This is a genomic window from Streptomyces sp. NPDC030862 (genome assembly GCF_055571835.1).
This window is the reverse complement of record NZ_JBVIEN010000010.1, coordinates 271,644-327,057: the sequence shown is the minus strand read 5'-3', so window position 1 is coordinate 327,057 and position 55,414 is coordinate 271,644. Positions and strand designations below refer to the sequence as shown.

Annotated in this window: 55 protein-coding genes and 2 pseudogenes (1 of these 57 running past the window's edge); 21 read left to right on the top strand and 36 right to left on the bottom strand. The window is 71.8% G+C overall.

What is annotated here, in order from left to right; translation table 11 throughout:
- Positions 1-943, top strand: the 3' portion of a protein-coding gene (gene rpoB, locus ACZ42X_RS26985; RefSeq protein WP_468295097.1) for a DNA-directed RNA polymerase subunit beta. 2,543 nt of this gene lie to the left of the window's left edge; only the last 943 of its 3,486 coding nucleotides appear in the window; the start codon falls outside the window, past its left edge; it ends in the stop codon at positions 941-943.
- A 96-nt stretch (positions 944-1,039) separates the two neighbouring features.
- The gene (locus tag ACZ42X_RS26980) at positions 1,040-4,939 is read left to right on the top strand and encodes a DNA-directed RNA polymerase subunit beta' (RefSeq protein ID WP_468295094.1); all 3,900 of its coding nucleotides are present in this window, start codon (positions 1,040-1,042) and stop codon (positions 4,937-4,939) included.
- Positions 4,940-5,020: 81 nt separating this feature from the next.
- Here the strand turns inward: ACZ42X_RS26980 and ACZ42X_RS26975 are convergent, their stop codons facing one another.
- From ACZ42X_RS26975 to ACZ42X_RS26935, 9 genes are all read right to left on the bottom strand, one after another.
- Positions 5,021-5,284 (bottom strand): hypothetical protein, encoded by a 264-nt coding sequence (locus ACZ42X_RS26975; RefSeq protein ID WP_355366730.1) that lies wholly within the window; start codon positions 5,282-5,284, stop codon positions 5,021-5,023.
- Positions 5,271-5,507, bottom strand: coding sequence for a hypothetical protein (locus ACZ42X_RS26970; RefSeq protein ID WP_468295092.1), 237 nt, complete (start codon positions 5,505-5,507; stop codon positions 5,271-5,273). Before ACZ42X_RS26970 ends, ACZ42X_RS26975 begins: the two co-directional genes overlap by 14 nt.
- A 12-nt stretch (positions 5,508-5,519) precedes the next feature.
- Complete coding sequence (locus ACZ42X_RS26965; protein WP_468295090.1) at positions 5,520-6,413, bottom strand: peptidoglycan-binding protein; 894 nt, start codon at positions 6,411-6,413, stop codon at positions 5,520-5,522.
- 94 nt (positions 6,414-6,507) lie between these two features.
- The gene (locus ACZ42X_RS26960; RefSeq protein WP_468295087.1) at positions 6,508-7,158 is read right to left on the bottom strand and encodes a hypothetical protein; all 651 of its coding nucleotides are present in this window, start codon (positions 7,156-7,158) and stop codon (positions 6,508-6,510) included.
- The gene (locus ACZ42X_RS26955) at positions 7,155-7,400 is read right to left on the bottom strand and encodes a hypothetical protein (RefSeq protein ID WP_468295083.1); all 246 of its coding nucleotides are present in this window, start codon (positions 7,398-7,400) and stop codon (positions 7,155-7,157) included. Before ACZ42X_RS26955 ends, ACZ42X_RS26960 begins: the two co-directional genes overlap by 4 nt.
- Positions 7,397-9,769 carry a hypothetical protein gene (locus tag ACZ42X_RS26950; protein WP_468295080.1) on the bottom strand — a complete coding sequence of 791 codons (2,373 nt, stop codon included), beginning with the start codon at positions 9,767-9,769 and terminating at the stop codon, positions 7,397-7,399. Before ACZ42X_RS26950 ends, ACZ42X_RS26955 begins: the two co-directional genes overlap by 4 nt.
- Positions 9,756-11,015 (bottom strand): hypothetical protein, encoded by a 1,260-nt coding sequence (locus tag ACZ42X_RS26945; RefSeq protein WP_468295077.1) that lies wholly within the window; start codon positions 11,013-11,015, stop codon positions 9,756-9,758. The genes ACZ42X_RS26950 and ACZ42X_RS26945 overlap by 14 nt, the downstream gene beginning before the upstream one ends.
- Before the next feature lie 51 nt (positions 11,016-11,066).
- Complete coding sequence (locus ACZ42X_RS26940; RefSeq protein WP_468295075.1) at positions 11,067-12,221, bottom strand: hypothetical protein; 1,155 nt, start codon at positions 12,219-12,221, stop codon at positions 11,067-11,069.
- A 37-nt stretch (positions 12,222-12,258) separates the two neighbouring features.
- Complete coding sequence (locus tag ACZ42X_RS26935) at positions 12,259-12,879, bottom strand: hypothetical protein (RefSeq protein ID WP_468295072.1); 621 nt, start codon at positions 12,877-12,879, stop codon at positions 12,259-12,261.
- 82 nt (positions 12,880-12,961) lie between these two features.
- Here ACZ42X_RS26935 and ACZ42X_RS26930 point away from each other — a divergent pair, with 82 nt between their 5' ends.
- Positions 12,962-13,387, top strand: a complete 426-nt coding sequence (locus ACZ42X_RS26930) for a hypothetical protein (protein ID WP_468295070.1) — start codon at positions 12,962-12,964, stop codon at positions 13,385-13,387.
- Between the two features lie 18 nt (positions 13,388-13,405).
- Here ACZ42X_RS26930 and ACZ42X_RS26925 read toward each other — a convergent pair whose 3' ends face one another.
- The 4 genes from ACZ42X_RS26925 to ACZ42X_RS26910 all read right to left on the bottom strand — a co-directional run bounded on the left by ACZ42X_RS26925 (position 13,406) and on the right by ACZ42X_RS26910 (position 15,419).
- Positions 13,406-13,741: a hypothetical protein gene (locus ACZ42X_RS26925; RefSeq protein ID WP_468295225.1), complete on the bottom strand. Its 336-nt coding sequence runs from the start codon at positions 13,739-13,741 to the stop codon at positions 13,406-13,408.
- Between the two features lie 65 nt (positions 13,742-13,806).
- Positions 13,807-14,097: a hypothetical protein gene (locus tag ACZ42X_RS26920; protein ID WP_468295067.1), complete on the bottom strand. Its 291-nt coding sequence runs from the start codon at positions 14,095-14,097 to the stop codon at positions 13,807-13,809.
- A 125-nt stretch (positions 14,098-14,222) separates the two neighbouring features.
- Positions 14,223-14,807: a phage tail tube protein gene (locus tag ACZ42X_RS26915; protein ID WP_468295065.1), complete on the bottom strand. Its 585-nt coding sequence runs from the start codon at positions 14,805-14,807 to the stop codon at positions 14,223-14,225.
- A 210-nt stretch (positions 14,808-15,017) separates the two neighbouring features.
- The gene (locus ACZ42X_RS26910; RefSeq protein WP_468295063.1) at positions 15,018-15,419 is read right to left on the bottom strand and encodes a hypothetical protein; all 402 of its coding nucleotides are present in this window, start codon (positions 15,417-15,419) and stop codon (positions 15,018-15,020) included.
- Positions 15,420-15,774: 355 nt separating this feature from the next.
- On the opposite strand from ACZ42X_RS26910, the gene ACZ42X_RS26905 reads away from it, so the two are divergent.
- Positions 15,775-16,068 carry a hypothetical protein gene (locus ACZ42X_RS26905; protein ID WP_468295060.1) on the top strand — a complete coding sequence of 98 codons (294 nt, stop codon included), beginning with the start codon at positions 15,775-15,777 and terminating at the stop codon, positions 16,066-16,068.
- Between the two features lie 83 nt (positions 16,069-16,151).
- On the opposite strand, the gene ACZ42X_RS26900 is transcribed toward ACZ42X_RS26905, so the two are convergent.
- The 3 genes from ACZ42X_RS26900 to ACZ42X_RS26890 all read right to left on the bottom strand — a co-directional run bounded on the left by ACZ42X_RS26900 (position 16,152) and on the right by ACZ42X_RS26890 (position 17,745).
- The gene (locus ACZ42X_RS26900; RefSeq protein WP_468295058.1) at positions 16,152-16,385 is read right to left on the bottom strand and encodes a MerR family transcriptional regulator; all 234 of its coding nucleotides are present in this window, start codon (positions 16,383-16,385) and stop codon (positions 16,152-16,154) included.
- The gene (locus ACZ42X_RS26895) at positions 16,382-17,191 is read right to left on the bottom strand and encodes a hypothetical protein (RefSeq protein WP_468295056.1); all 810 of its coding nucleotides are present in this window, start codon (positions 17,189-17,191) and stop codon (positions 16,382-16,384) included. The genes ACZ42X_RS26900 and ACZ42X_RS26895 overlap by 4 nt, the downstream gene beginning before the upstream one ends.
- Positions 17,192-17,364: 173 nt before the next feature.
- Positions 17,365-17,745 (bottom strand): WhiB family transcriptional regulator, encoded by a 381-nt coding sequence (locus ACZ42X_RS26890; RefSeq protein WP_468295053.1) that lies wholly within the window; start codon positions 17,743-17,745, stop codon positions 17,365-17,367.
- A 224-nt stretch (positions 17,746-17,969) separates the two neighbouring features.
- On the opposite strand from ACZ42X_RS26890, the gene ACZ42X_RS26885 reads away from it, so the two are divergent.
- From ACZ42X_RS26885 to tuf, 6 genes are all read left to right on the top strand, one after another.
- Positions 17,970-18,455: a helix-turn-helix domain-containing protein gene (locus ACZ42X_RS26885; protein WP_468295051.1), complete on the top strand. Its 486-nt coding sequence runs from the start codon at positions 17,970-17,972 to the stop codon at positions 18,453-18,455.
- A 174-nt stretch (positions 18,456-18,629) separates the two neighbouring features.
- Complete coding sequence (locus ACZ42X_RS26880) at positions 18,630-19,652, top strand: hypothetical protein (protein ID WP_468295048.1); 1,023 nt, start codon at positions 18,630-18,632, stop codon at positions 19,650-19,652.
- 368 nt (positions 19,653-20,020) lie between these two features.
- Entirely contained in the window at positions 20,021-20,392 is a 372-nt protein-coding gene (gene rpsL / locus ACZ42X_RS26875) for a 30S ribosomal protein S12 (RefSeq protein ID WP_003948652.1), read from the top strand.
- A 2-nt stretch (positions 20,393-20,394) separates the two neighbouring features.
- Positions 20,395-20,865 (top strand): 30S ribosomal protein S7, encoded by a 471-nt coding sequence (gene rpsG, locus ACZ42X_RS26870; protein WP_031076642.1) that lies wholly within the window; start codon positions 20,395-20,397, stop codon positions 20,863-20,865.
- Between the two features lie 38 nt (positions 20,866-20,903).
- Positions 20,904-23,030, top strand: coding sequence for an elongation factor G (gene fusA / locus ACZ42X_RS26865; protein WP_403554040.1), 2,127 nt, complete (start codon positions 20,904-20,906; stop codon positions 23,028-23,030).
- A gap of 148 nt (positions 23,031-23,178) precedes the next feature.
- Positions 23,179-24,372: an elongation factor Tu gene (tuf, locus tag ACZ42X_RS26860; RefSeq protein ID WP_361421479.1), complete on the top strand. Its 1,194-nt coding sequence runs from the start codon at positions 23,179-23,181 to the stop codon at positions 24,370-24,372.
- A gap of 130 nt (positions 24,373-24,502) precedes the next feature.
- Here the strand turns inward: tuf and ACZ42X_RS26855 are convergent, their stop codons facing one another.
- The 5 genes and pseudogenes from ACZ42X_RS26855 to ACZ42X_RS26835 form a co-directional block, all read right to left on the bottom strand.
- Entirely contained in the window at positions 24,503-26,614 is a 2,112-nt protein-coding gene (locus ACZ42X_RS26855) for a PIG-L family deacetylase (protein WP_468295042.1), read from the bottom strand.
- A gap of 116 nt (positions 26,615-26,730) precedes the next feature.
- A complete protein-coding gene (locus ACZ42X_RS26850; protein ID WP_468295040.1) occupies positions 26,731-27,186 on the bottom strand; it encodes a DUF6463 family protein in 456 nt (151 codons plus the stop codon).
- A gap of 173 nt (positions 27,187-27,359) precedes the next feature.
- Positions 27,360-28,025, bottom strand: a pseudogene (locus ACZ42X_RS26845) (response regulator); the annotation flags it as partial.
- 100 nt (positions 28,026-28,125) lie between these two features.
- Positions 28,126-28,620, bottom strand: a complete 495-nt coding sequence (locus ACZ42X_RS26840; protein ID WP_468295038.1) for an anthrone oxygenase family protein — start codon at positions 28,618-28,620, stop codon at positions 28,126-28,128.
- Positions 28,621-28,656: 36 nt separating this feature from the next.
- Positions 28,657-29,313 carry a maleylpyruvate isomerase family mycothiol-dependent enzyme gene (locus tag ACZ42X_RS26835; RefSeq protein ID WP_468295035.1) on the bottom strand — a complete coding sequence of 219 codons (657 nt, stop codon included), beginning with the start codon at positions 29,311-29,313 and terminating at the stop codon, positions 28,657-28,659.
- A 71-nt stretch (positions 29,314-29,384) separates the two neighbouring features.
- Here ACZ42X_RS26835 and ACZ42X_RS26830 point away from each other — a divergent pair, with 71 nt between their 5' ends.
- The 4 genes from ACZ42X_RS26830 (at position 29,385) to ACZ42X_RS26815 (ending at position 33,895) form a co-directional block, all read left to right on the top strand.
- A complete protein-coding gene (locus ACZ42X_RS26830) occupies positions 29,385-30,302 on the top strand; it encodes a LysR family transcriptional regulator (protein WP_468295033.1) in 918 nt (305 codons plus the stop codon).
- Positions 30,303-30,481: 179 nt separating this feature from the next.
- Entirely contained in the window at positions 30,482-31,441 is a 960-nt protein-coding gene (locus tag ACZ42X_RS26825; protein WP_468295030.1) for an ABC transporter ATP-binding protein, read from the top strand.
- On the top strand, positions 31,441-32,220 hold the full coding sequence (locus ACZ42X_RS26820) for an ABC transporter permease (RefSeq protein ID WP_468295028.1): 780 nt from the start codon (positions 31,441-31,443) through the stop codon (positions 32,218-32,220). Before ACZ42X_RS26825 ends, ACZ42X_RS26820 begins: the two co-directional genes overlap by 1 nt.
- Before the next feature lie 46 nt (positions 32,221-32,266).
- Positions 32,267-33,895, top strand: a complete 1,629-nt coding sequence (locus ACZ42X_RS26815) for a sensor histidine kinase (protein ID WP_468295026.1) — start codon at positions 32,267-32,269, stop codon at positions 33,893-33,895.
- 11 nt (positions 33,896-33,906) lie between these two features.
- Here the strand turns inward: ACZ42X_RS26815 and ACZ42X_RS26810 are convergent, their stop codons facing one another.
- The 5 genes from ACZ42X_RS26810 to ACZ42X_RS26790 form a co-directional block, all read right to left on the bottom strand.
- On the bottom strand, positions 33,907-34,413 hold the full coding sequence (locus ACZ42X_RS26810) for a hypothetical protein (protein WP_468295023.1): 507 nt from the start codon (positions 34,411-34,413) through the stop codon (positions 33,907-33,909).
- A 36-nt stretch (positions 34,414-34,449) separates the two neighbouring features.
- On the bottom strand, positions 34,450-34,770 hold the full coding sequence (locus ACZ42X_RS26805; RefSeq protein ID WP_468295021.1) for a hypothetical protein: 321 nt from the start codon (positions 34,768-34,770) through the stop codon (positions 34,450-34,452).
- A 75-nt stretch (positions 34,771-34,845) separates the two neighbouring features.
- Entirely contained in the window at positions 34,846-35,754 is a 909-nt protein-coding gene (locus ACZ42X_RS26800) for an RpnC/YadD family protein (protein ID WP_468295019.1), read from the bottom strand.
- An 8-nt stretch (positions 35,755-35,762) separates the two neighbouring features.
- A complete protein-coding gene (locus tag ACZ42X_RS26795; protein WP_468295018.1) occupies positions 35,763-36,584 on the bottom strand; it encodes a helix-turn-helix domain-containing protein in 822 nt (273 codons plus the stop codon).
- Positions 36,585-36,724: 140 nt separating this feature from the next.
- The gene (locus ACZ42X_RS26790) at positions 36,725-37,258 is read right to left on the bottom strand and encodes an ATP-binding protein (protein WP_468295017.1); all 534 of its coding nucleotides are present in this window, start codon (positions 37,256-37,258) and stop codon (positions 36,725-36,727) included.
- Between the two features lie 141 nt (positions 37,259-37,399).
- Between ACZ42X_RS26790 and ACZ42X_RS26785 the strand changes: the two genes are divergently transcribed.
- Genes ACZ42X_RS26785 through ACZ42X_RS26775 form a run of 3 tightly spaced genes read left to right on the top strand, consistent with a single transcriptional unit; the run spans position 37,400 to position 39,785 of the window.
- On the top strand, positions 37,400-38,269 hold the full coding sequence (locus ACZ42X_RS26785; protein WP_468295015.1) for a helix-turn-helix domain-containing protein: 870 nt from the start codon (positions 37,400-37,402) through the stop codon (positions 38,267-38,269).
- Positions 38,266-38,481 (top strand): DUF397 domain-containing protein, encoded by a 216-nt coding sequence (locus ACZ42X_RS26780; RefSeq protein WP_468295012.1) that lies wholly within the window; start codon positions 38,266-38,268, stop codon positions 38,479-38,481. The genes ACZ42X_RS26785 and ACZ42X_RS26780 overlap by 4 nt, the downstream gene beginning before the upstream one ends.
- Positions 38,482-38,534: 53 nt before the next feature.
- Positions 38,535-39,785 carry an outer membrane protein assembly factor BamB family protein gene (locus ACZ42X_RS26775; protein WP_468295009.1) on the top strand — a complete coding sequence of 417 codons (1,251 nt, stop codon included), beginning with the start codon at positions 38,535-38,537 and terminating at the stop codon, positions 39,783-39,785.
- Between the two features lie 8 nt (positions 39,786-39,793).
- Here the strand turns inward: ACZ42X_RS26775 and ACZ42X_RS26770 are convergent, their stop codons facing one another.
- Entirely contained in the window at positions 39,794-40,384 is a 591-nt protein-coding gene (locus tag ACZ42X_RS26770) for a 2'-5' RNA ligase family protein (protein WP_468295007.1), read from the bottom strand.
- Positions 40,385-40,596: 212 nt separating this feature from the next.
- Here ACZ42X_RS26770 and ACZ42X_RS26765 point away from each other — a divergent pair.
- A pseudogene (locus ACZ42X_RS26765) lies at positions 40,597-41,061 on the top strand (phospholipase); the annotation flags it as partial.
- A gap of 127 nt (positions 41,062-41,188) precedes the next feature.
- Here ACZ42X_RS26765 and ACZ42X_RS26760 read toward each other — a convergent pair.
- Positions 41,189-42,319, bottom strand: coding sequence for an FAD-dependent monooxygenase (locus ACZ42X_RS26760; protein WP_468295004.1), 1,131 nt, complete (start codon positions 42,317-42,319; stop codon positions 41,189-41,191).
- A 204-nt stretch (positions 42,320-42,523) separates the two neighbouring features.
- On the opposite strand from ACZ42X_RS26760, the gene ACZ42X_RS26755 reads away from it, so the two are divergent.
- From ACZ42X_RS26755 to ACZ42X_RS26745, 3 genes are all read left to right on the top strand, one after another.
- The gene (locus ACZ42X_RS26755; protein WP_468295003.1) at positions 42,524-43,489 is read left to right on the top strand and encodes a GntR family transcriptional regulator; all 966 of its coding nucleotides are present in this window, start codon (positions 42,524-42,526) and stop codon (positions 43,487-43,489) included.
- A gap of 70 nt (positions 43,490-43,559) precedes the next feature.
- Positions 43,560-44,681, top strand: a complete 1,122-nt coding sequence (locus ACZ42X_RS26750; protein ID WP_468295001.1) for a hypothetical protein — start codon at positions 43,560-43,562, stop codon at positions 44,679-44,681.
- A 71-nt stretch (positions 44,682-44,752) separates the two neighbouring features.
- On the top strand, positions 44,753-45,364 hold the full coding sequence (locus tag ACZ42X_RS26745) for a hypothetical protein (RefSeq protein ID WP_468294998.1): 612 nt from the start codon (positions 44,753-44,755) through the stop codon (positions 45,362-45,364).
- Between the two features lie 5 nt (positions 45,365-45,369).
- On the opposite strand, the gene ACZ42X_RS26740 is transcribed toward ACZ42X_RS26745, so the two are convergent.
- From ACZ42X_RS26740 to ACZ42X_RS26705, 8 genes are all read right to left on the bottom strand, one after another.
- Positions 45,370-48,129, bottom strand: a complete 2,760-nt coding sequence (locus tag ACZ42X_RS26740; protein ID WP_468294996.1) for a poly(A) polymerase — start codon at positions 48,127-48,129, stop codon at positions 45,370-45,372.
- Positions 48,130-48,132: 3 nt separating this feature from the next.
- The gene (locus ACZ42X_RS26735) at positions 48,133-49,893 is read right to left on the bottom strand and encodes an RNA ligase family protein (RefSeq protein ID WP_468294993.1); all 1,761 of its coding nucleotides are present in this window, start codon (positions 49,891-49,893) and stop codon (positions 48,133-48,135) included.
- A gap of 81 nt (positions 49,894-49,974) precedes the next feature.
- Positions 49,975-50,667 carry a hypothetical protein gene (locus ACZ42X_RS26730; RefSeq protein ID WP_468294991.1) on the bottom strand — a complete coding sequence of 231 codons (693 nt, stop codon included), beginning with the start codon at positions 50,665-50,667 and terminating at the stop codon, positions 49,975-49,977.
- A 13-nt stretch (positions 50,668-50,680) separates the two neighbouring features.
- Positions 50,681-52,204: a putative T7SS-secreted protein gene (locus tag ACZ42X_RS26725; RefSeq protein ID WP_468294988.1), complete on the bottom strand. Its 1,524-nt coding sequence runs from the start codon at positions 52,202-52,204 to the stop codon at positions 50,681-50,683.
- A gap of 22 nt (positions 52,205-52,226) precedes the next feature.
- Entirely contained in the window at positions 52,227-52,997 is a 771-nt protein-coding gene (locus tag ACZ42X_RS26720) for a hypothetical protein (RefSeq protein WP_468294985.1), read from the bottom strand.
- Positions 52,990-53,307, bottom strand: coding sequence for a hypothetical protein (locus ACZ42X_RS26715; protein WP_468294983.1), 318 nt, complete (start codon positions 53,305-53,307; stop codon positions 52,990-52,992). Before ACZ42X_RS26715 ends, ACZ42X_RS26720 begins: the two co-directional genes overlap by 8 nt.
- Before the next feature lie 141 nt (positions 53,308-53,448).
- The gene (locus tag ACZ42X_RS26710) at positions 53,449-54,588 is read right to left on the bottom strand and encodes an HTTM domain-containing protein (protein ID WP_468295223.1); all 1,140 of its coding nucleotides are present in this window, start codon (positions 54,586-54,588) and stop codon (positions 53,449-53,451) included.
- Positions 54,589-54,601: 13 nt separating this feature from the next.
- Positions 54,602-55,273 (bottom strand): DUF5819 family protein, encoded by a 672-nt coding sequence (locus ACZ42X_RS26705; protein WP_468294980.1) that lies wholly within the window; start codon positions 55,271-55,273, stop codon positions 54,602-54,604.
- Positions 55,274-55,414 lie beyond the last annotated feature (141 nt).

Sequence of the window (55,414 nt, the reverse complement as noted above, 5' to 3'; positions counted from 1 at the left end):
CCCCGGTGTCAACCAGCTGGTGCGCGTGTACGTCGCGCAGAAGCGCAAGATCACCGACGGTGACAAGCTCGCCGGCCGCCACGGCAACAAGGGCGTCATCTCCAAGATCCTGCCGATCGAGGACATGCCGTTCCTGGAGGACGGCACCCCGGTCGACATCATCCTCAACCCGCTGGGTGTCCCGTCCCGAATGAACCCGGGACAGGTCCTGGAGATCCACCTCGGCTGGCTCGCCAGCCGCGGCTGGGACGTCTCCGGCCTCGCGGACGAGTGGGCGCAGCGCCTGCAGGCCATCGGCGCCGACAAGGTCGAGCCCGGCACCAACGTCGCCACCCCCGTCTTCGACGGTGCGCGCGAGGACGAGCTGGCCGGTCTGCTGCAGCACACCATCCCGAACCGCGACGGGGACCGCATGGTGCTCCCGACCGGTAAGGCGCGCCTGTTCGACGGCCGCTCCGGCGAGCCGTTCCCGGACCCGATCTCGGTCGGGTACATGTACATCCTCAAGCTCCACCACCTGGTCGACGACAAGCTGCACGCGCGCTCGACCGGTCCGTACTCGATGATCACCCAGCAGCCGCTGGGTGGTAAGGCTCAGTTCGGTGGCCAGCGCTTCGGTGAGATGGAGGTGTGGGCGCTGGAGGCTTACGGCGCCGCGTACGCCCTCCAGGAGCTGCTGACCATCAAGTCCGACGACGTCACCGGCCGCGTGAAGGTCTACGAGGCGATCGTCAAGGGCGAGAACATCCCCGAGCCCGGCATCCCGGAGTCCTTCAAGGTGCTCATCAAGGAGATGCAGTCCCTGTGCCTCAACGTGGAGGTGCTGTCCTCGGACGGCATGTCCATCGAGATGCGCGACACCGACGAGGACGTCTTCCGCGCTGCGGAAGAGCTTGGCATCGACCTGTCCCGGCGCGAGCCGAGCAGCGTCGAAGAGGTCTGACGGGTCTGGTCGGGGCCTCCTCGTGAGGCCCCGGCCCTGCCCCGGACCCGTACAGACCATGATTGAGACTCAAACCCTGAGAGGGATTGACGCATAGTGCTCGACGTCAACTTCTTCGACGAGCTGCGGATCGGCCTGGCCACCGCGGACGACATCCGTCAGTGGTCCCACGGCGAGGTCAAGAAGCCGGAGACCATCAACTACCGCACCCTGAAGCCCGAAAAGGACGGACTCTTCTGCGAGAAGATCTTCGGTCCGACCCGGGACTGGGAGTGCTACTGCGGCAAGTACAAGCGCGTCCGCTTCAAGGGCATCATCTGTGAGCGGTGTGGCGTCGAGGTCACCCGCGCCAAGGTGCGCCGTGAGCGGATGGGCCACATCGAGCTGGCCGCTCCCGTCACCCACATCTGGTACTTCAAGGGCGTGCCGTCCCGCCTGGGCTACCTGCTGGACCTCGCCCCGAAGGACCTCGAGAAGGTCATCTACTTCGCGGCGTACATGATCACGTACGTCGACGAGGAGCGCCGCACGCGCGACCTGCCCTCGCTGGAGGCCCACGTCTCCGTCGAGCGCCAGCAGATCGAGCAGCGCCGTGACGCCGACCTCGAGGCCCGCGCCAAGAAGCTCGAGACCGACCTGGCCGAGCTGGAGGCCGAGGGCGCCAAGGCCGACGTGCGCCGCAAGGTGCGCGAGGGTGCCGAGCGCGAGATGAAGCAGCTGCGCGACCGCGCCCAGCGCGAGATCGACCGTCTCGACGAGGTGTGGAGCCGCTTCAAGAACCTCAAGGTCCAGGACCTGGAGGGCGACGAGCTGCTCTACCGCGAGCTGCGCGACCGCTTCGGCACGTACTTCGACGGTTCGATGGGTGCCGCGGCGCTGCAGAAGCGCCTGGAGTCCTTCGACCTCGAGGAGGAGGCCGAGCGCCTCCGCGAGATCATCCGTACCGGCAAGGGGCAGAAGAAGACCCGTGCGCTCAAGCGCCTGAAGGTCGTCTCCGCCTTCCTGCAGACCAGCAACAGCCCCAAGGGCATGGTGCTGGACTGCGTGCCGGTCATCCCGCCGGACCTGCGTCCGATGGTGCAGCTGGACGGTGGCCGCTTCGCGACCTCCGACCTGAACGACCTGTACCGCCGCGTCATCAACCGCAACAACCGCCTCAAGCGTCTCCTTGACCTCGGTGCTCCCGAGATCATCGTGAACAACGAGAAGCGGATGCTGCAGGAGGCCGTCGACGCGCTGTTCGACAACGGCCGCCGCGGCCGCCCGGTGACCGGTCCCGGTAACCGCCCGCTGAAGTCCCTCAGCGACATGCTGAAGGGCAAGCAGGGTCGCTTCCGTCAGAACCTGCTCGGCAAGCGAGTCGACTACTCGGCGCGTTCCGTCATCGTCGTCGGTCCGCAGCTGAAGCTGCACCAGTGCGGTCTGCCCAAGGCCATGGCGCTGGAGCTCTTCAAGCCGTTCGTGATGAAGCGCCTGGTCGACCTGAACCACGCGCAGAACATCAAGTCGGCCAAGCGCATGGTCGAGCGCGGCCGCACCGTCGTGTACGACGTCCTCGAAGAGGTCATCGCCGAGCACCCGGTGCTGCTGAACCGTGCGCCCACGCTGCACCGCCTCGGCATCCAGGCCTTCGAGCCGCAGCTGGTCGAGGGCAAGGCCATCCAGATCCACCCGCTCGTCTGCACCGCGTTCAACGCGGACTTCGACGGCGACCAGATGGCCGTGCACCTGCCGCTCTCCGCGGAGGCGCAGGCCGAGGCCCGCATCCTGATGCTGTCCTCGAACAACATCCTCAAGCCGGCCGACGGCCGTCCCGTCACCATGCCGACCCAGGACATGGTGCTGGGCCTCTTCTTCCTCACCACGGACGAGGAGGAGCGCGAGGTCAAGGGTGAGGGCCGCGCCTTCAACTCCACCGCCGAGGCGATCATGGCCTTCGACATGGGCGAACTCTCGCTCCAGGCGAAGGTCGACATCCGCTTCCCGATCGGCACCGTCCCGCCGCGTGGCTGGACCCCGCCGGTGGCGGAAGAGGGTGAGCCCGAGTGGCAGCAGGGTGACTCGTTCCGTCTGCGGACGACCCTGGGCCGCGCGCTCTTCAACGAGCTGCTGCCCGAGGACTACCCGTTCGTCGACTACTCGGTCGGCAAGAAGCAGCTCTCCGAGATCGTCAACGACCTCGCCGAGCGCTACCCCAAGGTCATCGTGGCGGCGACGCTCGACAACCTGAAGGCGGCCGGCTTCTACTGGGCGACCCGTTCCGGCGTCACCGTGGCCATCTCCGACGTCGTCGTTCCCGAGGCGAAGAAGGAGATCGTCAAGGGCTACGAGGAGCAGGACGAGAAGGTCCAGAAGCAGTACGAGCGCGGTCTGATCACCAAGGAAGAGCGCACGCAGGAGCTCATCGCGATCTGGACCAAGGCGACCAACGAGGTCGCCGAGGCGATGAACGCGAACTTCCCCAAGACCAACCCCATCTTCATGATGGTTGACTCGGGTGCCCGAGGAAACATGATGCAGATGCGGCAGATCGCCGGTATGCGTGGTCTGGTGTCGAACGCGAAGAACGAGACCATCCCGCGTCCGATCAAGGCGTCCTTCCGTGAGGGCCTGTCCGTGCTGGAGTACTTCATCTCCACCCACGGTGCCCGTAAGGGTCTGGCCGACACCGCCCTGCGTACCGCCGACTCGGGTTACCTCACCCGTCGTCTGGTGGACGTCTCGCAGGACGTCATCATCCGCGAGGAGGACTGCGGCACCGAGCGCGGTCTCAAGCTGCGGATCGCCGAGCGCGGCGAGGACGGCGTGCTGCGCAAGGCGGACGACGTCGAGACGTCCGTGTACGCGCGGATGCTCGCCGAGGACGTCGTGGTGGACGGCAAGGTCATCGCGCCGGCCAACGTCGACCTGGGTGACGTGCTCATCGACGCCCTGGTCAACGCGGGTGTCGAGGAGGTCAAGACCCGTTCGGTCCTGACCTGTGAGTCCGCGGTCGGCACCTGTGCCTTCTGCTACGGCCGTTCGCTCGCCACCGGCAAGCTGGTCGACATCGGTGAGGCGGTCGGCATCATCGCCGCCCAGTCCATCGGTGAGCCCGGTACCCAGCTGACGATGCGTACCTTCCACACCGGTGGTGTGGCCGGTGACGACATCACCCAGGGTCTGCCCCGTGTCGTCGAGCTCTTCGAGGCCCGTACGCCGAAGGGTGTCGCCCCGATCTCCGAGGCCTCCGGCCGCGTGCGGATCGAGGAGACGGAGAAGACGAAGAAGATCGTCGTCACCCCGGACGACGGCAGCGACGAGACGGCCTACCCGATCTCGAAGCGCGCCAAGGTCCTGGTCTCCGAGGGCGACCACGTCGAGGTGGGCCAGAAGCTCACCGCGGGTGCCACCAACCCGCACGACGTGCTGCGCATCCTGGGTCAGCGTGCCGTCCAGGTCCACCTGGTCGGCGAGGTCCAGAAGGTGTACAACTCGCAGGGCGTGTCGATCCACGACAAGCACATCGAGATCATCATCCGGCAGATGCTGCGCCGCGTGACGATCATCGAGTCCGGCGACGCGGAGCTGCTGCCGGGCGAGCTCGTCGAGCGGTCGAAGTTCGAGTCCGAGAACCGTCGTGTGGTCACCGAGGGCGGTCACCCCGCCTCCGGCCGTCCGCAGCTGATGGGTATCACCAAGGCGTCGCTGGCGACGGAGTCGTGGCTGTCCGCGGCCTCCTTCCAGGAGACGACCAGGGTCCTGACGGACGCGGCGATCAACGCCAAGTCCGACTCCCTGATCGGCCTCAAGGAGAACGTCATCATCGGTAAGCTCATCCCGGCCGGTACGGGTCTGTCCCGCTACCGCAACATCCGGGTCGAGCCGACCGAGGAGGCCAAGGCCGCGATGTACTCGGCCGTCGGCTACGACGACATCGACTACTCGCCGTTCGGCACGGGCTCCGGCCAGGCCGTTCCGCTGGAGGACTACGACTACGGTCCGTACAACCAGTAAGAGTTGTTGATCGGAGGGCGGCCATCCCGTTGCGTACGGGGTGGCCGCCCTTCGGCGTTTCCCGGTGGCTGCCGGTGGCTGCTACCGGCCGGCCGCCTGCCACAGGGCGAGGGTGAATCCGGCGCCCGCGGTGAGCGCCGTGACGCTGGCCAGCGGCCAGCGGGTGCGCTCCAGCGCGTCGAGCCGCGCCTCGTGGTCGGCGAGCTGCTTGTCGGTCTGGTCGCTGCGCTGGACCAGCAGGGCGAGCGAGCCGTCGGCGCGGGCGAACCCGGCTTCCAGCGTGCCGCGCAGCCGTTCCAGTTCGAGGGCGACCGCGACCGGGTCGTTCCGGTCAGTCTCGGTCATCGGCGGTTCCCGGCGAGGGGCTGCTCAGCCAGGACGGCAGCAGCTTCTGTACGGCCTCCAGGGCCATGACCCGCGCGAGCGCGCCGGCGACGGCCAGGGCGCCGGCGACCCAGGGGAGGGTCGCCGGGACACCGGAGGCGTCCACGATCGCGGGCAGGACGACGGCGATGCCGACGGCGGACTGGAGGATGGTTCTGGCCGTGCGCTGGGCGGCGTCGGTCATGATCGGGGCTCCTCAGCGGGTGTAGGGGACCTTCAGGGCGTTCCAGGAGGCGCGCCCGGGGACGCCGTCGGCGTCGGAGCCGGTGAAGCCGAGCTTGCGCTGCCACTTCGCGTAACTGCGGCGGTCGGCCTCGGACCAGCGCGGGCCGGGACCGACGGCGTACGCCGAGCAGCCCTCGGCGACCAGTCGGCGGCCCATGGCGGTGATCACCGGGGAGCTGGTGGCGGAGGTGAAGAACGACGCGCCGGGGAAGGGCTGGTAGCGCGGCGTGCCGGGGGTGCCCGGCGGGGGCGGGGCGCCCGGGCCGCCGGCCGGCTTCCCGAGCCGGGCGGCGACGCGGGAGCGCATCGTACGCATCTCGAAACCGCGCGGATCCGTCTTGGTACGGGTCCACTCCTTGTGGCCGATCACGGAGCCGGCGGACCAGCCGTGGGCGCGGCAGAGGGCGGCCGAGGCGCGCTCGATGGCGTCGAGCTGGGCGGCGGGCCAGGGGTCCTTGCCGTCGCCGAGGTTGACGCACTCGAAGCCGTAGAAGTGGGCGTTGCCGTCGGTGTCCTGGTCGGCCGGCGGCGGTGGGGCCGTCTCCGCCCGGACCGCGCGCAGGACGTCGCCGTCGCCGGTCCCGGCGTGGTTGGCGCGGCCGTTGGCGATCAGGTGGACCGTGCCCTCCTTGTCGATGACGGCCTGGCAGAGCGGGCCGGGCAGACCGGCGTAACCGTCGCGGCAGAGCGCCACGGAGGCGGCGGAGCCGCTGGAGACGGTGTGGTGCACGATCACGCCGTGCACCGGACCCCAGGGGCCCTTGTGGTTCCGGTTGCGGGTGCGCCAACCGGGGTGTTCGACGACGCGGACGCCCTCGGCGCGCAGGGCGGCGAGGAGCCGGTCGGGGGAGAGGGGAGCTGCCATGCTTACGTCTCCTCGTCGTGCGGGGGCGGGGTACGAGCGCGGTGGGCCCGGGGGCCGCCGGCCGCGCGCGGGGCGGGGCCGGCGGCCGCGGGGGTCACATCACCGGGTCGATGCGGATGAACCGGGTGTCGTAGTTGCCGGTGCTGGTGGTGTTCGCCGTCCGGTAGGCGGGCGTGGCGGTGTGCGTCGTACCGACGGCCAGGCCGCTGATCAGGAACTGCGTCGAGACGGAGGACCGGTTGGGGGTGTTGACCAGCGCCGCCCGGTCGTCGGACGCTCCGACCACCACGGTCCCGGCGGAGTTGCGGACGTTCGCCGACATGTAGCAGCCGACATTGGTGGCGGTGCCGTGCATGTAGCAGCCCACGGTGATGATGACCTGGCCCGAGGCGGGCACGGTGAACGCGGCGTTCATCGGGTCCCCCGTCGCGCCGGTCAGGGTCTCGACCCAGGTGGTGCTGGTGGTGCTGCCGCCGTCGAGGTTGACCCGGAAGACCGGCACCGGACCGACGGGCGCCCAGGCGGAGCCCGTGTAGTACATCAGGCGGCCCGGCGAGGCGATCCACGCCACCATCCCGGCCACCGGCGCGGTGACCTTGGTGTCCCGCTCGGAGGCGGTGGCGAACCGCATCACCGCCCGCCCGTCCAGCGACTGGGCGAGGGACTGCAGGTGCGCGGGCAGGTCGGCGGGGTCGCTCGGCTGGGGGTAGGGGAGGTTGCTGAGCGGGGTGTACTGGGTGGTCATGCGATCTCCTCCTGGCCTCCGCCGGAGACGGGTACGGCGGGTACGGCGGGTGCGGTGTCGGGCTCGGGTCCGGGCTCCGGGGCCTCCGGGCCGGAGGGCGGGGGAGCGGGCGTGACGGGGTGCTCCTCCAGGAGCACCCCGACGGGGTGGGTCGGGTCCCCCGGCGCCTCGGTGCTGATCTCCACCGGGTCCGGCGCGGTGTCGGTGTTCTCGGTGACCGCGGTGTCGGTGTTGTCGGTCATGACGCGCTCTCCTTGACCTGCTGCCAGGTCAGACCGCTGCCGGCGAGGTCTCCCAGCGTGGGATGGGCGGCGGCGACGTCCGCGTAGGTCGCGCCGGCCGGGACGGGGGTGCGGTCGGAGGGGGTGTCGGGCGTCAGCCCGGCGTCCGCCGGGATCCCGTTCGTCCTGGTGCCGCGGAGGGTCAGGGTCTGCTGCACGGTTCCGGGCGCCGTGGAGCCGGTCTTGATCCCGACGACCCAGGCGAAGGTGTCCAGCGCCGCGCCGGTGGAGTCCACGACGCGTACGACGTCACCGAGCTGGATGCGCGGGTCGTACAGCACCTCGACCTCGCCGAGCACGGGCACGGGGTACTGGCCCGCCACCCGCATCGCGTCGGCGAGTTCCTGCGCAGCCCGGTAGTCCTGGATCCAGTCGCTGGCCTCGGCGTAGAACTCCTGGCGCCCGTGGTACCTCTCGCTGGTGCTGCCGGAGATCCACGAGGTCGCCTGCCGCTCGACCGCCTCGGTGGACGGCTTGAGCGTCTGGATGTAGACGGACGGCTTGCCGTCCTCCGTCACCGTGTACAGGCGCCGGCTGGTGCGGTTGGTGAACCGCAGGACCAGGCACCCCTCCTCCCGCCGCGCGAGGATGTCCACGGCCCCCTTGACGGCGTCCGCGCCGGCCGCGTTGGAGGCCGCGAAGCGCACCGAGAAGCCGGGGGCGACGCTCTGGTCGTCGTCGACGTTCGGCGGACCGACGTCGAACTCCTCCTCGGCGAGCACGTACTTCAGCGTCACCGAGCTGTTGCCGGGCACCTCGCGCACCACGGTGTCGTTGTACGTCGTACCGCTGGTGACCTTCACCGACGACCAGTCCTTGAACGGCTGGACGCAGTAGTTGCGGCAGGCGTCGATCTCCTCGGTGACGGTGAGCGCCGCGATGTCGCGTACCGACGTCAGGGTCAGGTCGGGGGCCGTCGGGGCCTTCGCGAAGCGCGTGTAGTTGCGCCAGTGGAAGACGCCCCGTTCGTCGAACTCGGCCGTCGACATGCTCGCCTTGGCGATCTGCGTGATCACGTCCCACTGGGAGCCGGACACCCGCGGCACCGCGTACAGCGGGAGGATCGCGTCGTCCAGTTCGGCTTCCTTGACCCACGTCTGCTGGGCGAACTCCGTGGCCGTGGGCGTGCCGGCCAGCCCGCTGGTGAGCTGGACCGCCTCGGCGGCGAGCTGTGTCACCAGCCGCAGCTGGTACAGCTCGGCGGCGGGCTGCTCGGCCGACGCGTGGGTGAAGGTCACCGGGTTGCACGGGTAGTGCGTCCCGTCCGGGCCGGTCAGGAAGGGCTGCACGGTCGGCAGTACGGCCGTCCCGGTCGACATGGTGTCGAACAGGCCGCCGATGTGCCAGACACCGGGCTTCTCCTTGAGCGCCGAGATGCCCCAGGAGTAGTAGTAGCCGCTGCCCTCCCGGGTGCCGGAGTGCATGAACACCTGGCCGGTCGAGAAGTCGACGGCGATCCGCAGCCGGCCGGTCTGGGTGCCGGTGCGGTTGAGGTCCAGCTCCAGGGCGACGGTGCTGCCGAAGCCGACCGCGCTGTTCACCCAGGCCTCGGCGAAGAGCCGGCTGCCGGGGACGGTGACCCGGCTGCGGGGGAACCAGGTGGCGGTCATCGCGTGGGTGTCCGTCGCGGCGGCGTGCGGCACGAGTGCCATCTCATGCGGGGCGCCCTGCCGGGTCCAGCTGTAGTGCCGTGGATCGGGTACGACCTCGGGCTGGCCGTACGTCGCGGCGAACCCGCCGTGCAGCGAGGCGTACACCAGGGTGAGCGGCGCGGCCGGGTCGAACTCCGGGTACCGCGGCGGCGGGCAGGAGTGGACGCCGGCCTGCCGCAGCAGCTCGTCGACGCACCAGGTGGCGGTGGCCATCGGACGCCGCCAGTAGAACCCGGCGTACGGCCTGGGCAGCTCCGCGGGGCCGTGCAGCCGCTCCGCGCCGTCCAGCGCCGTCAGCTGCACGCTGTCCGTGCCGGAGGCGGCGGACCGGTTGCGCAGGGTGCCGCGGAAGGCGGGCAGGACGCCGGCGTCGGTGCCGTACTGGTGGACCACGGACTGGCCGGGGCGGGCGATGTCACCGGTCGAGCGCGGCGCCCACGGGGAGTACAGCGCGGGCGCCGACCTGCCGCCGGTGCCGGACAGCTGGAGCTGCAGCTGCGCCGACGAGCTGCCGGAGAACGCGCGCATGGCGTCCGGCAGGTCGGTGCTGTAACTGCGCTCCAGCTGCCAGGACTGGACCTGCTCGGAGACGTCCTGGCCGCCGAGGCGGGTGGTGTGGTGGGCGACGCGTGAGCCGGACTGGAGGGTGCCGGTCAGGTTCTCGTCAGTTGCTCGCACCGGCCACCTCCGCCAGCTCGATGGAGACGTTGCGGTACGGCAGCGGGCGGGCCGCGGAGTCGGTGAAGGCCGTGACGGCCATCACCGGGCACCCGTCGCCCGGCAGCTGGGGCACCGTCGGGTCGATGTGCAGCAGCTTCGCCGGGCCGATCCGCGACTGGAACGCCGTGGTGGCCGAGGCGAACGACACCGTGGCGGAGACGTGGGTGGCGCCGGCCGGCACGGCCGCCGGGGCCCAGCCGGTGACGGTCGCCAGCACGGCGCCGGCGGCGTCGTGGAAGGTGAGCGCGCAGCTCTGGGCGCGGGTGCGGACCGCGGCGGGCAGCACCAGGCCGACCAGTCCCGCGCCCGGCGGCAGTGCGTGCCCCTTCTGCGTGCCGTTGACGAAGGTCAGCGTTCCGGCGGTGGACGCGGCCAGGGAGGCGACCGCGTACCCCGAGGTGTCCGTCGACAGGGTGACGCCCGTTGCCGACCACTGCGTCAGCGCACCCTTGCCGGCGGCCTGGTCGGCGGAGAGCAGGTTCACCGGGGCGGTGGGCACGTGGTCGTCGTCGATGGTCAGCACGGCGCCGTCGAGGCCGTACGTCCCGATCTCGCCGGCGACGCCCGAGGGCGTGACCAGCGCGGCACCCGCCGGGACCGTGGCCACGAGGGTGTGCCCGGTGTCGGCCGCGGACGACAGGTAGGTGCCCGCCGCGTCGCGCCAGTGCAGGCGGGTGGCACAGGGGCCGACCCGCCACGACTTCGGCAGGGTGAACCGCACCCGCATGCCGGGCGCGACGGGGAAGCCGGCCCGCGGCCGGCGGTGCCAGTTGAGCTGCGCCGTGGTGGTCTCGGCCTTCCAGACGTACGTCTGGGGCTGCGCCCCGGCGGCGGTCGACAGCTCCACCTTGCCGCTGCCACTGACGGAGGTGTACCAGACGTTGTACGGGGTGCTGGACGCGCTGCGCCCCTCCGCCTGGAGCGGGTCGAGCAGGTTGCGGGCCACCGGGTCGAGCAGGTCGACGGGGCCGGGGCCGTCGATGCGGCGGGCCAGCCGGTCCAGGTGCGTCGCGTCGTCCTGCGAGAGCCGGTCGAAGCTGAGCTTGATCCGGCGGGGGGCGCGCTTGGGCGCGATCGTGGTGATCTGGCCGCTGAGCGAGGTGAACTGGGAGACGCCGAGGTCCGCGCCGCGTTCGAAGGCGCTGGCCGCCTGGCTGATCTCCCGGAGCTGTCCGGGCAGGCCGACCCAGAGATTCCTTGGCATGGGACGTGCCTCCTTTCTTGGTCGTGACTACCGGTGCCGTGCGGACACGACCTAGCGGCGGGCGAGTTGGCGGTGGCCGGCGATGACGGCGCGGGCGATGGTCTGGCCGTCGACCTGGACGTGGACGGGCCGGTCGGCGAGCCGTTCGACCGCCTCGGCGAGCCGGGCGATCTGGGCGCGGCCGCCGCCGGGGCCGATCATGCGTTCCAGCTTGCTGAGCGGGATGACGGCCTCGTGCTCGCCGGCCTCGCCGATCACGGCGAGGGTGCCGCCGTTGCGGGGCTGGACGATGCCGCCCTTGGCGAGGTGGGGGACCGGGATCTTCGGCAGGTTCATGGAGAAGCTCTTGCCGCCGAACTTCGGCACCCAGCTGGGGATCGAGACCTTGAAGCCGTTGAGCGCGCCGATGATCGTGTTGATGGCGGTGGCGAAGGCCCGGAAGGGCGCGAGCATGACGTTGCCGATGCCCTTGAGGATCGGCGTGATCACCCTGATCGCCGTCGACACCGCGTTCTGGATCGCCTTCATGCCGGCCTTGAAGCCCTTGGAGACGACGGAGACGATCTTGTCGACGTTGACGAACTTGAGGATGAGCGGCGCGAGCAGCGCCATGATGAGGCCGAACGGGTTGGCGGCCATCACCAGGTTGAGCCCGCGCTGCGCGAGGCTCGCCCCCTTCAGGCCCTTGGCCAGCCCGCCGCCCATCGTCTTGCCGGTCTTGTCGGCGTTCTTCCCGGCCTTCCCGACCGACTTCTCGACGGCGTCCGCCTGGCGCTTGACGTCACGCAGGGCGTTCTTCGCCTTGTCGGCGGAGCCCTTGAGCCTGTCGAGCGAGGTCTTGAACTTGTCGGTGCCGCTCTTGGCCTTGCCGAAGGAGGTGTTGGCGTTGTTGAGGCCGGTGCGGAGCCTGCCCAGCGAGCTGTTGCCGTTGTTCGCGGAGGTGCGGAGCTTGCCGACGGCGGAGCCGGCCTTGTCGGCGCCCCCCTTGACCTTGGTCATGGCGGCGGACGCCTTGTCGCCGCCGCCCTTGATCTTGGACAGGGCGGTGTCGGCCTGCCCCGCGGTGGTCTTCAAGCGGCTCAGCGGCGCGGAGGTCTGCTCGACCGATCGCTTGAGCCCGCCCATCTGCTTCGACGCCGTATCGGCGTTCGACCGGAGGCCGCGTAGCGAACCCGCGGCCTTGTTCAGGGAACTGACCAGAGACATCGTCATTCCTTTCCGCGGGGGTACGCGGCTTTCTTCGTCATCCGATGGCGGTGATGAGGTTGTTGATGCGGCGCTCCAAGTGGTTCAGGTGACTGGCTACGGCCTGGACATTTCCCACGTTCACCGGTTCCGCGCGACGCGTCGGCGCCACGGAATTCGCTGTCCGATCGCGCAGGGAGCGGATGTACCTCTCCACGTTGTCGATGCGCTGGCCGTGATCACGGGAGGTGTTCTTCATCGCGTCGGAACGCGGACTCGGGTACTGGTCCATGAACCGCTGGACGTGCGGGCGCAGCTCCTTCGCCAGGTCCAGGGCCGCCTGTGCGTGGAGTTTGAGTTTCTGCGGCGACAGGCCGTCCCTGTCGAGCTTCCTGTCCTCCATGATCTGGAGCAGGTCCCACCTGGTGTACTCCGCCTTGACGAGCGTGGCTTCGGCGACGCCGAGGTTGGCGGTGGCCGCGAGGGCGTTGACTTCGGGCTTGAACCCGTTCACCGCCATGGCCAAGGCGTTGACCTCACCCTTGAGGCCCGTGAATTCCGGCTTTTTCACCAGAGTGGACTCGCCGCTCTTGAGCCATGCGACGACTGACTCGTAGAAATTCTTTTCGTCTTCCTTCTTCTTTTCCTTTTCGCTTCCCTTTTCCGGTGCATTCGTCATGTCGCCCTCTTCCTTTCGGGTCCCCGACGTGCTACGCTCCGGCGATTCACGGTGATCGCGGAGAGCAGATACGGCGGAGGAAATGAATATTCTTCTCGGGGCCTTTTCCGGGGTGGCGGCACCGTTGTTCCTGTGGGGTGCGTGGATCGTCGCCGGAAAGGGCGTCGCGCTGCTGCGCGGAGCCAGGCGCGACATAGTGGCCAGTGCGACCGCGAAAGGTACGTGCGTGGGCGTCGGGGCGACGCGCCACTCGTACCGCTTCGCGACGCCGGACGGCGCGACTCACGTGGCGTACGTAGGGCGGACCGGTTCCCTCGACACCCCGAAGGTGGGGTCCACCACCCTCCTCCGCTACCGGAAGGACGATCCGAAGGTGGCCGCCACCTTCGCCACGACCGTGATCGTCATGCCGCTCGGCGGGGCCATGACCCTGGTGCTGGCCCTCGTCTGCGCCGCCGCCGGGGCGCTCTGCGGGGTGCTGGCGTTCGCGCTGATCACGGAGTTCTGAGGGCTCCGCGGAACAGGATCAGGAGAAGAACCGGGCGAGTTCGGCCGGGTCCGGGGCCGGGGCCGACTCCGGGGCGTCCGGCGGGGCGGACCCCTCGGTGCCGCCGTCGGGGCGCGGTACCGGCGTCGGGTACTCCAGCGTCTCCGCGTCCTCGCCCTGGTTGACCGTGGCGAACATCCAGTTGGACTCGGCGAGGTGGTCCACCGCGGTGGCGAGCAGGTAGTCGCTCACGCCCCACTCCGCCGCCTCGCCGTGCACCGCGCGCGCGAGCGCGCTGTCGCGCGGCATGTGGCGGACCAGCACCGCGAGCCGGCGGGAGGAGAGCCGGCCGCGGTGCCAGTCGAGCAGGTCCACGCCGTAGTGGCGCAGCAGGTCGGCCTCCAGGGCCTCGGCGTGCTCCTCGACGAGCACGCCGAGGCTCAGCCTTCCCCCAGGCCGAGCCCGGTCTCCTTGCCGTACGCCTCCAGGATCGCCGCGATGTCCTGCATCGTGACCTCCAGGCGGTCGAAGCGGGCGTACTGCTGCTCGCCCAGGAGCAGCCGCAACAGCCCGTCGACGTCGTTGTCGTCGAGTTCGCGCAGCTTGCGGGCGGTGGAACGGGACAGCTCGGTCGGCAGCTGGAAGGCCTGGTCGTCGAGCTCGAAGCTCCAGGCACGGCCGAGGGCTTCCAGGCGTTGGGCGCGGGCGGCGTTGACGTTGAAGGAGGACATGCGTGGGCTCCTCTTGAGGAAGGGGGAGGGGAAACGAAGGCGCCGGCGCCCGGCGCGCGGCCACAGGGGGCCGCGCGCCGGACACCGGCGTGGGGAGGGACGGGCGCCGGGGGAGCGCCGCGCCCTTACGCGTACGACTTGTCCTTCATGATCCAGGTCGCCAGCGTGGAGCTGCCCTCGGGAGCGAGGGCGGTGAAGGTGATGCCGAGCTTCAGCGCCCCGGTGCGGGTCAGGCCGATCTCCTCGGTCTCCGTGACCTGGCCGCGCGGGACGATGAAGCGGTACGTGACGTCCGAGCCGTCCTTGAACTCGATGCCGAGCTGGCGCTCGTCCTTCTGCGGCTCGGCGCCCATGGCGTACGAGTAGGTGTCGACGGCCCCGGTGGCGGTCACCGGGGTGACCGCGCCGCCGCCCATGAAGAACGGCAGCGTGTCCTTGTTGAACTGCAGGAGCTGGAACTTCACCGTCAGGTCGCGGTCCGAGTAGATGAAGCGGGCCGGGCTGACCGACTGCCAGGTGTCGACCGGGTCGATCTTGTCCTTCTTGTTGAACTTGATGCCGTCGGTGCTGGTGTAGCCGAGCTCGGTCCAGCCGGTGACCCACTCGTCGACGGTGTGCTTCGGCGCGGCCGGGCCGGTGGGGCCGGCGGCGGCGACGAGGATGCGGCCGGTGCCGGCGACGCGGATCTGGTTGCCGTTGTTGGCGGGCATGGGAACTCCTCAGGTGAAGGGTGGTGCGGGATAGGGCGAAGGCCCCGCCGCGGGTGCGACAGGGCCTGTTCGTGGGCCGCGCGGGACGCGCGGCGGGTGTGCCGGTGCGGTGCGGCCCGCTGTACGGGCCGGTTACGCGGACCGGTTACGCGGACCGGTTACGCGGGGCGGTTACGCGGACCGGTTACGCGGGGCGGTTACGCGGGGCGGTTACGCGGGGCGGATCGAGATCCGGACCGTCGAGAGGTAGCGGTTGCCGTTCGGCCGGTTGTAGTCGGGCAGCCAGCGCGGACCGTCCGCCTCGGCCACCTCGGTGACGGAGGCGCCGCCGTACACCGTTCCGGCGGCTTCGAGCAGCGCGGCACGCGCGGTGAGCGCCACCGTGTGGGCGGCGGTCTTGTCCGGCCCGTAGACCTCCAGGTCGAGCAGCGGCTGGTCGAGGTGGAGGTCGTCCACCCAGGCGCCGCCGACGCGGGAGACGAGGACGGCCTTCTGGGTGCCGTCGAACCCGGCGGGCGGCCGGTTGTCGACCACGACACCGGCCAGTTCCGCCCGGTTCTTCAGGTGGTCGACCACGAGGCGTTCCACGTCCGGGAAGGCGAGAGGGCTCACATGGACGCTCCCTTCGGGAGAGAGTCGGGAGAGAGTCGGGAAAACACGAAGCGGCAGGACCGCCGCCCTGGTGTCGGGCGCAGCTCTGCCGCTGCTCCAAGTGTGATCGAGGCCCGCGGGCTCCGCAACCAACTTGCCCCCGGCTGCGGCGGGACGCGCTCCGTATGTCCGCCGCGACCCCCCTCATCTGCGCTACGCTCGCTAACCCGAACATAAGTTCGAGCAAGGTTGCAGGGTCGAGCGGACGAGCGGACGCGGACGCGGAAGGTACGGAGCACCCGGGCGGGCGTGAGGAGTGGTGGGGCGTGCAGGAGACGAACACGAGGAGCGGGCGGGCAGCCGGCGGTGAAGGCCGATGAGGAACAGCCCGCAGGACCGACTGGCAGATGTCGCCGCCGCCGTCGTCGAGGTCGCCGTGGAGAGTGCCGCGGCGGGGACGTACACCGGAGGGGTCGGCCGCGCCCTCAGTTCCGTCATCGCCAAGGTCGGCGCGCGCCTCACGGTCGACGCCGAGCTGCGCGGCTTCTCCAGCGGCTGGCAGGAGGCGGTGGCCACGCTGAGCCCGGAGCCACCCGCCCCCGCGAAGCAGGTGCAGCACGCGTCCGTGGTGCGTATCCCCAGCCCGCCGGACGGGGCGGAACACGGCTGACCTCTCGATACGTCGATACGCACGACGACGCCGGGGCGACCACTCCTCTGAGGAAGTGGTCGCCCCGGCGTCGTCGTGCGTGCTCAGGCCTGGACCGGCCGCGGCTTGCGGCGCGCGGAGCGTTCGGCGGCGAAGACGTCCTCCAGCCGGTAGAGCTGCGCCCGGCCCTGCCGCCCCGCGGGGGACAGGTGCCCGAGCTGCACCCACTTGCGGATGGTGGTGGGCACGACCCCCGCCTCCTGCGCGGCCGTCTGCCCGGTGACGAGCGCGGCTCCGGCCGGGACCGGGATCCGGGACGTGATCGGCGTACGGTTCATCGGGCCCCTCCGTCGCGCACCGCCGCGGCCACCGCCGCCGGTGCCGTCTCCTCCATGCGCGCGGCGATCTCCGCCACGCCGCCCTCCGCCGCCTCGGCCAGCTCCTGCCAGGCGTCCTCCGCCCACAGGTGCCGGAACGCCGGGTCGCTCACGCAGTCGCAGTCCGGCAGACCGCACCGGCACCCAGGGTTGACGCACACCACGGCCCGGCCCGTCGGGAACGCCCGCAGCGACACCGAGTCGCACCACGGGCAGCGCCCGGACACGCGCACCATCGTCTCCGCCTCGCCCAGCTCCCGCGCGCAGCGCCTCGCCATGCGGCGCATCTCGTCCCGTACGTGGACGGCGAGCGTGGCGTCGGCGCCGATGCGGCCGAGCAGCTCGGTGATCCGCCGCAGCCGCTGCGCGACGTCGGCCCGGCGCGGCCGGCCCAGGGCCAGCCGGTCGTACACCGCCTCCTCCAGCTCCACGACACCGTCGGTGATGTCCCGGATCGCGTCGGACACGTGGAGGCGGATGGGGGAGGCGGCGTGGCCCGGTACGGACAGGCCGTGGCGCTGCTCGTTCAGCAGCGCCTCCTGTCGCTCGGCGCGCAGCCGGGCGGCGCGGGCGGCGAGCTGCGCGGCCCCGGGGGCCGGGCGGTCACGGGTCGGCGCGCCGCCGCGGCCCGGCGACGGCGCCAGTTCGGTGAGCAGCTCGGGGAACTGGCGGACCAGCATGGCGGTCCACAGTGCGGCATCCCGTACGACGCCGGTGGTGGCGTCGTCGGCGGTGGTGGTGAGGGTGGTGGGCTGGCTGACGGACATGGAGTGCTCCCTCCTGCGGGGCGCCGCGAGAGCGCCGACGTGGAGCGGCCGCGACACGACGGTGGCGGACGTAGTGAGTGGCTGTGGCTGCTGACCCAGTGGTGCCGGCCGTACGGGCGGCGTGTGGTGGACGTACGTGCGGGGCCTGCGCGGCGGCGGAGGCCAGGCGGAGGTCAGGCGGCGGCCTGGTCGAGCGGGGGCGTGCGGTGGTCCTCGGGGCCCGCCGCGAGGGCCTCGGCCTCACGGGCGCCGCCCTGGGCGCGGGCGCGGTTGCCCCGGTTCAGGTCCACCGGCCGGCCGTTGTGCCACAGCCGCCCGGCGCTCACGCCGTCGAACCACGTACGCGCGGGGTCCACGGCCTCCTCGCACTCCCGCGTCACACGGCAGCGCGCGCACGCCCGCAGCGCCGGCGCCGCGTCGGCCGGCCGCCGGGCGAAGACCACCTGCGGCGGCAGCCCCGCACAGGCGGCGTCCATCCGCCACCCGAGGAACTCCCGCAGCTCCGCGGCGGACGATGACGACGACGGACGGGCGTTGAACGGCGGTACGGACATGACGGTGGCCCCCTGATGCACTGCGATCTGCGATCTGCGAACGCTTGAGCGAAACGTTTGTTGCGAGGCAGCACACTGGCATGTTGCGAGCGAGCGCGCAACTAAAAGTGAAAGGGGGCATATCCAGTTCTCGACGCAACCTTCACAATTGCGTGCGTGTAAGCGCGCAACCAGTGCGCGCAAGCGCGATAGTCTGGTGGCCGCCTCGAAGGGAGGGCGTACCCATGTCCGTCAGCGAACTGGAAGAGTTCACGGCCTGGATCGAAGGGGTGATCCGGCGGCAGGGGTACGACATCGACAGCCCGCGCGGCGGTGGCAAATCCCGCCTCGCCGACGAGGCCGGCGTGCACCGGGCGGCCATCACCCGCCTCCTGCAGGGGCAGAGCATGCCGGACCTGGAGACCATGCGCCGCCTCGCCCACGTGCTGCGCGTCCCGGTCCGCGACATGCTCATCAAGTCCGGCAGACTCACCGAGGAGGACCTGCCGTTGCCCGGCCTGTCCGGTGACGTGCCGCCCGCCGAGGAGTCGGCGACCCCGGCCCTCACCCTCGAACAGGCCGCGGCCGGGCTGGGCATCCCGCCCGACCAGCGCGACATGTTCATCCGGGTGGCCGGACAGTTCCTCCCCGAGTGGCCCGCCGGCCGCCCCGAGCGCGAGGCGCACCCAGGGCCCCGGCAGGCGGACGCCAAGGGTGTCCGCGAGGCCTGACTCCGCTTTCTCGTAAGCTTGTTCGCGCCTGTCCCCACGATTTCGCAGGCTCATTGCCCCGGCGGCGGCCGAGCCTCCGGGGGCACCGCCGTAGGTATGGGCGTCGCCGGCGCGGAGCGTGAACCGGCGTCTTCGGCGGAACCGAAACGGCGACGGGTCGCGAAAGAGAGTGTCATGGTCGAGGGCGAGGGGTGCTCCCGGCCGACCGGCGACCCGGGCGACGACGAGGCGGGGCCGACCAAGGCCAGGGGCCCCGTACGCGGACTTCCGGAACCCGCCGCCGACCTGCCGGCCCTGCTCGCCACCCTCGGCCGCTACCTGGAGGGCCACGCGCCCGACGAGGTCGTGGTCCTGCTGCGCGAGGAACTGGCGCGCCGGGAGCTCCAGGCGTACGTCAACGGCTGGCGTGACGCCGCCGACGAGTACGAACCCGTCCTGGAGGAGGCGCGCCGCATCGCCCAGGCCCGCCGCCTGCGGCTGGTCGGCCGTACGCCGGGCCAGGCGGCGGTCATCCCCTTCCCGCAGGGCGAGGACCCGGCGGCGGACGACGAGTCCGCCGGGGGCCGACCGGAAACCGGCCCAGAGTCCCGCCCGGAGTCCCCGGGCCCCGGCGCCGAGGCGAGCGCGTTGGCCTCCCGGCGGCCGAGGGGGCGCGGCGGCGCGTCCGGCGACGCCGGAAGGGACCCGGCCCCCGCCCCGGCCTCTTCGCCCACTTCGCCCCCTTCGCGCTCGCGCGCAACAAGCGAGGACGCGGCCGCGCGGCGCCCTCGCGACCGCCCCGCCCGCCGGGCCCCGGCCGACCCGCCCGCCGCCGAGCCCCCCATGCAGCGCCAGGCCCCGGCCGCACCGCGCCCGCACCCCCGCGAGAACGCGCAGGGCCAGGCCCCGCCCCCGTCGGACGCCGTCGAGGACGCGCACCGCCCGGCCCCGGACGGGAATGCGCCCGGCACCGCCGAGGACCCGCAGGGCCAGAGCGCCGCCGGCTCCCGCACCGCCGAGGACCCGCAGCGCCGGCCACCTGCCGAGTCCGCGACCCGCGAGGGCCCGCAGCGCCAGGCCGATGCGCAGGACCCCGCTTCCGATCAGGCCCGTACCGGGGCCGCCGCGCCCAAGCTCGTCGCCAAATCGCGCAGCTCCCGCGTCCCCACGATCCCGCGGCTCCCGGCGCGCCGCCGGAGGCCCGGCGACCACCCCTGAGGCGGCGCGCGGCTCCCGCGCCCAGGGCCGTGCCCGTGGCCGCACCCACGGCCGGGCGGACGGCCGGGACCGGGGTTCGGGCGAACGCCGAGGCGAGGGGCTTTCGTGCAGGCGGCCGGCGCCCGGCGGGCGAGGTCATTTGTTTTGACCCAGGTCCATACGGTAGGTACGCTCAGACCTTGTGCCTGGGGTGTGCCTGGGCTCCTGTGCGTGTCCTCAACCGCACGGCGAGTCGAGCATCGGCCACCGCAATCTGCGCCCATTTCCGCCTCGCGGCGGAAGTCCGCAGTATTCGACACACCCGACCGCGTGGGTCGGCAACGTTCCAGGTTAGCTTTACTACACGGCACACAGAAACCGGAGAAGTAGTGCCTACGATCCAGCAGCTGGTCCGTAAGGGCCGGCAGGACAAGGTCGAGAAGAACAAGACGCCCGCACTCGAGGGTTCCCCTCAGCGCCGCGGCGTCTGCACGCGTGTGTTCACGACCACCCCGAAGAAGCCGAACTCGGCCCTCCGCAAGGTCGCGCGTGTGCGTCTGACCAGCGGGATCGAGGTCACGGCTTACATTCCGGGTGAGGGACACAACCTGCAGGAGCACTCCATCGTGCTCGTGCGTGGTGGCCGTGTGAAGGACCTGCCGGGTGTTCGCTACAAGATCATCCGCGGTTCGCTCGACACCCAGGGTGTCAAGAACCGCAAGCAGGCCCGCAGCCGCTACGGCGCCAAGAAGGAGAAGTAAGAATGCCTCGTAAGGGCCCCGCCCCGAAGCGCCCGGTCATCATCGACCCGGTCTACGGTTCTCCTCTGGTGACCTCGCTCATCAACAAGATTCTGCTGAACGGCAAGCGCTCCACCGCCGAGCGGATCGTCTACGGCGCCATGGAAGGCCTCCGCGAGAAGACCGGCAACGACCCGGTCATCACGCTGAAGCGCGCCCTCGAGAACGTCAAGCCGTCCCTCGAGGTCAAGTCCCGCCGTGTCGGTGGCGCCACCTACCAGGTGCCGATCGAGGTCAAGCCCGGTCGCGCCTCCACGCTCGCGCTCCGCTGGCTCGTGGGTTACTCCCGCGCCCGTCGCGAGAAGACCATGACCGAGCGCCTCATGAACGAGCTCCTGGACGCCTCGAACGGCCTCGGTGCTTCGGTCAAGAAGCGTGAGGACACGCACAAGATGGCCGAGTCCAACAAGGCCTTCGCGCACTACCGCTGGTAGTCGCACCCACATCGAGACCGAGAGAAGACTGAAGCCTTATGGCTACCACTTCGCTTGACCTGGCCAGGGTCCGCAACATCGGGATCATGGCCCACATCGACGCGGGCAAGACGACCACCACCGAGCGGATCCTGTTCTACACCGGCGTTTCGTACAAGATCGGTGAGGTCCACGACGGCGCCGCCACGATGGACTGGATGGAGCAGGAGCAGGAGCGCGGCATCACGATCACGTCCGCCGCGACGACCTGCCACTGGTCGCTCGAGGACGTCGATCACACCATCAACATCATCGACACCCCGGGTCACGTCGACTTCACCGTCGAGGTGGAGCGTTCGCTCCGCGTCCTCGACGGCGCCGTGACGGTGTTCGACGGTGTGGCCGGTGTTGAGCCGCAGTCCGAGACCGTGTGGCGTCAGGCGGACCGCTACGGCGTTCCGCGCATCTGCTTCGTCAACAAGCTCGACCGTACGGGCGCCGAGTTCCACCGCTGCGTGGACATGATCTCGGACCGCCTGGGTGCGCAGCCGATCGTCATGCAGCTCCCGATCGGTGCCGAGGCGGACTTCAAGGGCGTCATCGACCTGGTCCGCATGAAGGCGCTGGTCTGGTCCGCCGAGGCGGCCAAGGGCGAGATGTACGACGTCGTCGACATCCCGGACACCCACGCCGAGGCTGCCGAGGAGTACCGCGGCAAGCTCGTCGAGACCGTCGCCGAGAACGACGAAGAGATCATGGAGCTGTACCTGGAGGGCCAGGAGCCGTCCGAGGAGCAGCTGTACGCCGCGATCCGTCGTATCACCATCGCCTCCGGCAAGGGCACCGGCACCACGGTCACCCCGGTGTTCTGTGGCACCGCGTTCAAGAACAAGGGCGTCCAGCCCCTGCTCGACGCGGTCGTGCGCTACCTCCCCTCCCCCGTCGACATCGAGGCCATCGAGGGCCACGACGTCAAGGACGCGGAGACGGTCGTCAAGCGCAAGCCGTCCGACGACGAGCCGCTGTCGGCGCTGGCGTTCAAGATCATGAGCGACCCGCACCTCGGCAAGCTCACCTTCGTCCGGATCTACTCCGGTCGCCTGGAGTCCGGCACCTCGGTGCTGAACTCCGTCAAGGGCAAGAAGGAGCGCATCGGCAAGATCTACCGCATGCACGCGAACAAGCGTGAGGAGATCGAGTCGGTGGGCGCCGGCGACATCATCGCCGTCATGGGTCTGAAGCAGACCACGACCGGTGAGACGCTGTGCGACGAGAAGGCCCCGGTCATCCTGGAGTCCATGGACTTCCCGGCCCCGGTCATCGAGGTCGCGATCGAGCCCAAGTCCAAGGGTGACCAGGAGAAGCTGGGTGTCGCCATCCAGCGTCTCGCGGAGGAGGACCCCTCCTTCCAGGTGCACACCAACGAGGAGACCGGCCAGACCGTCATCGGCGGTATGGGCGAGCTTCACCTCGAGGTCCTCGTCGACCGCATGAAGCGCGAGTTCAAGGTCGAGGCCAACGTCGGCAAGCCTCAGGTCGCGTACCGTGAGACGATCCGCAAGGCCGTCGAGCGCGTGGACTACACCCACAAGAAGCAGACCGGTGGTACCGGTCAGTTCGCCAAGGTGCAGATCGCGGTCGAGCCGATCGAGGGCGGCGACGCCTCGTACGAGTTCGTCAACAAGGTCACCGGTGGCCGCATCCCGAAGGAATACATCCCTTCGGTGGACGCCGGCTGCCAGGAGGCCATGCAGTTCGGCATCCTCGCGGGCTACGAGATGACGGGCGTCCGCGTCACGCTTCTCGACGGTGCCTACCACGAGGTCGACTCCTCCGAGCTCGCCTTCAAGATCGCCGGTTCGCAGGCCTTCAAGGAGGCCGCGCGCAAGGCGTCCCCGGTGCTCCTCGAGCCGATGATGGCCGTCGAGGTCACCACGCCCGAGGACTACATGGGCGACGTCATCGGTGACATCAACTCCCGCCGTGGCCAGATCCAGGCCATGGAGGAGCGTGCCGGCGCCCGGGTCGTCAAGGGCCTGGTGCCGCTCTCGGAGATGTTCGGCTACGTCGGCGACCTCCGCAGCAAGACCTCGGGTCGCGCAAGCTACTCGATGCAGTTCGACTCCTACGCCGAGGTTCCGCGGAACGTCGCCGAGGAGATCATCGCGAAGGCCAAGGGCGAGTAACTCTCACCGGTTCACGCTTTAGGCTTGACACCATCCGCCGGGGCTCCGCCCCGAACCCGAGGCAGAGTTCCCGGCGGGTGGCCACCCAGCAAAGATCACCTGGCGCCGATGAGTAAGGCGTACCAGAACCACTCTCAGGAGGACCCCCGTGGCGAAGGCGAAGTTCGAGCGGACTAAGCCGCACGTCAACATCGGCACCATCGGTCACATCGACCACGGTAAGACGACCCTCACGGCCGCCATTACCAAGGTGCTGCACGACAAGTACCCGGACCTGAACGAGGCTTCGGCCTTCGACCAGATCGACAAGGCTCCTGAGGAGCGTCAGCGCGGTATCACCATCTCCATCGCGCACGTCGAGTACCAGACGGAGTCGCGTCACTACGCGCACGTCGACTGCCCGGGTCACGCGGACTACATCAAGAACATGATCACCGGTGCGGCCCAGATGGACGGCGCCATCCTCGTGGTCGCCGCCACCGACGGCCCGATGCCGCAGACCAAGGAGCACGTGCTCCTGGCCCGCCAGGTCGGCGTTCCGTACATCGTCGTCGCCCTGAACAAGGCCGACATGGTGGACGACGAGGAGATCCTGGAGCTCGTCGAGCTCGAGGTGCGTGAGCTCCTCTCCGAGTACGAGTTCCCGGGCGACGACCTGCCGGTCGTCAAGGTCTCCGCTCTGAAGGCGCTCGAGGGCGACCCGGAGTGGGCCGAGTCGGTCCTCAACCTGATGAACGCCGTCGACGAGGCCATCCCGCAGCCGGAGCGCGACGTCGACAAGCCGTTCCTCATGCCGATCGAGGACGTCTTCACGATCACCGGTCGCGGTACGGTCGTCACCGGCCGTATCGAGCGTGGTGTCCTGAAGGTCAACGAGACCGTCGACATCATCGGCATCAAGACCGAGAAGACCACCACCACGGTCACCGGCATCGAGATGTTCCGCAAGCTGCTCGACGAGGGCCAGGCCGGTGAGAACGTCGGTCTGCTCCTCCGTGGCATCAAGCGCGAGGACGTCGAGCGCGGCCAGGTCATCATCAAGCCGGGCTCGGTCACCCCGCACACCGAGTTCGAGGCGCAGGCCTACATCCTGTCCAAGGACGAGGGTGGCCGCCACACGCCGTTCTTCAACAACTACCGCCCGCAGTTCTACTTCCGTACCACGGACGTGACCGGCGTCGTGACCCTCCCCGAGGGCACCGAGATGGTCATGCCGGGCGACAACACCTCCATGTCCGTCCAGCTGATCCAGCCGGTCGCCATGGAGGAGGGCCTCAAGTTCGCCATCCGTGAGGGTGGCCGGACCGTCGGCGCCGGCCAGGTCACCAAGATCGTCAAGTAACTCTGACGGTTTGACCTGGTAGCTCGTCGCAGAGCTCCTGCAAGCCGAGGGCCCCGCACCGAGAGGTGCGGGGCCCTTCGGCGTATCCGGAGCCGCTCAGCTCTGGGCGCGCGGCTCCGGCGCTGGACGCTCAGCCCTCGGTACGCGGCTCCGGCGCCCACGTCCACGGGTGGGCGTCCGCGCCGAGGCCGATCGCGACGACGCCGTGCTCACGGTGGGCGTGCAGCATCGCCGACTCCAGGGCCACGGCCCCCTGCGTACGGGTGGACAGCCGTCCGCCGCCGGTGCGGATCTGGACGCGGCCCCGCAGGTCCTTGCCGACCAGCACCGGGCCCTCGGGGGTCGCGACGGCGCCGACCGGCCCGTACCCGTCGAAGGCGATACGGGTCGGGGCCGCGTCGTCGACGCGTACCGCCGTCAGCTTCTCGCTGGTCGGCGCGCGGTAGTACAGCTCCAGGCCGCCGTCGGGCGCCGCGGCCACCGCCAGCGGGTCGCCGGAGGCGGGCAGTCCGCTGTCCGGGCGGAACGTGACCCGCCCGCCCGGCGAGGTCTGCGCCCAGTGGTGGATCGTGTCGCGGGCGGTGGCGAAGAGGTGGACGCGCCCGGTGCGGTCCGCCGTGGCCGCCAGGCCGTCCTGGATCTCCTCGCCGCCGAGGTCCCGCCAGGGCCCCCAGCTGCCGTCGGGCTCCCGGACGCGGGTGCTGACGCCCTTGTCGGCGTTGCGTACGAAGAGGTGGACCCGGTCACCGCCGTCGGTGACGGCCACCGGGACGCCGAGCCGGCGCCCGCGGTCGTCGCCGTGCTCGGGGTTGCCGAGCCCGCGCCAGGGGAGGAACGGCCCGCCCGGCGTGCGCTGCTCCAGCACCACGATCTCGCGCTTGTTCGGGCCGCCGTGCCCGCCGAGCGCCGAGAAGCGCAGGCCGAAGAGGAGCCGCCGCCCGTCCTTGAGGGCCGCCGAGCCGAGGCCGGGCGCGAGCGGCCCGCCGCCGAGGTCGTCCGGCTCGCCCCACTGGCCGCTGCCGCGCGCGGTCTCGTGCCAGCGCACCGCGCGCAGGCCGAGCACCCCGTACACGGCGAGCCGTCCGTCGGGCTCGGTGACGACGACCGGCCCGGGGTCCGGGTAGCGGTAGTGCGTGGCCCGCACCCACCCCTTCTTGTTGGTGAGGGGGCGGACGCCGCCGACGCTGTAGTCGCCGCAGCCGCCGCTGTTGCCGCACTGCCAGGCGGGGTCGCCGCCGTACGGCACGAGGTGCGCGGCCTTCTCGCGCAGCACGGGCTCGGGGAGGTTCTTGGGCCAGTGCCGGTTGTAGTAGCCCCGGAAGGACGTCGTCAGGAAGGCCGGTATCGCGCCGCCGTCCCCCGTCGCGTGCGCGACCCAGCGGACCATGGCCGCCCAGCTGAAGGAGGCGACGGCGGTGTGGTCGGCGTGGTCCGAGTAACCCCGCTGCTCGGAGTCCTTCTTGCGGGTCTTCTCGTCGCTGTGCTGGATGTCCGGATCCGGGTCCAGGGTGTGGATGACGGTCGGCCGGTACTGCTCCATGAGTCCGACGAGCACGTCGATGAGCCGGTCGTAGTCGTAGTCGTCGGCCTTGCGTACGGGGGAGTCGTCGGCGACGACGGTCCGCAGGCCCAGCTGGCGGTCGTGCCACAGGCTGGGGAGCGCCATCCAGCGGCGCGGGGCGTGCATGGCGAGGTTGAGGAAGACCAGCTCGACGCGGCGGTTGCCGTGGGTCAGCGTGTTGATCTCGGCGCGCCGGTCGCCGCGGAGGGTGAGGACGCCCTTCTGCCACGGCGTGAACGTGTCGAGCCCCAGCATCCGCGCGTACGCCTGCCGCAGCCCCTGGTGCCGGGCCGAGGAGTACGCCGACTTGTCGGCGGGGATGTCCTTGCGGCCGGGGATGTGGTTCTTGCCGTCGTGCTCGCCCGCGGTGACGTAGACGGAGACCAGCGGGACACCGGCGTCGACCATCCGCTGGGTGTCCGGGTTCATGAAGTACAGGTCGTCGTCCGGGTGCGCGGCGATCTGCATCAGCTGCGCGCGCCGCGAGCTGGTGATCGGCATCCCCGGCGCGGGGTCGGCGGTGGGCCCCCTGCGCCGCGGCGTGGGCACGGTGCAGCCGGTGACACCGGCGGCGACCGCCGCCCCGATGGCGGCCAGGCCGGCCAGAACGCCGCGCCGCCGCACGTTCGTCGCCGCCCGCCCGATGGCAGGGCGCGGCCCCGCCCCCCGTATCTCGTTCACTTGTCGTGCTCCCCGTCCGCTTCCCCCGCAGCGGTGCCCCCGCCTGCGTTACGTCGTCCCCGATCGCGGCGGCGGGGCTGGTGCGGAGCCGCACGCCGCGCGGTCGGTTAGACGGATTATCGGGGGGTGGGGTTGCCTGGGGCGGGGCGGGTCTCCTCAGGGCTCTCCCGGCGCTCCGGTGCCGACAGCGCCGCACGGTCCCGCCGCGAACGCAGCACCGCCAGCGCGCCGATGGCGATCAGGCACCAGCCGCCGGAAACCGGCTCCAGCAGGGACACCGGCACCCCGAGCGCCAGCAGGATCCACCCGAGCTCGGGGGGCAGCGTCCCGGTGGTCGTCACGGACCTGCGGGCCAGGAGGCCGAGACCGATCAGGCCCAGGCCGCTGACCATGAACCAGAGGGCCATCATGCGGCCCTCGTCGTCGTTGCCGACGGTGTTCCACAGCCCCTCGGAGAGGATGCCGCTCCAGTGGGAGCGGGCGGCGGCGAAGCCGACGAGCAGGTGTGCCGCGGCGGCGGCGTGGACGAGTCGGGGTATCCAGAGGGTGAGGCCGTGGGCAGGGGTGGTCATGAAGTCATGGTCCTTCCGGATGGCGTGTCGGTTCTTCAGTTGTCGTGCGGGAACGGCCGGGGCGGCTGTCGCGGCTGTCGTGGCTGGGGCGGTTGGGACGGCTGGGACCGCCGGGGTGGCTGGGGCGGCCGGTCCGCGACCTGGCCGGCGACCTGGCCAGCGACCTGGCCCGCGACCAGGCCCGCCTCGTGCGCCGCGAGGGCGGCCTCCACGCGGTTGCGGGCGCCGAGCTTCGCCAGTACGGCGCTGACGTGGGCCTTCACGGTGCCCTCGACCAGGTGCAGCGTCGCCGCGATCTCCGCGTTGGACAGGCCCGCGCCGAGGCCGGCCAGCACGTCGCGCTCCCGGCCCGTCAAATGGTCGAGGGACCGCCGGGGCCGGGCGGACCGCTGCGCGCGCAGACCGGCGACCACCCGGGCGGCGACCCTCGGAGACAGGTAGGCCCCGCCCGCGGCCACGGCCTGCACCCCGTTCAGCAGCTCCCGGGGATCGTCGGCCTTCAGCAGGAACCCGCTGGCGCCTTCCTCCAGGGCCCGTTGGATGAAGTGGTCCTCCCCGAACGTCGTCAGCATCACCACGCCGCTCGCCGGCACGGCCTGGTGGATGCGGGCCGCCGCCGCGATGCCGTCGAGGCCCGGCATCTGGATGTCCATGAGGACCACATCGGGCCGGTGACGGCGCGCCAGCGAGACGGCCTCCGCCCCGTCGGCCGCCTCGGCGACCACCTCCGTACGCGGGTCCCGCGCCAGGATGGCCCGGATACCGGCCCGCACCATCGCCTCGTCGTCCGCCACGAGGACGCGGACCGGCCGTCGTTGACCTGGTGTCGTCTCTTCCACACGGCGAGCGTACGGACCCGGCCGGGCCGCGCGGCCCGGACCCCCGTCGGCTTCGTCGGCGAGTGCCGCTGACGCCCGTGCGTCACCGGACCGGGTCGGTTCAGGCCGTGACCCGCGGCTTCTCCGTCGCCGGGCGCGCAGCGGTCCCGCGCAGGGCCAGGAAGATGAGGAGGGCGAACGCCGCCACGGCGCTGACGGTACGCGCGATGTTGAACAGCTCCCAGCGGTGCAGGACGTCCGCGTGGTCGGCCGGCGGTGCGGTGGCGGCCCACTGCTTGATGCGGCCGTTGATCGGGACGTTCCCGAACCGGGTGATCAGGAAGGACGCGACGGCCAGGCCACCTGCCACGGCCGCCAGGACCCGGGCCCGGCCACGCGTGCTGCCGGCCAGCGCGAGGGAGCTGAGGGCCGAGACCACCATGGCTCCCTGCACGGTGATCCCGTTCATCTTCATCAGCTCGGCGTGGAAGTCCAGTCTCATGTCGAGCGGGACGGCGCCGAAGGTCGGGACGAGGTTGGCGGCGCCATAGCAGAAGGCGCCGGAGAGCAGCCCGGTCGAGAGCAGGGACAGTGCCAGGAGGAAGCGGGGGCGCACGATGGAGTTCCTTGCGAGCGTGAGCGGTTCGGGGGTTCAGGCGGTGGTGGAGCTGAAGCGGCTGCTTGCTTCACCCCGGAGCCGGCCGCTCGGCAGCCTGCGGCCGAAGGCGAGCAGGAGGAGGTCCTGGGCGGCACCGTATACGGGGGAGCCGGACCCGTACGACCAGTCCAAGTCCTCCGCGCACAGCCGCACTCCGGAGAGGTCCACGCCGAAGAACCTCAGGCCGCTGGGCCGGATCCCGTCGAGCAGCACACGCAACCGTTCCTCGGGGACGCGCCGGTCGAGGCCGAGGGCGACGGTGATGTCCAGCCCGTGCACCACGTCGTGGCCCAGCGCCGCCTCGAACCCGCCGACCGGGGGCTTCCAGGGATGGTGTGCACCCTCGCGCAGGAACGCGGCGAGCTCGGCGGTGGAATGGGCGGACGCGTCCCTGCGGGCGACACGGTCGGTCATCCGGTGCAGGTTCCCCCGCGCCCTGACCAGTTCGCCCACGGTCGCGGGCAGGGAGAGCCGGAACCCCATCGACATGTGCGCCGCGACCTCACGCACCCGCCATCCCGCGCACAGGGTCGGACCGTCCCACTGGTCCTCCCGCAGGCCGTCGAGCAGGTCGGCCAGCTCCGTGCGTTCCGCCGCGATCCATGCCCTGACCTCGGCGTTCCCGCCCCTGCGCGGTGTCACGTTCTCCATGCGGTCAAGCCTGCAGCCGACCGGTCCATACCTCAAATAGATTGATCTGCTGCCAGCTAGAATCAACGGTTATGGAGCTCCGCCAGCTGCGCTACTTCGTCACCGTCGTCGAGGAAGGCGGTTTCACCCGCGCCGCCGCCCGGCTGCACCTGGCCCAGCCCGGCCTCAGCGCCCAGATCCGCCAGCTGGAGAAGGAACTCGGGCAGCCCCTGCTCGACCGCTCCAACCGGTCGGTCACGCCGACCGAGGTGGGCCGGGCCGTCCTGCCGTACGCGCGCGCCGCGCTGGCCGCCGCGGACGCGGTACGGCAGACCGTGGACGAGCACACCGGACTGCTGCGCGGCCGGGTCACCCTCGGGCTGGTCTCCGGTGCCATGAGCCACGCCTTCGACGTCGCCTCGTTCCTCGCCGACTTCCACAGCGCCCACCCCGCACTGGAGGTCGCGCTCACCGAGGACACCTCGGAGCGGATGCAGGCCGCGCTCCTGTCCGGGGAGATCGACATCGCCCTCCTCGGTACCAGCGGGGACACTCTCCCGCCCGGCGTCTCCAGCCGCACGGTCATCGACGCTCCGCTCGCCGCCGCCGTCGCGCCCGGCGACCCCCTCCTCGCCAGCACCGACCGCACCAGCGTGCCCCTGGCCGATCTACGGGACCGCCCCCTGATCTGCCTGCCGCGCGGAACCGGGATCCGCGCGGCCCTCGAACGCGCCTGCGCACAGGCCGGATTCCGGCCCCGGGTCGCGTTCGAGGCAGCGGCTCCGCACGTGCTCGCGCAGCTCGCCGCCCGGGGCCTGGGCGTCGCCGTCCTGCCCCTCGGCGAGAACGAACCGGACCCCGGTGGACCGCTGCGCACCCTGCAGATCGTCGAACCCCGGATGCGTGCCCGCATCGTCCTCGCCTGGTCGGCCACCGGACCCGCGAGCCCCGCGGCCCAGGCGCTCCTCGACCGCCTGCGCGAGGCCCTGCCGACGGCCACCCTGCGGTAGGGCGGGCCAGCCCGTCTCGTCAGCCAGCCCGTCTCGTCAGCCACCCCGCCGAAGTCCGACCAGCGGCGCAGCGGCACCCCTGACGAACGGCGGGAAGGACCTGACGATCGGCCCATGTGCCCCTGGACGCAGCCCTTCTAGCGTCGTCGCCGTACCTCGGAGCGGACGGAGGAATCGGTGTGATCACCCTGAGAGGGCTCAGCAAGCGCTACGGCGAGACCGTCGCCGTCGACGACCTGACACTGGACGTCGAGGAAGGGAAGGTGACCGGCTTCCTCGGCCCCAACGGGGCCGGGAAATCCACCACGATGAGGATGATCCTCGGCCTCGACCACCCCTCGCGGGGCCGGGCCCTCGTCAACGGCAGGCCCTACACCGCCCTGCGGCACCCGGTCCGCGAGGTCGGCGCGCTGCTGGACGCGAAGGCGCTCCACCCGGCGCGCTCCGCCCGCAGCCACCTCGTCGCACAGGCCCGCAGCAACGGCATCCCGGTACGCCGCGTGGACGAGGTGCTGGAGACCGTCGGCCTCGCCAAGGCGGCGCGCCGCCGGGCCGGGACGTACTCGCTCGGCATGTCCCAGCGGCTCGGCGTCGCCGGGGCGCTGCTCGGTGACCCGTCCACGCTGATCCTGGACGAGCCGGTCAACGGCCTCGACCCCGACGGCGTGCGCTGGATGCGCGACCTCGTCCGGAGCCAGGCCGCGCAGGGCCGCACGGTGTTCCTCTCCAGCCACCTGATGAGCGAGATGCAGCTGACGGCCGACCACCTCGTGGTCATCGGCCGGGGGCGGCTGCTGGCCGACACCTCCATGGCGGACTTCCTCGCCGGCGGCTCCCGCGCGACCGTGCGGGTGCGCGTACCGGATCCCGAGGAGCGGGCCGTCCTCGTACGCCGCCTGGCGGCGGCCGACAGGTCGGACGCCACTGCGACCGTGACCGTGACCGTCGACACGGCGGACCGGGACGAGATCGTCGTCACGGGCCGGACCGCCGGGCAGATCGGCGACCTCGCCCACCGCTGCGGCGTCCGGCTGCACCAACTCACCGACGTCCACGTGTCCCTGGAGCAGGCGTACATGGACCTGACGGCGCGCAGCGTCGAGTACGCGACGGGCGTACGGACCGAGGAGGAGGCGTGATGACGGCCCACCACACCTCTCAGGCCAAGGGGCCGGCCCGGCCGTTCCGCGGGGCGGTGGCCGCCGAGTGGACCAAGCTGTGGTCGGTGCGCGCCCCGTACCTCTGTCTCGTGGCGGCCCTCGCCGCGACCGGCCTGTTCACCTTCTACTACGGCTCGATCGCGCGCATCAACGACCATCCCGTCCAGCCGGTCGGCCATGCGGCGATCTCCTCCACGGTCCTCGTCCAGTTCGCCGTGGTCATCCTGGCCATGCTCACCGTCACCGGCGAGTACGCGACCAGCAGCATGAGCTCGTCCCTGCTCTGGGTACCGGTGCGCCGCCGCCTCCAGCTCGCCAAGGCCCTGGTCACCGCGCTGGTCACCTTCACCGCCGGCACGGTGTGCGCCGCACTCGGCACGGCTGTCGCCTGGGGGCCGTTCTCCGGCCACGCCTCGTTCGACGCCGCCGAGACGGTGGGCCAGGCGCTCTCCGTCGGCGCGTACTACGCCCTCATCGCCGTCATGACCGTGGGCGTCTCCTTCGCCACGCGCCACGCGGCCGGCACCCTGACGGTGCTCTTCACCCTGCTGTGGGCCCTGCCGAGCATGCTGGTGGGGCTCGGTGGCCCGGCCCTGCTCGCGGTCAACGACTGGCTGCCGCACAGCGCGGGCGGCATCCTCATGCGCGGCGGCTCCGGCACCCCCTACGGCCCCGCCACCGCGGTCGTCGTCCTGCTCGCGTGGACGCTCGCCGCCCACCTCGCCGGTCTGTACGTGCTGCGCCGCCGGGACGCCTGACCTGGCCCCGGTCGCGTACGCGTACGGGTGACGTAGCGTCGGCCCGGTGACAGCACGGACCGCGCCCCCGATGCGGCGCCTTCACGCACCGCTGAGGCCGCCGAGCCTGTGGTGGAGGCCGGTGGTCGCCGACATCGCGTTGTGGGCGGTGTTCGCGACTGCCGGCGCCCTCTGGTTCGGCGACGCCCGGGCCCCCTCCGCCACCCGGGACCTGCTCGTGCCCCTGCTCGCGCTGGCCGTGGCCGTACCTCTGTCCCGCCGCCGCCCCGGGGCGGCCGTCCTCCTGGCCAACGTCCCGTGCGCGCTGGGGCTCGCCGCTGCCGCGAGCCCGGCGAACGTCTACGCGCTGACGCTGGCCTGCATGACCTTCCTGCTGGGCGCCCGCAGCGCCACGGCCCGCACGCCGCTGCTGGTGCTCGCCGGCTGCCTGACGGTCGACCTGGCCGTCTGCGCCGTCCTGCGGGCCCCCGCGGTGTGGTGGTTCTACGCGATGACCATGCTGCCCGCCGCCCTCCTGCCGCCCTGGCTCGCCGGCCGCTACCGGCGCGGGCGCCGCGAACTCGTCGAGGGCGGCTGGCAGTTGGCCCGCAACCTGGAGGAACGGCAGCACCTCGCCGCGGAGCGGGCCCGCCTGACCGAACGCGCGGCCATCGCCGCCGACATGCACGACTCCCTCGGCCACGTCCTGAGCCTGGTCGCGCTGCGCGCCGGAGCGCTGGAGCTGTCGCCGTCCCTCACTCCGCAGGACCGCGACGACGTCGCCGAACTCCGGCGCGCGATATCCGACGCCGTCGACCAGCTCCGCGAGACCGTCACCGTGCTGCGGGCCGACCCGCACGCGGACGCGGCCGACACGGTGGAGGAGCTGCTCGGGCGTGCGGTCGCCTCCGGCGTCCCGGTGCGGTGGGAGCGCGGCGGACCGCCGCCCCGGTCGCCCCTGGTCGAACGGGCCGTGTACCGGGTGGTGCAGGAGGCCCTCACCAATGCCACCAAGCACGCGCCGGGCAGCGCCGTCCGCGTCACCATCGCGCACACCGGCGACACCACGCGCGTACGCGTCGTCAACGCGGAGCCGCCGGCCGGCCCGTCGCCGCTCGTTGGGGGCGGACACCACGGCCTGGCCGGACTGCGCGAGCGGGTGGCGGTCCTGGGCGGCACCTTGCGCGCCGGTCCGTACGAGGGCGGCTTCGAGGTCGCCGCGACCCTTCCGCACCGGGCCTCCGCCCAGGCGACCCCGCCCGACCCGGACGGCCCGGCCGACCGTACGCCGTCCGCCGACGCCGACGCCGACGCCGTACCCGAATCGGTACGCCGCCGCGCCCGCGTCCGCCGCATCGCCCGCTGGCGCTTCGCGGCCGTCTTCGCCTTCCCCGCCGCGGCGGCGGCGTTCTTCCTGCCGAGCGCCGCGTACCTGGCGTACCAGCTCACCGGCAGCGTCCTGCCGCCGTCCCGCTACGAGGGCCTCCGCCTCGGCGCCCTGCGCGCGGACCTTGAGCCCCTGCTCCCCGCCCGGCCCTTCCGCTACGCCCCCGAAGCAGCGCGCTCCGCGCCCGCCCCGCCGGGCGCCACCTGCGACTTCTACCGCTCGAACGGCAACCTCCTGGAGGAGGTCGACCTCTACCGCCTGTGCTACTCGGGCGGGAGGCTGGTCGCCAAGGACACCTTGGGCCCGTAGGGCAGCTGCGGCTAACCTGCCCGGTCGAGCGTGACTTCGATGCTGATCGGTGCGGACCGCCACATCGCACTGAGGAGCGGGTCCTGGTCGATGAAACGGCGTGTCTCGGCGAGCGCATCCGCTCTGGGCTCACCGATGGCAGCGTGATCGAAGCCGCTGTCGCCGCCACCGTTGATGTGCAGGTCCGCCCAGGCGGGGTCCTCGGCGAAGCACGCCTGGAACTCCACCTTCCAGTACTGGGGCTGCCAGTACGGATCCTGCCGGTCGCCGTCGTCGTTGACCGCCAGCAGTCGTCCAAGAGAAAGCGCGGGCCGGTTCCCGGTCCAGTCCCAGACGCCCCACTCGACGATGAAGCCGTCCCCGTCGTCCTCAGGCCCCTCGATGCCCTCCACCGGCATCTGCACGAACTCCTCGAAGGCGGCCCACGCCGCCTCCATGGTGCAGGCACCAGCGGCGACGCCATGCCGACCCAGTATCTGCTCGAACGCTGCGGCGCTGGACCGCCAGGGGATGGACATGCCGCCAGGCTAGCTGCACCGATCACCCCCTCCCTCTCAGAGGGACTGTTCAGCGGAGGGGCTGATGGCGCTGCCGGTGCCGTAGAAGCGGCCCTGGTCGCACAGGGCGTCGATCTCGGCGTTGTCTTCCTCGCTCAGTTGTGCATCCAGCGCGACGCTGATGACGCGTCGGGCGCGGGCCAATCGCCGAGCGACATCCCAGTCTGCGATGAATGTGCCGACGGTGTACTCGTCGGCGGTTCCGGCTGCCTGACGGGATCCGAGCCGGTCAAGAGAAACGACGAACTCGTTCAGGTCCCGCAGCACTGCGACGACCTCGCTGAGGGGCATGCGGATCTCTCGGGAGGACATGTCCATCAGCCGATTCAACTCCGGAGTTGATGCCCGGGTCCATCCCGATCTTGCCCGTAGGGCAGCTACTCCGTGGCGGGGCTACGCGTCGGCGAAGATCTCCTCGGCGGAGGTGGCGGTGAGGGCGCGGGTGAGCCAGTGGCGCAGGAGCCCGGGGTCGTCGCAGTTGGTGATGCGCTCGCGGACGTCGTCGGGGACGTCGAGGCCGCGCTGCTCCAGGACGAGCATGATGTCCTCGGCGCGACTCTCTGCGCGGCCTTCCGCGCGGCCTTCCGCGCGGCCCTTCTCTCGGCCCTCCTCGCGCAGCTCCTCCGAAACCGGAGACTGGAAGAACGACAGGTCGACAGCCATCAGGTGCCTCCACAGGGATGCGATCGGGCGTCCGCCCAGGCCTTGTGCGATGAATTCGGCGAGGATGTACGCCAACTGTTCAGGTGTTTCGCGCAGGGCGCCGGAGACCGCCTTCAGTATGGCATCGGCGTCCGGATTGTCAGCGTGTGTGATCGCGGCGAGCGTCGCCAGTGCCGGGTCCTTGCGGGCCTCCTCCGTTCTGGTGATCAGCGGCATGTTGTGCGGGCCGATCACTAAGGGCCGCATCGTCAGTGATGCCCACTTCGGGTTCCCGATGTGCATGGGCCGCGTCGCCCACTCGGCCGTGGAACGGTCCTGGCACACGACCAGCAGGAAGACCGGGAGCCGGTACTTGCTGTGCAGGTACGTGAGGTAGTACATCCAGCTGGCGGACTTGGCGAGGTCCTTCTTGCCCTGGGCCTCCACCGCGAGCAGGAAGGTGCCATCCTCCTCGGTGTCGAAGCGCAGCAGGGTGTCCACCCGGCGTTCGAGAGGGCGGGTCTCGGTGAGGTCCGTGGGCAGGATGTCCACGGCGGTGGGCGCGGAGAAGTCGACGCCCAGCACCTCCGACACCCGGGAGAAGAGGTCCGGGCACTCCTGGAAGATGCGGTGCATCGCCTCGTGGGACGAGCTGACCATGCGGGTCCTTAGGTCGGTGAGGTCCCCGGAAGGCAGTCGCGGCACACGCCCGGTTCCGGGGCGCGGAAGGCCCGCTCGCAGCGGTCGCAGCACTGGAGCGGGTGCGGTCGACGCGCCGCCCGGAACGTCGGCGGTGGCGGCAGCTGGGCCGTCAGCCGGTGGGCGAGCAGAGCGGCCGGGCGGTTCAGCGGCCCGCTCGGCAGGCACGCGGTCAGGGCGGCGCGTACGAGCTCGGGCTCCACCTCGCGCTCCAGCCACGCGACGACCCCTGGAGCCAGCACCTCCGCGTCCCGCTCCGACAGCAGCAGGCGCGGGTCCACGTGGCGGAGCCCGGCCAGCAGGTCGACGGCCTGCCGCAGCAGTTCGGCATTCGAGTAGCCCGGCTGCGGTACGGAGAGGGGCCTCGGCTCGCGGCGGGGTCGGGGCGTCGGCTCCGGTGCGGACTCGCGTCGCGCGGCGGCTGGGTTGTTGCAGGAGATCGTCCGGGTGATCATCTGCCCCTGCGCCGTACGCTCGCGGACCCGCCGCAGATACCCGTGCTCCTCCAGCTCCCGCAGCGCAGCCGCGATCCGCTCCCTGCTTTCCGGGAATCGGGCGGCCAGTGTCCTGATGTCCACCGGTGAGCCCGTGGGCAGCGACTGGATATGGGCCGAGAGCCCGATCGCAGTCAGGGACAACTTCGCGTGCTGAGCGAGATGGTTGCCGATGATCGTGTACCGGGCGCCGTGCCGGTCGTTGTCGTGAATGACGCCGCCTCGTGAGTGGTGCGTACGGGTGCGGACGTTCCCGCGCTGGGCGCGTGAGCGCGCGCTAAGGTGCTTCGTATCCATCAGGAAGGCCTAACTTCCTCGGTGGTCAGGCCCTCGTCCGGGATTGCCCGTCCCGGCGGGGGCCGTCGCATGTCTGCGGTTCTGTGTCGCCGTGAGCGTAAGACACACAACCGCCCGTTATGCCACTCCACTTGGCATATTCACTCGGGTGAGTGAGGCCGCCGCGCGGGAGGGAGGGGTGGGGTTTGGTTGGGGTTCTTTCTCTCCGGTTCTTTGGTTTTGGAAAGACCGCCCGGCCCACCGGAGCCCGGGTTTCCGGGCGCCGGTACGAGCCCGATCTCCGCCCGCACCGTCTTGCGCGGAACCGGCCCCTCCGTCACCCCCCACCGGTCCGCGAACGCCTCGACGAGCACCAGCCCGTGCCCCGTCTCGCTGCGGCACGGGAGCCGGTCCCCGCGTGTGTCCGTCACCTCGACGCGGAGCCTCTTGTCGCCGTCGGTCGTACGCAGTTCGAGGAGGAAGTCCCGGCCTGGCACCTTGCCGTGGGTGACGGCGTTCGCGGCCAACTCGGCCACGAGCTGCGCAGCCGTTTCGGCCACCCCGTACGGCAGGTCCCACGCGTGCAGCCGCTCGGTGGCGAGCAGGCGGGCGAGGCGGGCGCCGCGCGGGGTGGGGGAGAGCCGCACGCTGAAGTGGCAGGTGAATGGGGGTAGTTCGGTGATTTTGTGGTTCACGTCACAAAGCCTGACGACGGCGAGCGCGGACGCGCTAGTCACGTTATGCATGCGTACGGTGACTGTCCGGAGCTTGTCCGGCGCTGTCCGGCCTGTCCGCCGGGGCGTACGGGCAGGGAGGTACGTCGGAGGTGGGCGCGCATGAGCCTGGAAGAAAACGGCAGCAAGAGCGAGGCGAACGAGCCGGGTTGGGAGGTCGACCCGGACGACGAGTCCGGCGCGGCGGTCGTCGCGACGGTGGGGCGGCAGCTGAAGCTGTGGCGGGAGTCCGCGGGGATGCGGGCCGCCGAGTTCGGACTCGCCATCGGGTATGGCGAGGACCTCGTCTACAAGGTGGAGGCGGGGAAGCGGATCCCGAGGCCGGAGTACCTGGACAAGGCGGACGAGGTGTTGGGGGCGGGCGGCCGCATTTCCGCGATGAAGAAGGACGTTGCGGAGGCCCGGTACCCGAAGAAGGTGCGGGACCTGGCGCGGATGGAGGCGAAGGCAGTTGAGGTGCTGGCGTACGGCAACCACAACTTGCACGGGCTGCTGCAGACCGAGGAGTACGCGCGGGCGCTGCTGGGGACGCGGAGGCCCGCGTACTCCAAGGACGAGCTGGATCGGATGCTCGGAGCTCGGATGGCGCGGCGATCCATCTTCGAACGAACACCCGCTCCAGAACTCAGCTTTGTCCTGGAAGAGGTGACGCTACGCCGCCCGATCGGAGGGACAATGGTGCAGCGCCGACAGCTCGAACACCTCTTGGAGGTAGGAGAGATGGGGAACGTCGACATTCAGGTGATGCCGACGGACCGCTGGGCGCATCCGGGAACGGGGGGTCGGATTCAGGTGCTCAAGTTCGGTGATGGCTCCGCAGTGGGCCGGACCGACGAGGAGTACGGCGGCCGTCCCGTCTCGGATCCGAAGCAGCTCCGGGTTCTTGAGCTGCGCTATGGCATCATCCGGGCGCAGGCTCTCACGCCAGGGGAGTCGCTGGCCCTTATTGAGCGAGTGCTGGGAGAGACATGATCCGCAAGACCTCCGCCGAAGAGTCTGACGCGCTCGTCTGGTTCAAGAGCAGCTACAGCGACAGCAGCAACGGCAACGACTGCGTCGAGGTTGCCGTCGCCCCCGGTGCGGTCCACGTCCGCGACTCCAAGAACGTCAACGGCCCCCGCCTCGCCATCGCGCCCACCGCGTGGGCCAGCTTCATCGCGGACACGTACACGTCAGCACGCTGATCACGGATCCCCTACCCTCGGGGCGTTCTACGTCACAAGGGGTGGGGATCCGCATGGCAACTGGCACGGCATCACCAGCGAGCTGGTACCAGAAACTGCTCGCGTATCTGGTCGTCGTCGCCATCGGGCTCGGCATCCTCGTCGGGCTGCCCTACCTCTTCCTGGGCGGCACCGGCTACATGCCCTTTATCTCGATGAAGCAGGTCTGGGAGACGCCGGTCGACCGCCAGGCGGCCGCACACGGAAACCGCGCCTGGCTCGTCGGCGGCACCGTCGTCCGTAGCCGCTACGACGCCGTCACCGGCTTTGACGCGAGGTCGGGGAAGAAGCGCTGGGAGTACGTTCCGCCCCGGCGGACCGAGATCTGCACGACCAGCTCCGTCGCCGACGACTCCGTCGCGCTGATCGCGCACAGCCAAGAGGGCAAGGGCTGCGTCACCGTCGTCGCGCTCGACCTCAGGGACGGCCGCGAGCTGTGGCGCACCTCCCGCGTACCGGCGAACCGTGAAGTAAGCGCCGGAGGGCAGCTCCTCGCCACCGGCGGTGGGCTCGCCGTGGTCCAGGACGGGACCGAGGCCGTGCGCGCTCTCGACCTGCGGACCGGTGCCCCGCGCTCGAAGGCCGTCCTGCCCAAGGGGTGTGTCCCCTACAGCGTCACCGCCGCCGTGAAGCAGGTCCTCTCCGTCCTCACCTGCGGTGACGAACTGAAGCTCGCCGCGTTCGACCCAGCCGACGGCACGGCGCGGTGGACCGTGCCCCTCGATGAACGGCGGGGCGTGCTCACGGGGACGGACGTGACCTTCGAGTCTTCCGATCCGATCGTGCTGAGCACCCATGACGACGGGCTCGACTCCTTCCGCGCCCTCCTCGCCTTCGGTCCGGACGGCCGACCGCGGGCGCACATCGAGGGCAGCGGCGAGTACGGCCAGATCTCGGACGTGGCGGTCGCCGACGGGCGGCTCTTCGCGGTCGCCAAGTACCAGGGCAGCCAGAGTTCCCTGGCTCAGATCGTCGCCTTCGACCTCGGGAGTGGCGGCGAGCTGTGGCGGGAGGACGGCGGTGGCGGCGGGACGCACCCGGGGGCGCTGCACGCGGAGGGCGACCGGGTGATGCACCTGGTCGATTCGTCGAAGTACGGGGACCGGATGCTGGTCTACGACGCCGCCACGGGGGAGGAAGAGGAGGACCGCGAGTTCCGCGAGGAGCCGGTCGGGGCCCATGACCTGCTCACGTACAAGGACCTCGTCGTCGCCTTCCGCTGGGGCGAGGGCGTGCGGCCCTTCACGGCGTACGAGCGCTGGTGACGCACCCGCTACCCGCCCGCTGACCACCGCAGCTTTCCCTCCCCCAGCGCCACCGTCGCCCGGGGCCGCATCGGGCCGTCGGCGCGGCGGGAGAGGAGCGTCAGCTCGGTGACCCGGGTCGTCAGGGTGCCGAGCAGGGCGGCGCAGTGGGCCGCCAGCTCGTGCGGGGTGCGGCTGCGGCCGAGGGAGAGGTGCGGGGTGAAGCGTTCGTGGCGGCCCGTGCAGAGGGGGAAGCGGAGCTCCAGCGCGTCGTACAGCCGCGTCCACGGTTCGGCGCCTCCGGCCGCCGGGTCCAGCCAGACCGTGGCGTCGTGGCGGTGACGGAACCAGCGCACGCCCTCCAGCCGGACCGGGAAGGGCGCCACCTCCGCGGCGGCCGCGGCCAGCAGCGGGCCCGCCTGCTCGAAGTCGGTCTCCGGTACGAAGCCGAAGAGGACGTTGACGTGCGGCGGCCAGCGGTGGAACTGGCGGTCGTGCTCGCGGCGGATGTGCTGGATCGGCGGCCACAGCTCGGGCGGCGGGAGCCAGGCCACCGCCGTACGGGCCGTCGGGGGCACGGCCAACACGCGCCCGGCGTCGCTCGCACCTCGCATACTCATGGACGCTCCCGAGGAGAACGCGGTTCGGCGGCCCTTTCCCCGTACCCCGGAGACGCTGCACTTCGACATCGAGCTGACGCCGCACGGGACCACCTCCGCGTGCCTGAGCGCCCAGGTTCACCCTTCGGCGCGCGCGTCGCTGACGGGGCACGGCCCCGCGCGAGCGGAGGCTATGGGCGCCCATGATCGCTCGCGCCCTCCGGAGACCCCGTATGCGCCGTCGTCATCTCGCCCTGCCGCTCGCGTCCACCCTGCTCGCCCTGGCCTCCCCGGCCTACGCCCTCGCCGCACCGGCGGCCGTGTCCGCCGTGCCCGCCGACAAGCCGAAGCTGCTCAGCGCCTGGACCCAGCCGAGCGCCACCAGCTACGACACCTGGTGGGCGGCGCGCCAGAACCAGGCCGCGTGGAGCGCGTACGCCTTCGACTGGTCCACGGACTACTGCTCCGGCGCGCCCGACAACCCCCTCGGCTTCCCCTTCCAGTACTCCTGCGCGCGGCACGACTTCGGGTACCGCAACTACAAGGCGGCGGGGCAGTTCGAGGCGAACAAGGCGCGGCTGGACACGGCGTTCCACGAGGACATGAAGCGCGTGTGCGCGCGGTACGCCAGCGGCGCCGTGCGCGCCTCGTGCCACACGCTGGCGTGGACGTACTACCAGGGGGTGTCGACGTTCGGTACGCCGGCCACGACACCCGCGCCCGGGACGCCCACGCCCGGGACGCCCACGCCTGGGACGCCCACGCCTGGGACGTCGACGCCCGGGACGCTGACGCCCGCGCCCGCCCCCGCCGAGTCCGGCGCCGTCAGCGGACGGCAGCAGCTCCCGGCAGTGTGAACGCGTTCTTGGCCCGGACGATCGATTCCTCCGAGGCCGGGCCGCCCGGGTTCTCGGTCGCGAGGGCCTGGTTCAACTCGACGAAGGGCCGCATCGCCGACTCGTAGCGGACGAAGGCGGCACGGTGGTCGGCGCCCGGCGCCTGGGCCAACGCGTCCGCGAGGACGTACGCGCCGACCAGCGCGAGGCTCGTGCCCTGCCCGGAGAAGGGCGACGCGCAGTAACCGGCGTCGCCGAGGAGGACCATGCGGCCGTGCGACCAGCGGTCCATCCGGATCTGGGCCATGGCGTCGCAGTAGAAGTCCGGTGCCTCCAGCGCGGCCTCCGCCAGCCGGTGAGGCTCCCATCGCAGGGCGGAGAGGCGGTCGACCACGACCCGCCGCAGCCACTCGGTGTCCCGGTGGTCGCCGTCCAGCGGCGACGCGGACTCGAAACCGAAGGCGATCCGCAGCTCCCTGCTGTCGCGCACCGGCATGATGCCGAAGCCCGCCTCGCCGTCCCGCAGCCAGACCTGCCAGTTGTCCAGGTCCAGGAAGTTGTCGGCGCTGAAGACCGAGAGGTAGCTGCCGAGGTAGTGGGTGTAGTCCTCGGCGGGGCCGAAGGCGAGGCGCCGCACCACCGAGTGCTGGCCGTCGGCCCCGACGACGATGTCGACGTCCCGCGCCGGGCCGTGCGCGAAGCCGACCCGCACGCCGGCCTCGTGCTCCTCCAGCGACACGATGCTGTCGCCGAAGACGTACTCCACATCCCCGTGCGTCTGCGCGTGGAGCAGTCGTACGAGGTCCTCGCGGAGGATCTCGATGTCGTCGCTGTCGAGCCGCCCACTGCTGAGGGCGTACTCCGTCGTGCGCTCGACCTCCGTGCCGTCGGCGTCGAGCATCGACATGCCGCGTATCCGGGTGCGCATGCTGCGCGCCTCCGCCAGCAGGCCCATCCGCTCCATGACGTCCAGCGCGACGCCCCGGATGTCGACGGCCTGGCCGCCCGCGCGCACGTCCGGCGCCCGCTCGACGACCACGGGAGCGAAGCCGCGGCGGTGCAGCAGCAGCGCGAGTGCGGCTCCTGCGATGCCGCCGCCAGAGATGAGGACGGTCTCCATGTGTTTCCCCTTCGTACGGTGTACGCCTCTGAATGTACGGTGTACGCGGGCGTCTGCCAAAAGGCGATTTTCCGCCTCTGTACTAGGGCAAATGGGTGTCGATGTGGTGTCGTCGCTGGTAGTGTCTGCACTAGTACAGGCGTACAGGCAGCCGAAAAAAGTCGAAGAATCGAAGAAGTCGAGAGAGCCGAGGGGGATCCGCGCATGACCGAGCTCACCGACCTGCCGCCCTACCAGCGCATCGCGGCCGATATCCGCCACCGGATCGCCACCGGCGAGCTCGCGCCCGGCGACCGGGTGCCGTCGACCCGCCGTATCGCCCAGGAGTGGGGCGTCGCCCTCGCCACCGCCACGAAGGCGCTCACCACGCTGCGGCTGGAGGGACACGTGGAGGCGCGGCCCCGGGTCGGCACGGTCGTCGCCGTGCGGGGCGCGGCGGACGTACCAGTACGGCCTAAGCCGCCCGCACCCGCGCCCGTGTCCGCGCCCGCCGCCGCACCGGAGCGCGAGCTCACGCGGGAGCGCATCGTGCGTACGGCCATCGAGATCGCCGACGCCGAGGGCCTCGCCACGCTCTCCATGCGCTCGATCGCCGCCCGCCTCGGCGTGGCGGCGATGTCCCCGTATCGCCACGTCGGCGGAAAGGACGAGCTCGTCGCGCTGATGGCCGACACCGTCTACGGCGAGGCACCGGCCTACCCCGTCCCCCCGCCCGAGGGCTGGCGCGCCCGCCTGGAGCTGGTCGCGCACACCCTGTGGCAGGTGTGCCGCCGCCACCCCTGGGTCGCGCACATCGGTCCGCTCGGCCGGCCCCTCCTCCTGCCGAACCTGATGGCGCACGGTGACTGGCTGCTCGGCGCCCTCGAAGGGCACGGCCTCGACGCCCAGACGATGTTCGACATCCACCTGCTGGTCTACGGCCACGTACAGGGCCTCGCGGCCAACCTGGAGCGCGAGGTCCAGGCGCGGGCCGCGACCGGCCTGACCGACGAGGAGTGGATGGACCGGCAGGGCGCGGTCCACGAGCTCGTCTCCTCGGGCCGCTTCCCCTCCCTGTCCCGCACCCTCACCGGCTTCCCGGACGGCGGCTACGACCTCGACCTCGACGCGCTCTTCACCTTCGGGCTGCGCGCGCTACTCGACGGCATCACCGGGCTGGTGGAGGGGTGAGGTCGCCCACGGCGTAGGACGCGGCCCGTGGTGCAATGTCCGCGTCAGGTGCACAACGTGGGGTGGGGCGATGGGCAAGCGCGGCGACGAGTCGTCATCGGTGTCGGACGAGGAGTGGGCGGAGTTCGTCCGCAAGGCCCAGGAGGACGGCGGGCGCGGCGCGCCGAAGGAGCCGTCCGCCGCCGCCCGGGCCGCGGGGAAGCCTCGCGCGGCGGAGCCCGAGGGATGGCGGACCGGTCCCGCGTGGCGGGAGATGAACGGCGGCCGCACGCGAAAGCGGCGCTGGGCGGCGTCGGTCGGCGTACTGCTGGCGCTGGGCCTCGCCGTCGTCGCCGTTCGGCCCGAGCTGGTCACCGACCGCCTGCCGGGCGGTTGGGGTACCGACGGCCAGGCGGCGCCGCTGGCCGCCGAGACGGCACGGCCCACCGGGGCGCCGCCGGAGGAGCTGTTCCCGGACGAGCCGACGCTCAAGGAGCCGTTCCGCGGCTCGCCCGCCGCCGCCTGGGAGGACGGCGCGGCCGGGATCCACGTACCGGAGGCCAAGGCCGTAGGCGGCATGACCAAGGAGCAGGTCGCCCACGCCCTGACCAGCACCAAGCAGTTCCTCGTCGCCGCCAACCTCGACCCCGCCACGCTCCGGGGCGAGCGGCCGAAGGCGGCGCTGGAGCTGCTGGACCCGCTCCAGGCCGATGGACGCCAGTCGATCGAGAAGGCGCTCACCGCGCCCAGTGCCGAGCAGAACCCGCTGTGGGCCTTCAGCCGCTTCGACCCGTCCGAGGTGCGGCCGGCGGGCGCGGTCGTCAAGACGCGCGGACGCATGACGTACGAGAAGGGTGACCGCGACGGCGAGGTGCTGGTGCACGCCGACTACACCTTCGTCTACCCCGTGGTCCGCGCGAGGCCGGGTGCCACGGAGGTCGCGCGGACGGTCGTACGCCGCGAGATGACGTTCGCCCTCTCCGACCCCGCCAAGATCCGTACGACGCCCGGGAAGCTGTACGTCCTGCGCTGGCTGGAGTCCGCCGGCAACGACGACTGCGCCCGCGACGGCGACGGCTTCCTGCACCCTCTGTTCGCCTCCGAACTCCCGCCCACACCCACCGAGGCGCCCGGCCCGTCGGTCGACCCCTACGACCGCAGCAAGCCGCTCGCCGACCGGGCGGAGGAGTGCGGGACCGTCACGCGGACGTGAGCACGTGGCGCGTGCGTTCATGAGTACGCCTACTCACGCGCGCCCGCACCGCACTTCGTAGCGTCGGGGGCATGAAGAAGAAGCGCGTGGGCCTGGTGGGTCTGGCGGTCGTGGGGGCCCTGGCCGTGCTGGCCGTCGGTGTGGACGCCGGGGCGAAGAAGGTGTCGGAGCTCTGGAACGGGCGCCCGTACCCCGCGGCCGATCCGGCGGCCGTCTCGCAGAAGCTGCAGGAGCGGTCCCAGTGGACGTACGACGGCTTCGGCCTGCCTCCGGCCGCGGCCGGCGCGGTCCAGGCGGGCGGCATGAGCACCGGCGCCTGCTACTACCGCGGGCTGCGGGGGTTCGGGCACATCGACGAGGCGCGCATGGACGTCGTCGACTTCGGGCTCCGGTGGGAAGTGCCCGGCATCGCGGAGGACACGGCCCGTCAGGCACAGCAGCGGCTGCGGAAGCGGCTGGAGGGGGCGGGCTGGAAGCTCACCTCTGACGAGAACCGCACGGTCAAGGACCTGGTCGAGCTCGGCTACCGCTACCAGCAGCCGGGCGGCGAGGACCACATCGACGTGCGGTGGAACAACCGCACGACCACCTTGTTCGTCACCGTCTACGCTCCCTGCGGCCAGGTCCCGCCCGGCTCCCTGGACACCGAGGCGGCGAAGGCCTACTGGGCCCCCGCCGCCTGACGCGGTCAGCGCAGGGTCGGTACGTCGCCGCCTTCCGCGCGCCTCAACGCCACACCGGCGAGACCCCGCAGCCGGTGCTCGGCGATGCGGGCCAGCGCCTGCTCGTCCGGCGGGGTGGCGCCGAGGCCGATCGCGTAGCGGCCGGGGGCGAACGGGCGCGGCCACGCGTGGGCGTCCGGGGCGCCCGCGGCCTCCAGGTCGGACAGCAGGGCGCGCATCCGGCCCCGCACCCGGCCGAGTTCGGCGTCCGGGACGGTGAGGACCGCCCACGCGGCGTGGCGGCGGTGGAGGGGCGGCGGCGCCAGCAGCTCGGACCACGACCAGGCGGTGGGGGATGCCTCCAGGATCTCCCAGGCGCGGAACAGCTCCTGCGTCAGCAGATCGCGGCCGCCCGGGCTCACCTGATCCGAGCAGGGGCGTACGGGCGCGGTCGGGGTCAGGATCACGACCGGCGGTCGCGGGACCGGCACCGGGCCGTCACCCACCGGCTCGCGCCAGTCCCAGGCCGCCCACCCGGCGAAGAACCGCCGGAGCAGATCCTCCGGTGACAGGCCGTCGGCCTCCCGCACCGTACGGGCCGCCAGGACGCACCACGCCAGGCCCGGCAGGCCGCCGAAGGGCGCCGAGTCCAGGCCGCGTGCCCGCGCCCACGCCTTCACCTCGCGGGCGAGGCGTACGAAGCCCTCCCGCCGCGCGCCCGGCTCCGGGAGCAGCGCGTCGGCGTCGCTCACCGCGCTCAGCGCGACCGCCGCCGCCTCGGACGGCCGCACCGGAGCCGTGTCCACGAGCACCAGGTCGACACCCAGGTCCCCGACCCGCAGCCGCAGGCCCGGCACGCGGGCGCCGACCACCTCCCGTACGCCGTCGGCCTCGGGGAACGCCGCCGCCAGCCGGTCCCGGGTGACCCGTACGTCGGTGAGGCCCGGCGCGGCCGCCACCAGGTCCAGGTCGGCGCCCTCCAGGGCGCAGCCCATGCGCCGCGAGCCGACCACGTACACCGCCGCCTCCGGCAGCGCGTCCGACACACGGGCCGCCACCTCGCGGGCGTGCTCGGCGCGGCGCGGGTCCTCCGGCCGTGGGGTCTCCGGACCCGGGTCCTCGGTCCAGCGGACCTCGCCCGTGCCCAGCGCGACCGTCGCCCGCACCCGCATCGGCTCGTCACCCCGCCGGGACAGCAGCACCAACTCGCCGACGCGGGCGGTCAGCGGGCCGGGCAGGCGGCGCGCGCACTCGGCGGCGACGGCTTGCGGGTCGCGGGTACTGCCCAGGCTCAGGTGCGGTGTGAACCCGGACCGCTGGGCCCGGCAGCGCGGGAAGCGCCGCTCCAGTTCGCTGCGCAGCCGCGCCCACGGCTCCTCGCCCGCCGCGGCCGGGTCCAGCCACACGGTGGCGTCCTCCCGGTGCCCGAAGGTGTGCACGCCCTCCAGCCGGGCCTCGAACGGCTGGACGGCGGCCGCCGCCTCGGCGATCAGCGGCGCCGCGCGCTCGAAGTCGTACTCCGGTACGAACCCGAAGAGCAGGTTGACGTGCGGCGGCCAGCGGTCGATCTGCGGGTCGTGGTCCTCGCGCACGGCCTGGAGCGGCGGCCACAGCTCCCGTGGCGGAAGCCAGGCCACCGCCGTACGGGCCGTCGGCCGCGCGTCGAGGACGCCCGAGGCGGCGGGTCCGTCGAAGCAGAGGTCGGCCTGGACGGCGTAGTGGTCGGAGACGTACAGCCCGTCCGCGGTGGGGGTGTCCCCGCGCAGCACGGCCGCGTCCACCCGCAGTTCGTCGGCGCGCAGCAGCACCCGGTCCAGCCGGGAGGCGCGGCCGGTGAGCGAGGAGACGGCCGCCAGGGGATTGACCCGCGGGTCGAACGTCGGCGTGCCGTCCGCCGGGCCGTGCACCTCGCTCCAGGCGTCACGCATGCCCAGCGTGCGCGCGGGGGTCTCGCCGCCGTCGTTGAAGTCGCCCAGCAGGATCACCGGCGCCTCGGTGGTGGCGAGCCCCTCGGCGATCCGGGCCAGCTCCGCGTCCCGCCGTGCGGCGCCATCGGGGGAGTGGTCGCTGCTGAGGTGCGTCGCGGCCACGACCAGCGGGCCCGTCGCCGTCTCCACGACGACGGCCGTGACCGCCTTGTGTGGGCCCAGCGCGTGCAGACCGGCCTCGCGCACGGGCAGCCGGCTGAGCAGCAGCAGCCCGCACTCGGCGACGTCCGGCCCCGCCGGGTCGGTGCCCAGCGTGTAGGCGTCCCTCACCCACGGCGCGTCCAGCAGCAGGCGCAGCAGCCCGGCCTCGACCTCCTGGAGCGCGATGACGTCGGCGTCCGCCTCCTCCAGGGCGGCCAGCAGCAGCGGGCGGCGTCGCGCGCTGTCGATGCGGTCGCTGTCGTACCGGTCCCACAGGGTGTTCCAGGTCAGCACGCGCAGCCCGGCCGCGGCGGGTGCGCCGCGCGGCGTCGACGCCGGTGCCCAGCCGCCGTCGTACGCGTACGGCGTCCGCGCCGTGAAGAACGGCGCCCGCAGCAGCCGCGGGTCGCGCACCCGCCCGGCGTCGGTCGCGTCGATGCGGTCCACGCCCGTGGAGCGGTCCCAGACGATCTCGCCGTCGGCCTCGAAGAACAGCACCCGGTGCCACGGGATGTCCCCGCCGGGGACGAACGCGGACAGCGGCATCCGCTTCGGGCCCAGGCCGGGGTCGCGCCGCCGCACGCCCACCACGAACCGGGCCGGGTCGAACCGCGGGTCCCACAGCACCCGGTGGTAGATCTCCTCGCTCGTACGCATGCCTCACGCCTCGTCTTCCACTGTGCCGCTCGCGCCGACGTACCAGGTGCGGTGCGCCTGGCCCGGGTACGGCGGGACGAACCGGCGCAGCTGGCCGGCGAGCACCTCCGGCGGCACCGCATGCGTCCGGTGCGCGTTGCGGCGCGCGAGCTCGGCCTCGTCGACCAGCACCACCGCGTGCGTGACGAGAGCGTCGCGGCGGTGCGCGACCGCGTGCACCAGGGACCGCTGGTGCGGGTTGAGCGACGTGGCGTCCCACACCACGGTGCCCCCGGCGGCGAGGGCCGTGTCGAGCCGGTCGAGGCCCTCGCGCAGGACGGCGCCGTTGTCCCGCTGGTCCGACCGGGAGCCGCGCGCCGCGCGCAGCTCGTCGAGCGATACGTACGCGGCCACGCCTGCGCCTGCGCCTGCGCCCGCGCCCGGCAGCCGGCGCCCGAAGGTGCTCTTCCCGCTGCCCGACGGCCCGACCAGGTGCACCAACCGGGGGAAGTCCCCCGACCGCCACCGCCACGTCGCCGCGACCGCCTCCTCGGCGGTCGCGATCCGGCCCAGCGCGTACGCCTCGCGCGCCTGCGCCACACAGCGGTCGGCCGCGTCGGGGTCGTCCACGTCACGGAACGCCTCCCGGAGCCCGTCCAGCGGCCGGGCCTCCTCCGCGTGGAGCGCGGACCACTCCACCTGCTCGCGCGTCTCGGCGGTGTCCGCGAGGGCCGCCGCCACCGCGTGCAGGACGCCCAGGTCGGCGGCGTACGACAGCCGCAGGAGCCCGGTGCGCCGCTCTTCGTCCGGGTACGGCCGGTGCAGCCCCGGGTACAGCCCGACCAGGTCGGCCACGCGGCGCGCGAGCGGCATGCCCAGCGGCGCCGCCAGCCGGGCCGCGAGCCGCGCCCTCGGGTGCCGGTGCAGCAGCGCCGCGAGCACCCCGGCGAGCCGGTCGTCGCCCGACCGTCCGGGCCCGAGCCCGTCGAGCCGCGCCGCCATGTCCGCCACGATGTCCGCAGCCACGTCCGAGGACACGCCCACGGCCACGTCCGCGGCTCCGTCCGAGGCCGCACCGGCGTCCCCGCCTTCCGGCAGGCCGACCGCCGCCGCGAGCGCCTCGGGGTGGGGCGTCGCCCCGGACCGCACGTCCCACAGCGCGGCGCGCGGGCCGAGCCCGTTCTCCACGACGGCGGCGTGCATCCAGTGCGCGTCGGTCGTCACGTGCCGGGGCCGCACCCACTTCGCCACCCGCCGCCCGAACTCCGCGTACCCGAAGCCCTCGACCGTCCGGACGACGTACCCCTCCTGGCGGCCGGTGTCGAGCCTCAGGGCGCGCAGCGCCCGCTCGTCGAAGGTGCCCCGCCACAGGACCGGCGGCGTGGGGATCCCCAGCCGCCGCAGGAACGCCACGGTCCGGTCCCAGTCCAGGCACCGCCCGTCGCCGTCCCAGACGGAGAAGCCGTAGAACCAGCTCTCCAAACCGGTGTACGCGATCGAGTGCCGCGCGTACATGTTCTCGCCGCACACCCGCCACCCCGCCGGGACGCGGGCGGCGATCCGCCCCTGGAGACCCTTGACCCAGGCCCGCGACGGATGGTGTGCCGAGTCGAGCGAGCGGGCGTGCAGGCCGTCGGCGTACAGGGTCGTGTTCTCACCGTCGAGCTTCTCGGTGACCACGACTTCCCGGCCGGCGAACCCCTCCAGACTCCCCGTCCGCACATCGTCGGCGGCCGCGCCGGGGGACCAGGGCAGATGGGGCGTGCGGGGGTAAGACGTACGCACGGTTCCCCCCACGCTCCGAAATCGATCAACGCATCCGTACGGTAGGCGGCCTCCCCGCCGCCGCGCACCCGGTTATCCGGGTTACCGTTCGCGCTCCCACGTCTGAAGGACCGCGAGTGCGTAGGCGACGCGGGTGTCCAGGTGCCGCGGGTCGAAGCGGTAGATCCTGCCGACACCCCGGTAGTCCAGCACCGTGCCGGCGCCGGGCGTGCGCCAGCGGGTTCGTACCGGTCTCGCGACCGTGTCGTCGTCGGCCTCGCCCACGACGAACGAGTACACCGATACGCCGAGCACGACGAGGAACCAGACGGGGGCGGTCAGCACGTAGAGGAGCCACGCGTACCAGGTGCCGGACCTGCCCGTGACGGTCCGGGGCGGGTGGGTGAACCGCGCCGACCACCGGATGCGGCGGGGCCAGGGCAGGAACCGGCCGGCACGGCGGGTGATCCGGGCCAGTGGCGTGCCGTCGGGCGTGTGGACGTCGTAGACGTCCGGGGCGGCGGGGCGTACGGAGCAGGACGGACTGCCGTCCCGTCCGTCGTCGATCCAGAAGGGCACGGGTGCCTGGCGGCTCCAGCGCCCCGTGGTGCGCGGGGTGAAGACCCGGGCGAGCGGGGTGTCCTCGGGGCGGCGGGCGGTCGTCAGCCGGATCGTCGAGGCCATCTCGGCGTCGGGCGGCAGGTGCGGTGGCCGTGGGCCGGACACCGGAACCGGGTTGTTCACGGAGACCAGGAACGCGTACGGGGTGTCGGTCACGTCGGTCACGTCGCTCACGTCGTTCACGGTGTCATCCGAAGGGGTTGGCGCTCGACAAGCGGCCGATGACGTCGCCCGCCGTATCGCGCGCCTGGTCGAGCTTCTCGTGGAACTTCTCGGACGCGTACTGCACGTCCTGCGTGGCGATCCGCACGCCTTCCTTGTAGAGGTTCTTCGCGCCGGTCACCGCCTCGTAGCCGCGTGCCGTCCAGGACCGTGGGTCGATGTACTTGCCGACGGTTTCGCCGGTGTTGTCGATGATCGGCCTGACGGAGTCGGCGAGCGCGGGTATGTGTCGCAGCGGGGTGTTCTCGATCACCTGGGGCATCACCTTCTGGAAGGCGATGTCCGTCACCCCCGCCCCGGGCCGGTACAGGTTGAAGTCACCCAGCTCCTTGGCCACGGCCACCTTGAACCGGTCCGCCAGACCGTCCGCGGTGATGTGGATCGCGTGCGCCTTGCTGCCGAAGGAGTTGATGTTCCGCATCACCCACTTCTCGGCGTCGTCACCCAGCTTCGCGGTTCCCCCGACGTGCTCGATGATGTCGTCCGCACGCTTCCAGGCGTCGGCAGCCTTCGCGCCGAAGTCCAGCACGTTCATGGGGATCTTGACGCCCGTGAAGGTCCCCTTGGCGACCTTCCCCAAGCGCAGGAAGTCACCGAACGGCAAGAAGCCGACGATGTCCAGGCCGATGTCCGTCCAGCTGCCCTTCTTCGCCCCGGCTGCCCAGCCCACGGAGTGGAAGGCGAGGGCGCCGGCGTTCAGCACCATGCCGATGCCCTCGAAGATGACGGCACCCACGATGGTCTCGGAGAAGACGACCGCGAGGACGTCGCAGGCGGCGCTGGCGTAGCCGAGCCAGTCCCCGATCTCGTAGATCGTGTCCGCGTGTTCCTTGATCCAGTTCCAGAGGTCGGCCGCGAGGCTCTTGAGCCGTTCGCCGAGGCCCGCGAGGGCGTCGGCGAGCATGTCGAGCAGGCTCTCGTCCGGCGCCGCCTCGGCGGCCCTGCGGATCGCCGCGGCGGCGGCGCGGGCGGCCTCCTCGTGGTCGCCCAGCAGCTCCCGCGCCTTCCTGATGACGGCGTTCAGCTCGTCGGCGGCCTCGTTCACCCGCGTCGTCGCGTGGTCCAGGCGCCGCTGGGCGCTCTGCAGCTCCGTGTCCGTCTCGAAGGTCCGGCCCGCGAGCTGCAGGTCCGGGTTGCTCTGCGCCTCCTTCAGCGTCTGCCGGGCCGCCGCCGCCTCCTGCTCGTAGCGGCGCGCCAGCGCCTGGAAGTCCGTCAGCCGGGACTCCCAGGTGTGGAGCGCGTGCGCGGCGTCGGCGAGCGACCTGTGCCCGTCGGCCAGGTACTTCGGCAGCGTGCCGACCTTCCCGGCGAACGCGGACGCCGCCTCGCCCGCCCACGCCCCGTCCGCCTTCCCCAGCCGGGTCAGCGTCGCGTGCGCGTCGTGGAGCTGCTTGCCCACGCGGGTGAGCGTGGTGACCAGATGACGCACCGAGGGCGGCACACCCGGTGCGGGGTCGAAGCCGAGCGCCTCGTACGTCTGTGTGCTCATGGGGACGATCTCCTCGAGGCGATCAGTAGGAGCCGAAGGGGGAGGCGGACGGAGCAGGGGTGGGCGGGGGAGTGTCGGACTCGCCGAACGTGATGGTGTCGGCGATGTCCGCGAGGACCGCTTGATAGTGGAAGAGGTCCTGGACGTCGGCCGTGCTCAGGCAGAGCAGCAGCAGCCGGTCGTCCTCGGGGAACGGCAGCCAGACCTCGATCCGGACGAAGAATCGTTCCTGCGGCCCTTCCGGAAGCTCCCACACGGCCCGGGACCCGGCGACGCGGACGACCGCGGGGCCGGCGGGCAGGGTGATCGGCTGGACCTCCCCCGCCTCGCCGCCGTCGGACGCCTTCTCCAGCGCCTCCGCGATGCCCGCGGCGGTGCGGTACGGGTCGGGGTTGTCCAGGTCGCGCACGCTGACGGTGAGCGTGGCGCGGCTGACGCGCTCGGGCGGCTTCGAGCCGTCCGCGGTGCCTCCGATGGGGAAGATGCCGAGCGCGTTGTAGACGGCACCGCCGGTGACGAGACCCGGGGCGTTCGCCGCGTACATGGCCGTGGTCAGCCTGCGCAGGGGCTCCAGATCCTCGCGCTCGCCCCAGTAGTCGCGGGCGAACCGCCGCAGCTGCTCGCCGAAGGCGTCCTCGTCCTCACCGATGCCGAGGGGGATGGCGTGGAACTCCGGCTGGACCTGGAAGCGGAACGCCGACGGCCCGCCGTCGGGATCCGCGGCCGGCTCCGGCTCCGTGGCTTCGGCCGGTCCGGCACCGGTGGGACCCGGGGCTTCCCTGGGATCACGCACGGACGCCACCGGCCGGGGCCTTCACGGACTTCACCATCGCCTCGACCTGGACCTCCAGGTCCTGGAAGAGCTTGCCCGACTCGCCGACCTTCTCGGTGATGCCCCCCGTGGCGTCGGCGATCAGCTTGATGCCGTGGTCCCACTTGTCCTGGAAGTCGTCGCAGGCCTTCTCCAGCTCGTCGGAGCCGGAGCCCTTGGGACCGATGTCCTTCAGCTGTCTCATCGCGGACCGCATGCCGTCCGCGCACTCGCTGAGATCCGTCACGAGCCGGGACAGGGCTTTGAACTCGGCCTTGCAGTAGCCAGCCATCGCGGTGGTGCACCCCTTAAATGCGCAGGTCAGTACATCTTTGCACAAGGGAATCGGCGTGATAGGCCCTGCTGTACCGGTCGGCGCTGGCGTGCACAGAACCCCCTCGAATGCTCCATGCGACGCCCATCGCGCACGCGGTCACACGGGCAGTCGCACGGGTTCCCTGGGCGCGGCCGGCGTCGCCTCCGGCTCGGTCCGCCGCCCGGCCCGGCGCCGCCGGCACCACGCGCCGACCCCGACCAGGAAGGCCGTCGGCAGGAACACCGCGTCGCACACGATCATCGCCAGCGACAGGAACGGGATGCCGAGCAGCACCGCGATGCCCAGGTGCTCGGCGATCATCACGGCGAGCAGCACGTTCTTGACGCGGCGGTTGGCGAGGGTGAAGGGGAAGGCCACCTGCACGATGACCGTCAGGTAGCTCAGGACCAGGACCATGACGGTGCTGGCCGCGAGGGCCGTCGAGAGCCAGGGCCACGGCGTGAAGTAATCGAGGTGCAGGGCGTAGTAGAGGGCGCTGCCCTCCTGCCAGCGCAGGCCCTGGATCTTGTACCAGCCGGCCGTCGAATAGATCAGGCAGACCTGTACGGCGATCACCAGCATCGCGCAGTTGTGCAGCATCGCGGCGCCGCCGTCCAGCACGGCCCGCAGCTCGTGGCGCGGGTACCACCGGTTGACGACGTACCACGCGCCCTGCACCGCCCACAGCGTCCACAGCACCAGCGGCCAGCCCTGAGCCTGGGGGCCGAACGCCCAGAAGAGCAGCGCGCCCATCACCGCCCACAGCGCGACGCCGGTCCGGTCGCCCGCGGCACCGGACCGAGCCCGGGCGCGCCGCGCGTCCAGCGACCACACCTGCGCACAGCGCGTGAACACCAGGTAGATGACCAGGATCCGGATGACGTTGTCGCCGCCGTCCCCGACCAGGGGGTTGCGGTTCTCCAGTGACAGCACCCCGACCATCAGCAGCACGGAGGCCGTCCGCGTACGCCACCCTGCCAGGACGGCGAGCGCCGCCAGCAGGGTCAGCGCGTAGACGGTCTCGAACCACAGCCGCCCGTCGTACCAGCTCAGCACGGTGAAGGTGCCCTCGTGTCCGCTGAGCGCGAGGGCCATGTCGTACGAGAGGGCGCTGCGGTCGCCGTACAGGACACGGCGGTTCGGCCACTCCCGCAGGAGGAAGGCGGTGACGACGGCGGCGAGCCCGATGCGGAAGACGGCGGCCTGGTAGGGGGCCTGGGTGGTGCGGGCGAACCCCGCGAGGCGGCGGAACGGCACGGTCGTCAACAACTCACATCTCCCTGTAATCCTCGTCCGTCACCGGCCACCACGGCAGCCTCCGGTACCCGATCTCGCCCGACGGGTCCTGCCCGCTCCACGACGGCGGCGGTACGAGCGCGAACTGCCACGCGAGCTGCACGGCGGTGACCTTTTCCCCCTCCCACTCCCGCCCGATCCGCTGGAGCACGACGCGCTTGAGGTACGCGGCGGACAGCTCGCCGTACGGCGCCTTGGTCGGCCGTCCCTGCTGGTCGTGCGCGTAGACGTAGCTGTCCCAGGCCCGGCGCAGCATGTTCTGGTGCACATGGCTCGGCACGGGATTGCCCCTGATCATCGCGACGTCGCGGGCGGTGAGGCCGACCCACTCCGATACCTCACTGGCCGTCCGCAGCCGTACGGAGACGGTCTCGTTGCGCTGCAGGGGGTTCGGCGCGAACAGCTTCCAGTCCTGACCGAACTCGGGCTGTACGTACGCGTTGATCCGCTCCTGGTGCCGGGCGGTGAGGGCGTTCGGCGGGGCCAGGCTCAGGAACATCATGCCGAGGTGGACGAGCACGGCCCCGACGAGCACGCATCCGGCCACCGCGAGGGCGCCGACCGCCCACGGGGACCTGACCCGGGGTGCGCTGCCGCCTTCGCCTTCGCCTTCGTCTTCGGCGGCGCGGGGGTGCGGGACTTCCAATTCACGTTCCTTCCGCGAAAGCGGTACCGGTACGGGCACGGGCACGGGGGGGGGGGGGGGGGGGGGGGGGGGGGGGAGGGAGAGGGGGGGGGGGGGGGGGGGGGGGGGGGGGGGTGGGGGGAGGGGGGGGGGGGGGTAGGA

Excerpts from the sequence above, each read along its gene's own strand:
- ACZ42X_RS26830 (WP_468295033.1), top strand. The coding sequence starts at position 29,385 with ATGGAGCTCCGCCAGCTGCGCTACTTCGTCACCGTCGTCGAGGAAGGC.
- ACZ42X_RS26880 (WP_468295048.1), top strand. The coding sequence starts at position 18,630 with ATGGTCGAGGGCGAGGGGTGCTCCCGGCCGACCGGCGACCCGGGCGAC.
- ACZ42X_RS26920 (WP_468295067.1), bottom strand. The coding sequence starts at position 14,097 with ATGTCCTCCTTCAACGTCAACGCCGCCCGCGCCCAACGCCTGGAAGCC.
- ACZ42X_RS26930 (WP_468295070.1), top strand. The coding sequence starts at position 12,962 with ATGAATATTCTTCTCGGGGCCTTTTCCGGGGTGGCGGCACCGTTGTTC.
- ACZ42X_RS26940 (WP_468295075.1), bottom strand. The coding sequence starts at position 12,221 with ATGTCTCTGGTCAGTTCCCTGAACAAGGCCGCGGGTTCGCTACGCGGC.
- ACZ42X_RS26850 (WP_468295040.1), bottom strand. The coding sequence starts at position 27,186 with ATGACCACCCCTGCCCACGGCCTCACCCTCTGGATACCCCGACTCGTC.
- ACZ42X_RS26970 (WP_468295092.1), bottom strand. The coding sequence starts at position 5,507 with ATGACCGACGCCGCCCAGCGCACGGCCAGAACCATCCTCCAGTCCGCC.
- ACZ42X_RS26785 (WP_468295015.1), top strand. The coding sequence starts at position 37,400 with ATGAGCCTGGAAGAAAACGGCAGCAAGAGCGAGGCGAACGAGCCGGGT.
- ACZ42X_RS26890 (WP_468295053.1), bottom strand. The coding sequence starts at position 17,745 with ATGTCCGTACCGCCGTTCAACGCCCGTCCGTCGTCGTCATCGTCCGCC.
- ACZ42X_RS26725 (WP_468294988.1), bottom strand. The coding sequence starts at position 52,204 with ATGAGCACACAGACGTACGAGGCGCTCGGCTTCGACCCCGCACCGGGT.
- ACZ42X_RS26810 (WP_468295023.1), bottom strand. The coding sequence starts at position 34,413 with ATGTCCATCCCCTGGCGGTCCAGCGCCGCAGCGTTCGAGCAGATACTG.
- ACZ42X_RS26895 (WP_468295056.1), bottom strand. The coding sequence starts at position 17,191 with ATGTCCGTCAGCCAGCCCACCACCCTCACCACCACCGCCGACGACGCC.
- ACZ42X_RS26795 (WP_468295018.1), bottom strand. The coding sequence starts at position 36,584 with ATGGATACGAAGCACCTTAGCGCGCGCTCACGCGCCCAGCGCGGGAAC.
- rpsG (WP_031076642.1), top strand. The coding sequence starts at position 20,395 with ATGCCTCGTAAGGGCCCCGCCCCGAAGCGCCCGGTCATCATCGACCCG.
- fusA (WP_403554040.1), top strand. The coding sequence starts at position 20,904 with ATGGCTACCACTTCGCTTGACCTGGCCAGGGTCCGCAACATCGGGATC.
- ACZ42X_RS26975 (WP_355366730.1), bottom strand. The coding sequence starts at position 5,284 with ATGACCGAGACTGACCGGAACGACCCGGTCGCGGTCGCCCTCGAACTG.
- ACZ42X_RS26805 (WP_468295021.1), bottom strand. The coding sequence starts at position 34,770 with ATGGACATGTCCTCCCGAGAGATCCGCATGCCCCTCAGCGAGGTCGTC.
- ACZ42X_RS26800 (WP_468295019.1), bottom strand. The coding sequence starts at position 35,754 with ATGGTCAGCTCGTCCCACGAGGCGATGCACCGCATCTTCCAGGAGTGC.
- ACZ42X_RS26820 (WP_468295028.1), top strand. The coding sequence starts at position 31,441 with ATGACGGCCCACCACACCTCTCAGGCCAAGGGGCCGGCCCGGCCGTTC.
- ACZ42X_RS26900 (WP_468295058.1), bottom strand. The coding sequence starts at position 16,385 with ATGAACCGTACGCCGATCACGTCCCGGATCCCGGTCCCGGCCGGAGCC.
- ACZ42X_RS26750 (WP_468295001.1), top strand. The coding sequence starts at position 43,560 with ATGGGCAAGCGCGGCGACGAGTCGTCATCGGTGTCGGACGAGGAGTGG.
- ACZ42X_RS26770 (WP_468295007.1), bottom strand. The coding sequence starts at position 40,384 with ATGAGTATGCGAGGTGCGAGCGACGCCGGGCGCGTGTTGGCCGTGCCC.
- ACZ42X_RS26745 (WP_468294998.1), top strand. The coding sequence starts at position 44,753 with ATGAAGAAGAAGCGCGTGGGCCTGGTGGGTCTGGCGGTCGTGGGGGCC.
- ACZ42X_RS26945 (WP_468295077.1), bottom strand. The coding sequence starts at position 11,015 with ATGCCAAGGAATCTCTGGGTCGGCCTGCCCGGACAGCTCCGGGAGATC.
- ACZ42X_RS26755 (WP_468295003.1), top strand. The coding sequence starts at position 42,524 with ATGACCGAGCTCACCGACCTGCCGCCCTACCAGCGCATCGCGGCCGAT.
- ACZ42X_RS26960 (WP_468295087.1), bottom strand. The coding sequence starts at position 7,158 with ATGACCACCCAGTACACCCCGCTCAGCAACCTCCCCTACCCCCAGCCG.
- ACZ42X_RS26760 (WP_468295004.1), bottom strand. The coding sequence starts at position 42,319 with ATGGAGACCGTCCTCATCTCTGGCGGCGGCATCGCAGGAGCCGCACTC.
- ACZ42X_RS26905 (WP_468295060.1), top strand. The coding sequence starts at position 15,775 with ATGAGGAACAGCCCGCAGGACCGACTGGCAGATGTCGCCGCCGCCGTC.
- ACZ42X_RS26740 (WP_468294996.1), bottom strand. The coding sequence starts at position 48,129 with ATGCGTACGAGCGAGGAGATCTACCACCGGGTGCTGTGGGACCCGCGG.
- ACZ42X_RS26835 (WP_468295035.1), bottom strand. The coding sequence starts at position 29,313 with ATGGAGAACGTGACACCGCGCAGGGGCGGGAACGCCGAGGTCAGGGCA.
- ACZ42X_RS26915 (WP_468295065.1), bottom strand. The coding sequence starts at position 14,807 with ATGCCCGCCAACAACGGCAACCAGATCCGCGTCGCCGGCACCGGCCGC.
- ACZ42X_RS26965 (WP_468295090.1), bottom strand. The coding sequence starts at position 6,413 with ATGGCAGCTCCCCTCTCCCCCGACCGGCTCCTCGCCGCCCTGCGCGCC.
- ACZ42X_RS26885 (WP_468295051.1), top strand. The coding sequence starts at position 17,970 with ATGTCCGTCAGCGAACTGGAAGAGTTCACGGCCTGGATCGAAGGGGTG.
- ACZ42X_RS26955 (WP_468295083.1), bottom strand. The coding sequence starts at position 7,400 with ATGACCGACAACACCGACACCGCGGTCACCGAGAACACCGACACCGCG.
- ACZ42X_RS26780 (WP_468295012.1), top strand. The coding sequence starts at position 38,266 with ATGATCCGCAAGACCTCCGCCGAAGAGTCTGACGCGCTCGTCTGGTTC.
- ACZ42X_RS26935 (WP_468295072.1), bottom strand. The coding sequence starts at position 12,879 with ATGACGAATGCACCGGAAAAGGGAAGCGAAAAGGAAAAGAAGAAGGAA.
- ACZ42X_RS26775 (WP_468295009.1), top strand. The coding sequence starts at position 38,535 with ATGGCAACTGGCACGGCATCACCAGCGAGCTGGTACCAGAAACTGCTC.
- ACZ42X_RS26715 (WP_468294983.1), bottom strand. The coding sequence starts at position 53,307 with ATGGCTGGCTACTGCAAGGCCGAGTTCAAAGCCCTGTCCCGGCTCGTG.